The following is a 57,671-nucleotide window of genomic DNA, read 5'->3' as shown; positions in this document are numbered from 1 at the left end:
AAAATGGACATTCATGCGCTCCTTCAGCAAATAATATCCCTCATCAGATGCCGGTTAGATTCCGGCATACCATTCATAATTGGCGACATCTTCCCAATAACCACCCTTGCCAGAACCGATATTGTCCAGCGTCGCCACCGCCTCAATCCCGGTCACATATTTTGCATGCTTATAGCCGAGTTGTCGCTCCACCCGCAGCCGCAGCGGTGCTCCGTTTTCTATCGGTACAGCCTCTCCATTCAACCGGTGAGCCATGATCGTCTGGGGATGGAATGCATCGAGCAAGTCAATGCTCTCGTAATAAGGGCGGCCGCCTAGCCGATCAGCGCAATGGAAAACGAGAAATTTCGCTTTGTCCTGTAACTGCGCCAGATCCAGTAGCAATTTCAGAGGAACGCCGGTCCACTGGCCAATCGCGCTCCAGCCTTCAACACAATCATGCCGAGTGATCTGAGTTCGCTGCGGCATCGACAGCAAGGCCGCCAGAGAAAAACTCTGAGGCTTCCCGAACAGTCCCGTCAGACGCAATTGCCAATCCGCAAAACCTTGCGCGGCACTGGCCGTATAATCGGCCGTTCCGGGATCGCGTGTACCATTGGCTCGAAACTTCGGCGACAGATCTTTGATACTATATTCGCTGGCCAGCTCCATCCGATCGCCCAAGGCGCGTTGGAAAAAAAAATTGGCATTTTCGGCACTACCCAGTAAATCTTGAAAGGCAGTGCTGCGGCTCAATGCATCGCAACCACTCAGCAAACTGCCAGCGCCCAGGGCACTTGCGGTAATGAGTTTTCGTCGAGACAGTAAACTATCCATGGTCGCCTTCCTTCCGCTTTCCGCCAGCGATCATGGCCCAGGTCTGCTTGAACGGTCCTACCAACAGCAAACTGATCATATGGACAATGAAGAACAACACCAGCAGAAACATTCCGATAAAGTGAATGGATCGCGCCGATTGGCGGCCACCGAATATGTCGGTGAGCCACGGCCAGTTCGCATCCATCGCAGGAGACATAGCCAATCCTGTAAATATCATAAGAGGCAACAGAATGAAGATCACTCCAACATAGCTGAACTTTTGCAGGACATTATAGATGTTAACGCCGCCATCATCGTGAAACCGCAGCCGCAAATGGTTTTTCATATCGCGCAAGATCTGGGAAGGCCGCCATTCGGCGCGGCTGATATGCAAATCATTTTGCACATGGCGGTTGAACAACGAACGGATCATGAAAAAGGCCAAACCAACGCTGAATATCCATGCGAAGAAGAAATGCCAGCGTCGCCCGTCAGCAAGGCTGTAATAGGATGGTATCGTTGCCCAGCCAGGAAAAGCCCAGGTCTGTATCTGACCATCGCTATCGCGCCAATTTCCGATAAAACCGGTTGTGTCGATCTTTGTTTCGCCGAGCCGGACATAACCCACTGTTTGCGATGACCCCACCGCGGCCCAAGCGTAGTCGTCATTGGAACCATATTCGCCCCAGTAGAGCCGCGGATGCGCATTAAAAATGGTCAGACCGCTCATCAATAGCACAAGAAGGCACAGTGCATTGATCCAATGCCAAAGCCGGGTGGTCAGCCGGTGGCGCAATAGTTTTCGTTCTGGCGTATCCGTCATTTCACTTTTCATTCTAATCAGTTGTTCGACAAAAGAAAGTTAGTCGTTACAGTGCAACGAAAGAAACTTGTTGCCAGCGTGAGGTATCAATGACCAACAACCACCAAGTAATTTCATTGGACCCGGATCCCCTCGCTCCTTACGCCATCGCGCCCGGTTGGCGGGTTGGTGATATTCTGTTTCTATCCGGCCAAGCCGCAATTGACGAAGCGGGTAATATTGTTGGCGTCGGAGACATTGATCAACAGATAGCGCAGGTGTTCATCAATATCGATCGCGTATTAGCAGCTGGTGGCAGCAGCCGAGAAAAAATCGTCAAGGTCACCATCTATCTCACCGATATGGCCTATTTTCCAAAAATCGTCGAAGCTCGAAAACGCTATTTTTCAGAGCCCTATCCAGCGGATACAATTGTCGAGGTCAAAGCCTTGGCCATCCCCGACCTGATGGTAGAGATCGACGTAATAGCAACCGTTTAGATCTGGCACATCAGCCGAGTGCGGCCTGTTTTTCTTCGGCCAGACGGTCGAGTTCGGCTCTGCTTTTCTTTTCGCTCGCTGACTTTAACTGACCGCATGCAGCCATTATGTCCCGCCCGCGCGGCGTTCGCACAGGCGCGCTGATACCGGCATCAAAGACAATCTTGGAAAATGCCTTGATCCGCTCCGGCGTCGAACATTCATAGGCAGAACCCGGCCAGGGATTGAACGGGATCAAATTTACCTTGGCTGGCAGATCATATTGGCGCAGTAGATTGACCAATTCGCGTGCATCTTCGTCGCTGTCATTCTTGTCTTTCAGCATCACATATTCAAAGGTGATCCGCCGCGAGTTGCTGGAACCCGGGTAATCCGCGCAGGCCTGGAGCAATTCTTCAATGGAGTATTTGCGGTTGAGCGGCACTATCTCGTCCCGCGTTTCCTTGTTTACCGCATGCAGCGATATTGCCAGATTGACGCTTATCTCTTCGCCAGCGCGTGCAATCATTGGCACCACACCGCTGGTCGACAAAGTAATCCGGCGGCGTGACAGCGCAAGACCGGCGCCATCCATCACAACCTTCATGGCATCGCGGACATTGTCAAAATTATAAAGCGGCTCGCCCATGCCCATCAGAACGATATTGGTCAGCAAGCGGCCATCAGACTTGTAAGCCTGATTATATTCCTTGGTATTTTCCGCCTCTTCATCGTCAGCGAAATCCATAACTCCCTTTGGCCATTCTCCCAGCGCATCGCGCGCCAACATGACCTGCCCGACAATTTCGCCCGGAGTTAGATTACGGACTAACCGCATCGTCCCGGTGTGGCAGAAGCGGCAGTTAAGTGTGCAACCGACTTGCGAGGAAATGCAAAGTGTACCGCGATCTTCATCAGGAATGAAGACCATTTCATAGTCTTGTTTATCCGCAGATCGCAGCAACCATTTGCGTGTTCCATCTTCCGATAAATGGGCTTCGACAATTTCCGGACGTCCGATCACAAAACGCTCTGCCAACCATGGGCGCAGCGTCTTGCTCATATCTGTCATCACCGTAAAATCATCAATTCCGCGATGGTACATCCAGTGAAATAACTGCTTTGAGCGCAGCTTTCCCTGTTTTTCATCCAACCCCGCTTCGATCAGCACGTCCCGAATTTCGGCTACACTCAAACCAATAAGGTCCACGCGCCCGTCTTCACGAGGCGTCACTTTGGCGGGTAACGGGACAGGATCTATATGGCCGGGAATCTGCATGAGGGCGCATATAGGGCCGCAATGCATGAAATACCAGCGATCAGATGGATAACCCTTCACCGGTCCGACGATCAAACAGTTACATCAACCCCTTGGTTGCAGACGCGAACAGCCCAATGAAGCCGCATCAATTGCGGTTGCCGCACCGCGCAACAGATAAGCATCAACAATCGGTTTGCCATCACGCCCCGTGCTCTCAATGGTCATGCTGTTGGCGGAGCGTAAAGCCGCAATTATTGCGGCATCCATGCGTCTATCCTGCGACCAGCCATCCGACCGGTTGGCCGTCAGTTGGAACCGACGACCACCTATACCGACCATGACACGACTATTGGTAGAGCGATCGCGGCTGAGACGAACATGAAATTGCGCGCGAACATTGCGCTTGGGCCAGAAACCGACTGAGGCGTAAGACTTGCGCTCAGCCTTTCCCCTTATGTCCTCTGACTCGGCAATTGCGTAACAACGCGGAACGGCCGGATCGCGAAAGGCGCCCCAGCTGTTGAAAACGCCGAGCGAGTCCTTGGCCGCAATTGGTGTGGACATTGCTGCTAGGCAGATGGCGGCCAGAGCCACAGCGGCAATTCTCATGCCTTTTCACCCTCTCCTGCACCCAGATGGACAATTGTCTCCGCGCCATCGACAATTTGAACCATCGAACCTTGTGGTAGGCTTTCAGCCATAGGCGCATCAATGAGTTCCAGCGACGGTTGCCCGGTCAACAAACCCCGCAACACCCGGCTGGTCATCCCGTGACTGATTAAAAGCATGTCACGGTCAAATACTTGGTCGGCAAACCAAGTCTTCAATCGGTTCACAATGTCGCGATATGTTTCTCCGCCCGGCGCTTGGGTGAGAAATAATCCCTGGTCGTAATCAACTTTCAGCTGACCGTTGAGCTTGCCGTAATAAATGCCTTCCCATTCTCCCATATTGATTTCCCGAAGACGGGAATCAGGAGTGGTGTTGTGCCAATCCAACTCAATATGTTCACAAACGATAGATAAGGTTTGCAATGCTCGGCCTGTGTCTGAAGCAACGAGATCAAGGTCGCAGAAACCGCCCAAATAGAGCGCCAACGCACGGCCCATTTCATCAGCTTGAGCGAAACCACGCTGTGTCAAAGGGGTATGCGCATCATTCCCCTGAATACGGCCAGCCAGATTGAAAATCGTCTCGCCATGACGGGCAATGAACAAGCGCTTTCCGTTTGTGCTGAAATTGCCACTTAAATTGCTCATAACTATAGCCTAATTCGCTTTTACATAACGTCGCTGGTCATTATCTTTAGCGGGTTTAGCCGCATTGTGTGTTTTTTCCACAGATTTTCACCGCAATATCTTTGTCACCCCCTGTATCAGGCTTGCCCTATTGGTTGATATTGTTAATGAAGCGATGACTATCTGTGATCTGGACGGAGTCTTTTGCTGTGTCCAGGACAGCCATTAGGGCGAAATACTCTGCCCAGGGACAGGAAATGAAGGACGGTTTATGAAAGCGACAATTGAACGCGCAGCACTGCTGAAAAGTCTGGGCCACGTCCAGTCGGTGGTTGAGCGGCGCAATACGATCCCCATTCTGTCCAATGTATTGATCGAAGCCAGCGATGGTGGCGGCATTAAATTAATGGCCACTGACCTAGACTTGCAAGTCGTTGAGACTGTCGAAGCACAGGTGGAAACCGCAGGCTCAATAACCGTATCGGCTCATACGCTATTCGATATTGCCCGCAAATTGCCAGATGGATCCCAGGTACAACTGGACGCTGCCGATGGCAAAATGAAGGTCAATGCAGGCCGGGCACGATTTAATCTGCAAACCTTGCCTCGTGATGATTTCCCAATCATCGCCGAGGGTGATCTGCCTACAAGTTTCGAGCTGCCCGCGGCTTCCTTGGTACAGATTATCGATAAAACGAAATTCGCGATCTCCACAGAAGAAACACGCTATTATCTGAACGGCATTTTTCTGCATGTTCAGGATGAAGAGACGCCGGTTTTGAAAGCAGCTGCCACTGACGGCCATCGTCTGGCCCGTGTCACCCTGCCCCGTCCGGCTGGAGCGGAAGGCATGCCGGACGTTATTGTCCCGCGCAAATGCGTCAATGAACTGCGCAAGCTGCTTGACGAAAATGGCGAAGCATCCGTTCAGATTGACCTGTCTGCGAGCAAAATTCGTTTCACTCTCGGCACTGCGATCCTGACAAGCAAGCTGATTGACGGTACATTCCCGGATTACACACGCGTCATTCCGACCGGAAATGACAAGATTCTGAAAATTGATCCAAAGAGCTTTGCTCAAGGCGTCGACCGTGTCTCGACCATTGCCACCGAAAAGACCCGTGCAGTCAAAATGGCCTTGGGCGATGATAAGATCACGCTGTCCGTTACTTCACCAGAAAACGGCACTGCGGCCGAAGAAGTCCCGGGGGCTTACAAGGAAGACAGCTTTGAAATTGGCTTTAACTCGCGGTACCTCTTGGACATTCTGAGCGAAATTGAAGGCGACAATGTCGAGCTTCACCTCGCTGATGCCAGTGCGCCAACATTGATCCGTGAGGATGACAAGTCACCGGCACTTTATGTGCTGATGCCGATGCGGGTGTAACAAGGTCGCTTCATCCGACACCGAACCCTTTGTACTCGTGGGTTTCCCGATAGACGAAACCACGATCTTGGCTCTATTCCCAGTCATATTTCTGGGTATGTGGTTGCTTGTCGTTACTTTGCTCGGGCGCATGTCCGGATGGAATAAGCTGCAGAACCGATTCCCAGACAGACCTGACGAAACCTTGATGATCATGCGCGCCCAATCCGGTGCTATGGGCGGAATATCGTCAGCAAAAGTCAATTTCTCTGGCTGTTTACGCCTTGACGTCTGTCGAACGGGCCTGCGTGTATCAATGTGGAAAATCTTCGGTCCATTCCAGCGCCCTTTTTTTGTGCCCTGGGGCCAAATCCATGTTTCCGAAACATCGATCTTCAAATTCAAACGCCAGCGCCTTGGTTTTGGAACACCCGAAAGCGGTTTTCTGATCATTGCCGATAGAACCGCTAAGATGATCGCAACACAGAGCCCAATAAAACTGCTTTGATCGACATTCCTTACTGGCCAATGCCGGTTAGCATTACTATAGATCCGCCGAAGCGATGAATATAGCCGCACCCCCACAAAAGCCATTGCGAGGCAAACTGCTGTCCATCACCCTGGCTGTGTTTGCGCTGTTGCTTTCCGCTCTTGCTCCACAGGGCTTTATGCCAAGTCAAACCGCAGATGGTTTCTCCATCGAATTGTGTTCTGGTCATGGCATCAGCAAGCTAGCCATTACGCCGGACCATCCTGACTATGCGATGCTAGCGATGGTTTATGGCGGTCCAGATCAACCAGAATCACCAAATTCCGAGACTGGAAGCTCTGTCTGTGGTTATGCGGCATCTTCCGGGGCCAGTCTGATTTCAACGCCCCCCACGATCGCGATCAATGATCAGGTCATGGCCCCGCATGTACCAGAAGTTCAGCGCCATTTTGCTGTCCGCAACCGGATCAACATTCCGCCAGCAACTGGTCCGCCTGTCACCGCCTGATCTCAATTATCGGCCTATTCTGAACCCTTTCAGCGGCCAAACATCAGACAATTACAGGAAAATACCATGAAATACTCGCTTTGCGCAGGGGGGCTTGTTGCCGCCTGCCTTTCCACACCCACGCTTGCCCATGATGTCAGGGCCGATGATCACGCCCCGATAGGTGTGATGGCCGACCATGCTCATAAGAAGGGCGAGGTTATGTTCTCGGTCCGCCATATGCATATGGAGATGAGCGGCAATCAGATCGGGACCGACAGCGTCTCTCCCGAAGACATTGTAAGCACCATCCCCAATCATTTTTTCGGTGCCCCGGGCCAACCACCAACATTACGTATTGTGCCAACCGCCATGCGCACTGATATGACAATGGTGGGTGCAATGTATGCGCCAACCGATTGGGTCACATTGATTGCCATGGGCAGCTATGTCGAAAAGGAAATGGAGCATATAACTTTTGCCGGAGGCGCTGGTACCAATGTGCAGGGCAATTTCACAACCAATCCGAAGGGATTCGGTGATATCACCCTTGGTGGTATATTTCCGATTTTGGGTGTTTCGGATCGCAAAGGCGATGCGCAGCGGGAGCTTAATGTCCGAGCTGCCGTTTCCATTCCGACCGGATCGACAACAAAGACCGCTCAAATCCTCACCCCGATGGGTGGCGAGCCAACCGTCCGCGTGCCCTATATGATGCAAATCGGGTCGGGCACTTGGGACCTCGAACCGTCCGTTACCTACAAAAGCTGGCACGGATCGGTAGGTCTTGGTTCGCAATATAATGCGACAATCCGCACGGGCACTAACGATCAAGGTTACCGCTTTGGCGATGTGCACGAGCTGACCACCTGGATCAGCTATCGCCCGGCGCAATGGATTAGCTTGTCAGGCCGTATCAAGGGTCGAGCCACCAGTCGGGTGCAGGGAATTGATCCGATGATCATGGGACCTGTCCAAACCGCCAATCCCGATTTTCAGGGCGGCGAACGGGTCGATCTGATCGGCGGTATCAATCTTGTCGGCACGCACGGGCCATTGGCGGGTCATCGTCTGGGTATCGAAGTTGGAGCTCCGGTATATCAGGATCTCAATGGCCCTCAAATGACAGGCGACTGGATGTTTACCATCGGCTGGCAAAAGTCATTTTAGACACTTGAACGGGGTGCTCCGCAATTGATGCGGGGTACCCCGTCAACCGTTTCTCCAAACCCCTGAAAACCAGAACAGAATTGGATAGCTAACTATAATCGCAATGAATGTGGCTGAAATTCCCCATGGAACCTGATCGGATTCACCAGCTGCGATCAATGGCAGTACAAAGACAAGCAGCCAGATACTTTTGTAGAATATCTGAATCAATATGACAGGCGCGAATACACGTGGCGCAAACATACCTATTGCCGATCCGACCAATATTGCCAGCCACAGACTCCCGACCAATATTCGAAGACCAGCGGACTCTTCAACCTTGCCGTCAAACACACTGGTCACACCGCTGCCGAAAAACATACTCCAGCAGATCGGCGCCAAAATCAGGATATTGGCGATGTAAGCGAGTCTGAGCAGACCGGCATCGGCAAACACTGGTTACTCTGCCGCCTCCAGCATTTCGGCATTTTGCGGGCCACGGATCAGGCCGCCCGGACGCTTGTCCGTGACAACGCCACCTTTAAAGGTCACTTGCCCTGACTTGATCGTATAGTCATAGCCGTCAGCCTTTTGCAGCAAACGCTTGCCGCCCGCGGGCAGATCAAATGCTAGCCACGGCTTACCCAGCTTAATCCGGTCCATATCGATCACATTAACGTCGGCAAGATATCCGGGCTTCAAAACTCCGCGGTCATGCAGACCATAGAGGCGGGCCGTATCCAGACACTGCCGCTTGATCGCATTCTCGATCGTGATTGTACCGCGCTCACGGTTTTTGACCCAATGCTCCAACATGAAAGTCGGGCTTGCAGCGTCACAGATTGTACCACAGTGCGCGCCACCATCGGACAGGCTGTTTACCGTGTCATCAGCATGTTGCAGCGCGTGGAGAAAGTCCAGATTGCCATCAATATAGTTTAGAATAGGCAGATAGATCAGTCCCTTGCCGTCATCAGACATTAGCAGCTCATAGGCATATTCTGCTGGCGTTACGCCTGCGGCATTGGCGCGTGCATTGATGCTTTCCTCGGCGGTCGGTTCGTAGTTGAAACCATCATCCATTTGATAGTGCATCGCCCAACCATCGGTGACGATGAACTGCACGGGCGCCATATCGACATTCTCCGCCGGCAGGCTCGCTTCAGAGATCAATTTCGCCTTGAACTCGGGATCACTGAGCCGGGTATATTTTTCTTCCCACGGCAGGTCTGCAATCGCTTCCCAACTTGGCTTGCGGACAAACGGATGAACTGTACCCTGCCAAGCCATGATGATACCATTTCCGCGTAATGCGATCTGTGCCACAATATTTGCGCCATTGTCATTTTCAGCGCGCATGTTGGAGATTTGCTCTTCCAGGGGTTGATCTTTGGCGATCGATTGCAGTGCCGCGAAAGTCACTGGCAGGCCGGTCTCCCTGCTTAAATCACCCATCCAGCCAAATTCATCCCACTCCCGATTAAGATCGGAAGCCATCTCGAACACACCATAGCCAACCCGGCCCATGGCGCGGCCAATTCCGATCAGCTCTTCTTTGGTTGCGGTAGTTCCTGGAACCAGCTCCCCGTCAACCGAGCGATGCAGTACGGTGCGCGAGGTTGAAAAGCCCAAAGCACCGGCTCGCAGACCGTCTTCCACGATTTTCGACATCTGCTCCACGTCATCATCGGTGGGAACCGCACCTGGCTTTTCCCGGTCGCCCAGAACATAGGCTCGAATAGCGCCATGCGGAACGTGGGTGGCAACATCAATGGTGCGTGGAAGCTCTTCCAGTGCATCCATATATTCAGGGAAAGTTTCCCAGTTCCAGGTCATCCCTTCGGCAAGGGCCGTACCGGGAATATCCTCTACGCCTTCCATTAGACCGATGAGCCAATCATGCTTGTCTGGCTTGGCCGGAGCAAAACCAACGCCGCAATTACCCATGACGACGGTGGTCACACCATGCCAGCTTGACGGCGCCATTTCGTCGTCCCAAGTTGCTTGCCCGTCATAATGGGTGTGCACATCCACAAAGCCGGGAGAGACAATCTTGCCGGTCGCATCAATTTCTTCACGCCCTTCGGCAGTCACGGTTCCGACCAGGGAAACCCGATCCCCGTCAATAGCGATATCCGCTGTAAATGGCGCACAGCCTGTCCCATCGACCACCGTGCCACCACGAATCACAAGATCATGCATCGAGTCTCTCCTGAATATTTTCTAGACGAATAGCAGATTTAACTGGATGGTTAAAGTGGCGACATATTACGCGAATTGCTCCTCCCAAAATCTTGCTTTCAGATGCTCCTGTTGCGCACCTGTAATGTCTTTCACCAGCTTGATGACCACTGGGTATAGAACAAAGGAGGCAATTGAACTGACTGCACCAACCTGGGTCGCCATCAACAACGTTTCGAGCGTTTCCGCTCTCAAGGTCAGGCGCGTGGAAATATTGCCCGCAATGCTCGTAACTAGCCAAGCGGTCCACCACATGGTCAATTGGCTATTTCCATCATCCAGATGAACGTTGGCGCCGTAGCTGGCATTTCGAATTTGCCGCATGACTTGAAAAGGTTTTACGAGATTTGCAAAAGGCACGAAATACCAGCCTACCGACCAGCCCGGTGTATATTCAAATCCATCCACGTCGGAAGCGATGACATTGGCAGCGGCTTGATAAATCCAGATACTAAAAAAGATGACTGTTATAAAAAAGACAGCCGAATGTCCCAATGCAATAGCACTGTAAAGCAATGCCATTGGGGCCTCGATATCGACAACATTGTCGATACTCCAAATGCCTAGTATTTCAGCGACTTCAAAGAGAAAAAATGCGACGGTCAAAGCAAGACCTATCACTAGTAAAATAGTCAATATTTTTGCCCGGCCAATTAATTTCTGAAATCCGGCTTCGCCTGCATTGTCCATCTATTTCCCCCTTAAAATTATATTGTCGCTATCTCATCTATTCATGCAATAACAAGCAATAGATAATTTGATTTGCAGTTGGATCAGAAGTTTAATCAACGAGGTTGCTAGGACTTGGAATTTTCATGGAATCCTCATCCCGATAGTGGAATCACAGTCCAATGGATTGAAACCAACGGTCAGACCTTTGAGGTCGCCCAAGCGGGTGAAGGTAAAAAACTTGCACTCTGCCTGCACGGCTTTCCAGAACTGCATTATAGTTGGCGTTTTCAAATTCCTCTGCTGGTAGAGCAAGGTTATCGTGTGTGGGCACCAAATATGCGTGGCTATGGTGGATCGAGCAAACCGACAACGGTACGTGATTATGCACTGGATCATCTTTGCGCTGACGTCGCCGCGCTCATCGATGCAAGTGGCGCAGAAGAGGTCACGCTGATTGCGCACGATTGGGGAGCGATTGTTGCATGGGCTTTCGCGATCCAGAAAATCCGGCCTTTGAAACGCCTTGTGATCATGAACGTTCCGCATCCAATGGTTGGACAACGCGAGATACGCCATTGGCGTCAGTTGAAACGCAGCTGGTATATCTTCTTTTTCCAGATCCCGTGGCTTCCTGAGTTCCTGATGTCTCGCGGCCAAGGCGAACCGATAAAACGTGCTTTCAGCAATATGGCCTGCGATCAGAGTAATTTTTCAGACCACGTGCTGGAACACTACGCCAAAGCGGCGACGCGGCCAGGATCAATGAGAGCAATGGTCAATTATTACCGAGCCCTGCTGCGGCACCGTAATGTCATCAATGTCGAGAACAAACCAATCACCATTCCCACCCTGATGATCTGGGGAGAAGAAGACAGCGCACTCAATATAAAATGTGCGGAAGGCACCGAGCAATGGGTCGAAAATTTTACTCTTCATCGCCTTCCGGGAGTGTCGCATTGGGTGCAACAGGAAGCCCCGGAAAAAGTGAATGCAATTTTGCGAGACTGGTTGGACTAGCTTTCCCGCGCAGCGATCATATCGGCAATATCCGTAAATTTCTCTCGCGGTGCACCATCGCGAGCGTTCGCGATTTCAGCTTCTTCGATCTTCTTCCAGTCCCGAAAGGTTACCGCTTCCACTCTGCGGCGTTCGAACAGGCGATCAAGACCTTTGCGGCCCTCCTTGTTATCCCCTGCCCCGATATCTTCCGCGACCGCTTCAATGATTGCAAAGCCGTCCGGCTTGTTGGTGCCAATCGTGCCCGTGGGTCCACGTCTGGCCCAGCCCACGCAATAGAGACCTGGTAAAATTCGACCATCTACATTCGCAAATCGACCCCGGCCATGTTCATAGGGGACCCCTTCTATTGGCGGTGTGCGATAACCGATGCAGCTAATCACCATTGAGCAGTCCAACTCATAGCGCTCGCCGGTTCCTTGCGAGCGCAAGTCCGCATCCAGTTCGGTTTTTTCGATGATTAGTTTTTCAACTTTGCCATCTCCTTCAATGGCAACCGGCATGGCAAAAAAATCAAAATCAATCGTGACGGGTTTGTCGCGCAATTCCCCGGCACGGGTAAAAAAGCTTCGCAGATGGGTCACCGATTTACGCATTCCGGGCTCCAGCATCGCATCTGCACCCTCATCTGGGAAATCCAGCGTGTCGATGACCGGACGCGCCCGTTCAAGATGACCAAGCTCTCCCAACTCTTTGGGTGTCATCGCAATTTGATGGGGGCCACGGCGGCCGAGTAAAGTGATTTTCTCAACATTGCTGCTGGTAAGCTGGTCCAATGCATGGCCCACAATGTCGCTGCCAGCAAATTCGGCTTCGGTCTTCGCTAAAATACGGGCGACATCCAGCGCAACATTGCCATTGCCAATGACCGCCACTGATTTGCCATCCAACGGTGGATCAAGATCCTTGTAGTCAGGATGACCGTTATACCATCCGACAAAGGCCGCACTGCCAACCACGCCTGGTAAATCGCTGCCTTCAATCTCCAGTGGCCGGTCATTCGGCGCGCCTGTCGCCAATATCACTGCATCATAAAAATCTTGCAATTCCTCAATGCTGACATCGTCACCAACACTGACATTACCAATGAAATGGACGTTATCGCCCAGAGCGGTTTTCTCGTAACGCCGTGAGACAGCTTTGATAGACTGATGATCGGGAGCAACGCCGGTACGGATCAAGCCAAATGGAACAGGCAGCCGATCAATGATATCGACGGTAACCTCATCGCCATATCTTTTCTGCGCCGCCTCAGCCGAATAATAGCCCGCAGGCCCCGACCCGATGATCGCGATATGCCGCATGCATTTTCCTCCCAGACTCAAGGTCCATTATCTTTCCGTGCATGCTAACGGCATAATTATAAAAGGAAAGAGTTACGACTTATTCCTAACTTATTTGTTGGCAGACAGGTCAAAAATGGTCATGTCTAAAACGTGCTATAGATCACAACAACAGGAGCGTAATAGGGTTAGTATGTCTTCCAGAGCTCAGAATCGTGCGATGAGAATTAGATCATCTTGCACATACTGAGGTCAGCAATGTTTCGCCGTGCTGCATCAAACTCAACGATTCAGTTTCACAGCACCGGCAGGGTATCTTCAATCGGAGGGAATAAAATGTTGAAAAAAATAGTCACCGCAATAGCTGTTTCATCGATCGCTCTTTCAGGAGGCGCAGCGCATGCCGCTGGCAAGTCCAAAGGCCAAAAAGCACAAGAACGAGGGGTCGCAGAGATCCCGGTCTGTTATAAAAAACTGGGTACCATTGCCATTGTCGAGCCAGAAGACCGCTGGTGGATAAATTACAAGCTGGGTTCACCGGAAGCATTGATCAAGACTTTCGTCGCTCGCTCCGGCTGTTTTGGTTTGGTTGATCGTGGTCGGGGCCTTGCCAGCAGAGCCGTTGAACGCGCGCTCGCTGATTCCGGAGAGCTGCAGCGTGGTTCGAACATTGGCAAACGCCAGGTTAAGGCCGCCGACTATGTGATCGTACCCGATATTATCTCTGCCAATGCCAGGTCCGGTGGCGGTGGTGTTGGCGGTGCTGTTCTAGGCGGACTGGGGCGACGAGCCTTCGGTGGCCTGTTCGGCGGGGTCAAGATTAACAAGAAAGAAGCAAACGTGACGCTCTCGCTGGTCAATGTGCGTACAACCGAAATGGAACGCATTACCGAAGGCTATTCTCGCAAATCTGATCTCAAATTTGGCGGCGGAGGTGGAGGCTTCTTTGGCGGCGCTCTCGCTGGAGCAGCTGGTGGCGGCTATACCGATACACAGATTGGCCGCGTGATGGCGCTCGCTTATCTTGATGCATACACGAAAATGGTGTCGCAACTTGGTGGTCTTCCAGAAGATCCCAGCGCGGCTGCACCAGAAGCTGAATAGGTTCCCTGTAGCGAACAGAATATATTATCCCCGGTTCGGCACAAAGCCTTGCCGGGGATTTTTTTAGGAGAGGTTTCAAATGAATAGATTGGCAATTGCCCTGGCAGCAGCAACGCTGTTCACCGCCTGCTCCGTTTCTGCAGAAGACCAGCCTGTTGATCGTTCGGCAACGGCCGGCATATTGCTGGTGGGAAACAAGGGAGAGGACACGTTAAGCTTCATTGACCTCGCCACTGGCCGTGAAATTGCTCGCCGCAATACCGGCAAAAATCCACATGAAGTTGCAATATCACCGGATGGCAGGTTGGCCGCGATTGTTTCCTATGGCGCCGAGCATATCGATATTTTTGACATCGCAGCGCACGATCTGATCGAAACAATTGCGCTGACCCCCGGAAAAAGCCCCCACGGTATTGTCTGGCTGGACGACGGCCGCATCATCGCCTCTACAGAAGGCAGCGATAGTATAACTATTGTGTCTCCTCCATCCGGCGCAGAACAAAAACGCGAAATCAATCAAATTCCAACCGGTCAAAAAGGCAGTCATATGGTTGTGGTGACGCCGAATAAAAGTCGGGCTTTTGTAAGCAACATGCAGTCCGGAACAATCACTGTGATTGATCTTGCGGAGAACACCAAAATCAAAGACTTGCCCGCAGGCACGGAACCGGAAGGCCTTGCGATCACACCGGATGGAAAAACAGTCTGGGTTGCCGATCGTCGCGGCGATCTTTTGCGGATATTCGATGCTGTCAGTCTTGAAGAACTGACCACGATCAAGACCGGTAAATTCCCGATCCGTGTTGCCATTAGTCCGGATGGCAAAACCGCCGTAACCTCCAATCTGGGCGACGGCGCGCTTGGTTTATATGATGTGGAAACACGGCAACCCAAAGGCACAATAAAAGTCAGCGGCACGCAACAGGCGGCGCAAGTCACCATCCTTTATTCATCCGACGGTACGCGGCTTTATGCCGCTGAGACGGGCCTGAATCGGATCGCTGAAATTGACATGATCAAGGGTGAATTGATCGGCCGGCTGGCCGGTGGAACCAATGGCGACGGATTGGGTATCGCCAACGCTTTGAAAGCAAACAAAACCGATTAGGGCAATAGCCCGTTGATATATTGATGGAGTTATTTTTCTAGGGTCGCGCTTTAGGAAGATAAAAATGCAGAAACCGTTTAATCCCCTGCAAGCGCGCATGCTTAAAGCGCTTACGCAAACGTTATTTCACGATACGCCAATGGCAATTTCACCGTCCCAGGTGGTTGAGAATCTACAAGAGCATTTCTCTAACATCGATGGTGACAAACCAAAGGAAATCGGGCTGGCGCTCTATGGATTGTTCCTCATCCTTGGAGGCCCTTTCTTCCTTCTAGCACCCCCAAAAATGCGTCAATCGTTGATCCGCCGTCGTCTGCAGAACAGCCGGGTGGACCTGTTTCAGGATATCGCCCGCACCAGGGGCGTGATCCTCGCTGGATATTACGGCCACTGGGAACGCGGCGATGAAGAATTGAATTTCGACAATCCGATTTACCAGCGACTAAAATATGAGTTGCCGGGCCAGCGGGACCGTTCCGCCCCTGGTGAGCTGCCGGTCAGGCGTGAACCCAGACGCGACCTAAAAGCCGAAGTGTTTGTCGGACATGATGCCGTTCCTGAAGAAGTGGATGTCCTCGTCATAGGATCTGGCGCAGGCGGTGCGGTAGCTGCCGCTTCAGTGACTGATGAAGGGCACGAAGTGCTCATCGTCGAAGCGGGCCATAACTACCCCTCTTCCCGCATCACGCATGAAGAAGCCCGAATGACGGCGCGTCTGTTCAAGGATGGTGCGTTGCAAACGACCAAAGATCGCGATGTTATCGTCTTTCAGGGACGCGTGGTTGGAGGTTCGACCGTTATCAACAACGGCATTTGTCTGCGCATGAAACATGCTGGCCTCGTCCATCCCCAGGCTGAGGATGTATACAAGACCTGGGATGCTCTGGGCGCGCCAGTAAGCGAAGCGGAACTCACAATAAGCTATGAGGCGGTTGAGAACGCACTGGAGGTTTCCGAAATATCAGCAATATCAGGACGAAATAACGGCCCCCACCTGCTCGACGGCTGGAACAAATATGCAGCGCAATCCAACGACCCGATGGACAAGCAGGCCATTGCAGCATGGTTTCAGAAAAATTATGGTCCCAAAACACCGGATAGCGAATGTGTCTATTGCGGCTATTGCAACACCGGTTGTCCCTATGGCCGCAAGAAAGCAATGCCGGAGAGTTTCCTTACCCATGCCACCAGTACAGATCGTATTAAGCCCGCGCGGATATTGGACGGCGCTGAAGCAAACGAAATTGTTTGGAAGGATGGCGCGCAGAATACGCGCGTTGCCGAAGCGGTCAAGGTCACGCTCCGCGATGGCCGCAAACGCACTATAAGGGCGCGCAAAGGTGTAGTCGTGGCGGCCGGAGCATTGGCGTCCAGCAATTTGCTGATCAACAGCGGGATCGAAAAGTCCGGCGATGAAATATCTCTCAACATTGCCTGCCCAGTCGTCGCTTTGATGCCTGAAGGGCAAGAGATGAATGTCTGGAACGAGGACCAGATGGCAACCTATGTTGACCGCGGAGACTATCTGATCGAAAGCCATTTTCAGCCCCCGATGAGTATGGCAACCCTCGTTCCCGGATGGTTCGATGAACATTTCCGACGCATGCTCAATTACAACCGACTGGTTTCTGCCGGCGTGTTATTTCCGGCCGACCGTCTCGGAAAGATGGAGGATGGTAAGCTCAAATTGAAAGTAGGTGAACCGGAGCTCGCGCTGCTTCGCCGTGCATTGGCGACAATGACCAAGGTTCATTTTCTCAATGGTGCCATCGAAGTTTACCCCGCCCTTCTGAAAGGACAAACCTTGCGCAGGGGCATGAGCGATAGCGAAATTGACAATTTCTATCGGGACGCCATCATCGAACCGGACGATGTGGTGTTGTCCAGTTCCCATCCCCATGGCGGCAATGCGATCAATGTCGATCCGGCCAAGGGCGTGGTTGACCTTGACCAGCGCGTTCACGGTACGAGCAATGTCTATGTCACCGACGCCAGCGTGATGCCCAGTTGCATTCGCGTCAATGCACAGCTCACGACGATGGCAATGGCCCACCGGGCTATGGCCGGAAAAAACCGCTTTGGATAAGCAGACGCAAAGATAATCCAGGCAAGACTATGATTGTCTTGCCATGATAACCATCGTGCGGCAAACCAAAGCTGATGGGCATATCTTGGAAATATTTGTTGCTGATAGTTGGTGTATCAACACTGACGATCCGCACCCTGCTGGATAGTGAATTCGGCAAGGGAACGCTGCTCTATATTGCTATTCCATTTGTCATTTCTCTCGCTTTGGCCTTTTTCACCAAAGTCAGCGAAGGCACGACTATCTGGAAGCAGTATCTCAATCATATGCGCCTTGTCACAATCATATTTCTGGCGACATCGGTGATCTTGTTTGAAGGCTTTATCTGCATGTTGATGTTCATGCCGATCTACTATCTTGTCGTGTCCCTGACTTTTCTGTTCCGCTGGCTGTCGCGGGACAAATCGGATGACTCGCTGAATAATATTTTCAAAGTCTCGGCCTTCCCGGTGTTGATCCTTCTGTTGGTCAGCGAAGGCATGATCCCGGCAACCACGGTGGAGCGCACCAGCACCGCGACTTTTGTGGCGGAAAGCCCGCTCAGTGTCGCAGAGCTGCAAGCCAATATGGCAGCGCCGATCACCTTTTCCAGCGACCGGCACTGGTTTTTGCGCCTCTTCCCGCTGCCTGACAGCGTTCAGGCGGGCAGTCTGGGCGAAGGCGACGTCCATCACATGAACTTCACCTATAAACGGTGGATATGGACCAACACCCACAAAGGCCAGATGGATGTGACCATCACCAAAGTCACGCCCGCACATATCCAGACCAAAATCACCCGCAATGACAGTTATCTAGATAGCTATATGGAAATTGACGGCACTGACGTCCGTTTCACACCGCTGGCGGATGGCGGTACCCGGGTTGCCCTCACGGTTCGCTACGAACGCCTGCTCGACCCCGCCTGGTATTTCGGGCCAATGCAGAATCTCGCGGCGAAACAAAGCGCCAAGCAATTTCTGCGCGACATAATTTTCCGTCATCCGGTTCAGGAGGTGCAGCATGGGACGTGATCTCCAGAGCGGCAGCGCCGCCTTCAAAGTCAACAGCCTTACCGATCTGGATCAGGCCAGCCCCGATGAAGGGGAAGTCCAGTGGGATGCCGGTCGCTCCATCTGGAATATGGGCTTTCTTTTCGGCGCCCTGATCCTCGGCCCGCTTTATTTCACCTGGGGCGCTTTTGCCGCTTTTCTCGGGCTATCGGCCATTACATTATGTGCAGGACATTCGGTCGGCTTTCACCGCCGCCTCATTCACCGCAGTTTTGAATGTCCCAAATGGCTGGAACGCACATTGGTCTATTTCGGCACGCTGGTCGGCATGGGTGGTCCGATCTGGACCATTGGACTGCATGACAGTCGCGACTGGGCGCAGAGAGAGGAAAAATGCCACTGGTTTCTCCGCCATGGCAAGCCGCTTTGGACGGAAGGCTTCTATTATCTCAACTTCAAGCTGAAGCTGAAAAATCCGCCTGGCTTTGATCCGGGACCGGAAATCGCCAATGATCCGTTTTACCAGTTCCTGCAAAAAACCTGGATGCTGCATCAAATTCCGGTCGCGCTGATACTCTTTGCAATTGGTGGACTACCATGGGTGATATGGGGTGTGGTCGTGCGGGTGGCGGCCTGCACCACGATGCACTGGTTCATTTCCTATTTTGCCCATAGCCGCGGACCGCAGGACTGGCATCTTGATGACGCGGCATTGCAGGCGCATAATGTCCCTGCCCTTGCCATTCCAACCATGGGAGAAAGCTGGCATTGCAACCACCATGCGTTTCCCAGTTCGGCCTGCCATGGCCTTTATCCCGGGCAGATTGATCTGGGCTACCAGTTTATATTGTTGCTTGAGAAAATGGGTCTGGCCTGGGATATCAAGCTACCGTCCAACCTACCGCCACGCCCCGGTATTTCGCCGGTTAGCGAGCGGGCGCTCTCCATAGCAGCGAAGGGCCAGGAAAAATTATCCAAGCCCTTCGTTTCTCAAGATAGCCAATAAACAATTCGATAAATCGGTTTCCCGATCTATTTGAGCCGTGGCTTTCACCCGTAACGGCAATCATCTTTAAACAGGACGAGACACCGACGTTAATCAGCGCCTCGTCCCTATCGGTTAGCCTCCAAAGGGAACCGAACTGTGATGCAGATTGATTTTCAACTCACCATCCGCACCGCGAACATATCCAAAGCTATATTCCACTTTGGTATCGTTGCCTTCAGTGTCGGTGAAGTAATAATTGCCCATGGCCATCGCGCTATCGCTATCAACAACGGTGCCTTCGTTTTCCCAGCGCACAGCGGTCCATGGCTTGATGGCGAAGCCTTTGTCTTCAGAACCTTCCGTTCCGACAAAATAGCTCATTGCTCCGTCAAAGTCGCCGCGAAACTGGTCTTCGGCTGCCAGGGTTGGTTTGAACAATATGGTCGCGTCATCACCATAAGCATAAAATTTCTTGATATGCGCGTCAGCGGCTGCCCGGAAGTCACCTTCTTCGGAAAACGCCTTTCCGATCGTAACAATGCCTTCGCCCCACGCCGTTTGCGCAGCGGCCACTTCTTCAGCGGTTATTGGTGCCGCTGCTTCTGAACTTTCTGCCGTGGCTTCGGCTGAATTTGGCTCAGACGTACAAGCCACGAGAGCCAGCGGCACTGCTGCGAGCAAAATAGCAATTTTCTTCATAATAGATTCCTTGTTAAACTTAACGCTGGACTGAACCGTGTGCAGACACATTAACAGACAGCAGGCTGATCTAGCAAAAATACTTGCCCCCCACTCTTGCAGAAAAATCCGCTTGAGGGGATTCACGTTACACTCCAATAGTTCCTCAGAATATCTCTACCCGGAGTTGGCAGGATATTGACGCGACCGCATTTAAGAGCAAATAAAAAATATCGAATACATTTGATAGACAACATCAATGAAGCACTCTGCCGGCTTCCGATGAAAGGCGCGATCAAAGTCAGAAGTTTTGGGATGGCTGGACCGCTTGTGTGGATCGATACTTTACATCACCACCATATCGTCTAATCGATGCGCCAAGAGATATTTGGAGACTTTGTAATGCGTGCGGAAGCTCAGGCGCATGTGGATCGGATCAGCGCAGCGCTAGAACTGCTGAAAACCTCACTTAACTGGGATGTGGCCTTGCGCCGACTGGAAGAGCTTAATGCGCGTGTCGAAGACCCAACGCTGTGGGATGATCAAAGTGCAGCACAAGCGGTTATGACCGAGCGGCGGCGGCTGGATGAATCCATTACTGCCGCGCGCGAGATCCAGCAGGAAATGGATGACGCACTTGAGTTTATCGAGATGGCCGACGAGGAAAGCGATGATGCGCTGGCCGATGAGGGCGTGGAGACGTTGAGCCAGCTCGCGGATCGCGCAGACCGTGACAAGGTGCAGGCCCTGCTTTCCGGTGAAGCCGATAATTTCGACACCTATCTGGAAATCCATGCCGGTGCCGGAGGTACGGAAAGCCAAGACTGGGCTGAGATGCTACTTCGTATGTATCAGAGGTGGGCGGAAGCGCGCGGTTACAAAGTATCGATGGTCGATTATCAGGCCGGAGATCAGGCCGGCATAAAGTCCGCGACTCTCGAAATTAAGGGCGAGAATGCTTATGGCTTTGCAAAGACTGAAAGCGGCGTTCACCGTCTGGTGCGTATCTCTCCCTTTGACAGTGCCGCGAAACGCCACACCAGCTTTTCCAGTGTCTGGGTCTATCCGGTAATCGATGACAGTTTTGAGGTCGAGATTAATGAGGGCGATCTGAAAATCGATACTTACCGCGCCTCCGGCTCTGGCGGACAGCACGTGAACACCACAGATAGCGCCGTACGTATTACCCACCAGCCCACCGGTATTGTCGTTGCGTCGCAAAATGATCGCAGCCAGCACAAGAACCGCGCTACGGCGATGGGCATGCTCAAGGCACGCTTGTACGAGGCAGAATTGCAACGCCGTGAAACCGAAGCCAGCGGAGAATATGAGGCCAAAACCGAAATCGGCTGGGGCCATCAGATCCGGTCTTATGTCCTGCAACCCTATCAGATGGTCAAGGATTTACGCACCGGCGTAACATCGAGCGCGCCCTCTGATGTTCTTGATGGTGCTCTGGATTCCTTCATTGCCGCCGCATTGTCGCAGCGGGTAACCGGCGAGAAAGTCGATGTTGAGGATGTGGACTAGAACAAAGCCGTCTGTATTTCGGGCCATATTTGTACGCTAAAATGTATATCCGACCCCAACTGCGCCGAAAAACTGGTCGGCATCACCCCGTATGGCAGTGACCGGGGACCGTTTCGCGTCCTCCAGCACTCGCGAATATCCACCCAGCAATATTACTGAAAAACCGCCATTGGTAGCATCGCCATCAAGGTCGATGGCGTTGAACAGCGAAATCCCGACATTTTTCCAGCCGCCAGTAGCGTTGAAAGTCGGTAGTCCGCTGGCCACGGTTCCTGCGGGTGAAATGCTGAAATAATAATTGGCATAGTCATCATCAACATGGTCTGCACTGATTGTCAGACTGGTAGCCATGCCGCGATTGATCGGCATGAAATAGGTCAGACTGGGTGAAATCACGCGCCCTTCATGAGCTCCGGCAACATCCCAGCGCAGATCAACTTTAGCGGTGAGTGAATCAAATCGCCGAAACAAACGATTCACCTTAACCCCCGCCACTGCCCCCAGTTCGACGGCTACATCCAACTCGCCAAGGCTGCGGACCACGTCATCCCCGATCCTGCTGTTGCGGTCGAAACGCGCCCGACCGACGGGTCCAAAGATATAGTCTACCTTTGCGCCCTGTTTGTCAGGAATCACATCCAGCGCAAGGCCTGGACCGCGGGGTTCGAAATCGATACCCGCAACGCTGCCCAGAATGACGGGAAGCGGCGAGACATTATAGTCATCCGAACCGTCATAACTCGGCCCGACCGCAACGCCGGCGCCAATCGTCACATAATCGCCGTCAAAAACATTTTTCCCGGCCGGAGGACGTTGCCCCTCGGTTTGCGCAAAAAGCGGCGACGAAACCAAGAGAAGGCTGCTGGCAGCCAAGGCATATCTGTACATTTGAATTCCTGAATCTTTGGGGGAAAGGATCGGACTTACATCATAAAATATACTTCATCTTCACATCATAGTTCACGTTTTCTGCACCGACCGTGAATTGGGCCGATTTAAACTTGGGCGGTCCCATGCCGATTTTGGGATTACGCGAAAAACCAAAACCCTCGCGCGGCAAAAACAGCGCCATGTCCATTTTGCCGTTGGTATTTTCGTCATGAATAAGCGCCACGGCATAGGTACCCGGCTTCACATCAGTGATTTGCACGCTGCCGGCATCTGACGCCGCGACCTTGATTTTGCGCGCTTCCTTGTCCTTGCGGCAATCGGGAAAATATTTAGGATTGGTGCTCAGGCATACCAGCACATCGCCCTTTTGAGATCGCAGTCCGGAAACCGAAATATCAAGTGTCGCTGCTACAACGGGCGAAACGGCCGCCTGGTTAGCTACTGCTGCGCTGATTGGCAGCGCCATCAAAAGACCCAAGCCCGAGATCTGTGCCACAGACTTTGTCCCAAAACCGAAAGTATAATCCATAATTGCCCCTGTACGCACTGTGATGTTTTTCATGATGGGTTGCAGTTATCAGCCCCTTTCCTAATGGGCCGTTAACCAACCAGCGAGGAAACATCTCCCATCCCATATGGTTCGTCACTCCCATAATAGTCATTATCAACAGGACAAGTCCCAAAATGCCGACATGGATCGGTACCGCGATGATCAGAACGGGAATTACAATAGCACCGCTAATCGCTTCAATCGGGTGAAAACTCATTGCAGCCCAGGCGGTTGGCGGCCGACTTTCATGATGCACCGCATGAGCTATTTCAAACCATCCACGCCGGTGAAACAATCGGTGGGTCCAGTAAAACCACGTGTCATGAAGGAAAAGATAGACGAATAAGGAGAGCGGGAGATACCAAAGCGGATACAGGTTGATATCCGTGTAAATTCTTGTCCAACCTGCGTTTTGCCAGCCCCAGGCCAAGACGCCAGCAGGAATACCATAGATCGCTGCCGAATAGAGCGACCAGCGGATTTCGCGGGTTATCTGTGGCTTCAGGCGGTCATACTGACCAGGCCTGATCCGCTGGGTCAACCAAGCGAAAAGGCCGCTGGTCAGCAAGTAACGCACACCGACTATGACCGTCATGGCAGCGGCTGAAAGCAGGATAGGGAGTAGCAAGTTCACATTCACAGGCTATGCCGCAATGCCGGCGCAGGCAAGGCGAAACCAGTTTATTTTGCTACATGCTTTGGGACAGGCTTCCCCCCGCCTTCACCATAGGCTACGGCGACCTTATGGCAAAACGGCAGTTTGATTTGGCAATAGCGGGTGGCGGGCTGGCCGGTGGTCTGATCGCGCTGGCGTTGCGTAAATTGCGGCCCGAACTGTCGATCGCGCTGGTAGAGGCCGAAGATCATTTTGGTGGCAATCATGTCTGGTCCTTTTTTGAAAGTGACATAGCGCCGGAGCATCTTTGGCTGGTCGAGCCGCTGATATCCCATCAATGGGACAGTTATGACGTACGCTTTCCCAAATATAGTCGTACGCTGAATACCGGCTATCGGTCGATATTATCGGAGAATTTCGATCGCATAGTTCGCAAGGAACTTTTGCAGAAGAGTCTAATATCCGGTTCTAAAATAAGCGAAATTACGGCCAACAATATTACGATGACCAACGGCGAAATACTCACCGCCAATACGATATTGGACGCTCGCGGCGGCGGCGATTTTTCCGCGCTTGAATATGGCTGGCAGAAATTTGCAGGCCAGGTTCTGAGTCTTTCCAAACCGCATGGACTGAGCCGTCCAATTATCAAGGACGCTACGGTAGAGCAGATAGATGGCTACCGCTTCGTCTATTCCCTGCCCTTCAGCGCGACAGAGATTTTTGTTGAAGATACTTATTATTCCAACGGCGGTGAACTGGATGTCGAAGCCAGCCATCGGCGGATTGCCGAATATGCCGAAACCCAAGGCTGGGAGATTACCGACATCAGCCGCAATGAAGCGGGTCGCTTGCCCGTGCTCTATGGCGGTGATTTTGACGCATTTTGGACCACCAATGACGGGGTTGAGGCCCGTGCCGGAGCCAGGGCCGCGCTGATCCATCCGGTGACCAGCTACTCCCTGCCGATGGCTGTACGAACCGCAATGAAGGTTGCGACGTTACCCGAGTTAACCCAGGACAGCCTTGATAAAATGCTGCGCGAATATGCGGCAAAGCATTGGCAGAATTGTAAATTCTATCATATGCTCTGTGCAATGATGTTCGAGGCCGGTAAGCCCGAGAACCGTTACAAAACCCTTGAACATACCTATGGCAAGGATGAGAACTTGATTGCGCGCTTCTATGCCGGCACGACGACCAAACTGGACCAGGCCGCCCTGCTCTCTGGCCGTCCGCCGGTGCCGATTACCAAAGCCCTTCCCATCATGATGAAATATAGATGAGCCCCGATAGCCATGAATGACGTAACCAAAAGCCAAAGTAAATTGTTCAAAACAGCTGCTGTAATTGGCTCCGGCTTTGGCGGCCTGGCGCTTGCTATCCGCTTACAGTCGGCGGGCATCCAAACGACCATCCTCGAAAGCCGGGATAAGCCGGGTGGCCGTGCCTATTATTGGGATAAGGACGGCTTCATCTTTGACGGCGGCCCAACGGTGATCACAGATCCCGATTGTCTCAGCCAGCTTTGGGATCTGACCGGGCACGATATGGCCAAAGATATCGAGCTGATGCCGGTATCGCCCTTTTACCGGCTCAACTGGCCCGACGGGACCAATTTCGATTACGTCAATGATCCGGACGAGCTTTATGCCAATATTGCTGCGATAGAACCGGACGATGTCGAAGGCTATAAACGCTTCCTCGAATATAGCGGCGGACTATACGAAGAAGGCTATGTCAAACTCGGAACCAAGGCGTTCCTCGATTTCAAATCGATGATCAAGGCTGCCCCGGCGCTGATGAAATTTGAAGCTTACCGGTCGGTCTATGCCAAGGTTTCGGGCTTTGTGAAAAACGAAAAACTGCGGGAGTTTCTCTCCTTCCAGTCGCTATTGGTTGGCGGCAACCCGATGGCAACCAGCGCAATATATGGCCTTATCCACAAGCTTGAACGGCTCGGCGGCGTTTGGTTTGCCAAAGGTGGCACGAATATGCTGATCGCCGCGATGGTGAAGCATTTTGAGAGGATTGGCGGCACAATCCGACTGTCCGATCCGGTCACGAGCATCGATATGATGGGCGATCGCGCATCAGGTGTGACCTGCAAGTCGGGCTGGAGCGAGACATTTGATGCCGTCGCATCCAATGCCGATGTAATGCATAGCTATCGCGACCTGCTGAGCCACAAGCATCGCAGTGACAAGGTCACCGCTTCACTCAACAAGAAGAAATATTCGCCATCACTCTTTGTCGTGCATTTCGGACTCAAGGGAACCTGGCCGGGCATTCCGCATCATATGATCCTGTTTGGCCCGCGCTACAAAGGATTGCTTGAGGATATTTACGATAACGGCGTTTTGCCGAGTGATTTCTCGCTCTATCTCCATCATCCGACAATTACCGACCCAGAGATGGCGCCGGAAGGTCACAGCACTTTCTATGTGCTCGCGCCCGTCCCGCATCAGGGCAAGCTGCCGATTGACTGGGAAGAGATGGGGCCAATCTATGAGAAGCGTATTCTCGACGAGATCGGCCACCGTCTGATCCCCGATATTCATGACCGGATTGTGACCAGCTTTCACTATACACCGCAGGATTTTGGTACCGACCTCAATGCGCATCTCGGCAGCGCATTTAGTCTGGAACCACTCCTGACCCAAAGCGCCTGGTTCCGGGTGCACAACCGGGATGATGTGATCAACAACCTCTATTTTGTTGGTGCAGGAACCCATCCGGGTGCTGGTATTCCAGGGGTGGTCGGCAGTGCCAAGGCAACGGCGGAGCTGATGCTCGAGGACATATTGCAAGACGCCTGATGAATCGCGCCAGCCTCGTCCTTCACGCCAAAGCCAGTATCGATCGCGGGTCCAAGTCCTTTGCGCTCGCATCCAAGCTGTTTGCCGAGCAGACGCGCGAGCGGGTGTGGATGCTCTACGCCTGGTGCCGGGAGTGCGATGATCTCGCTGATGGTCAGGATCATGGCCATGGCATGTCGGCGACCCCGGCATCGGAGAAAACCATTGCGGTCATGCGGATGTTGACCCGCCGCGCTATGGGCGGTGAGCAAACCGGCAAGCCCGCTTTTGATGCGATAGGCATTGTCGCCCAGGAGTGCCGTCTGCCCAATGATCTGGCCAATGATGTCATTGACGGCTTTGCGCTCGATGCCAGACAATGGCGGCCGCAGAGCGAGGATGATCTCTATCAATATTGCTATCACGTCGCTGGTGCAGTGGGTTGTTTGATGGCCATCGTTATGGGTGTTTCGCCGCGGGACGATGAAACACTCGACCGTGCCTGTGATCTGGGGCTGGCTTTCCAGCTATCCAATATCGCTCGCGACATTGCCGAGGATGCCGCAGCCGGGCGCTGCTATTTGCCTAAGGATTGGCTTGCCGAGATGCGGATTGATCCTGACGATTTGATGAACCCCACCCGGCAGGATGCTTTGGTTCAGCTGATCAAGCGGCTATGCGATCTGTCGGAACGCTATGAAGCCTCCGCCCGGATCGGTGCGGCACGATTGCCTTTTCGTTCGCGGTGGGCCGTGTTGGCGGCAGCAGGCATTTATGGCGACATCGCGCGCGCGGTGAGACGGAGCGATGGTGGCTCTCTCAACAAGCGGATCGTGACCAGCAAGGCAGCAAAGGTCGCATGGGTCGCCAAAGCCTTCGGTCAGGCGCTGTTCAAATCGAAAGAGACAGCTCGCGAACAGCTCTGGACGCGGCCGCGAAAGACGGTTTAGCTCTGCCCTTCATTTTCGGAGAGAAATTTGGCGACACGCGCAACGGCGGCATCGTGAATACCCTCTGACGTACACAAAACTCCAAAAGCCTGCCCATGCGTGCCGTTATAGCGCAGCTCTTTGCCATGCGCATCGGTCACAATTGCGCCTGCTTCCTGGGCAATGACATGTGCCGCAGCAATATCCCATTCACTTCCCCAGCGCGTTGAAACAACCAGATCCGCGCGATCATCCGCCACCATTGCCAGACGCAGCGCAATGCTGTTGGGTTTTGTTACCGGCGCCAGTTTGATTTCTTTCGGCAGATCAACATCGCCAAGCGGTATGCGCGATCCATCATAACGCTCGCGGGTACTCGCCTTAAGGCCTCGGCCATTCACTTCAGTATGACTGCCGGCTTTGGCGATCCAGGTTTCTTCCATCGCTGGCGCTTCCAAGATACCAAAAATCGGTGCGCCATTTTGGACCAGCGCGATGGAGATGGCCCAACCTGTTTCGCCCTTCACAAAATCCTTGGTTCCATCAATAGGATCGACAACCCATGCCATATCGCGACCAGACAATGACTGATCTTCCGCAGTTTCCTCTGAAAGCCAGCCAGCTTCTGGCAGCTGCGCCTCCAACCGTTCGCGAAGAAATCGATCCACCGCTATATCGGCTTCACTAACAATCTGTCCGGGCGATTTTTCCCATGTCTTTTCGGCGCTTTCACCCGCCTGCCATTGCCGCATGGCGAGATCGCCGGCTTCTCTGGCTATCGCAACAATCTTATCAAAATCAACCAACCGAAAATAACTCCATTAGCCCTCGGCCTGTTCCAACGGGTTTGGAAAGGCAGCTTTTCTGCTTGATAGGCGCGGTTCGACAAGCGCGCCACTAGCGATTTAGAACTGACACGCTTCTCTAACCACCGGCTACCGTCATACTGTCGGTTCGCAAGGTTGGCGCATTCACCGCATAGCGATATTCCAGATCGTCTGCCGGGATCAGGCTTGCAAACATATCTTTGAGATTCCCGGCAATAGTAATCTCTGAAACCGGTGCTCCGATTTCACCATCCGTAATCAGGAAACCACCTGCGCCGCGACTATAGTCGCCCGTAACCGGGTTCACACCTTGGCCAATTAATTCAGTAATATAGACACCGTGTTTGATGTCCTTGATCAACTCTGTCTTGCTCACTGATCCAGCATTCATATGAAGGTTAGTCACACTGACACCGGGCGCACCCCCAACCCCGCGAGAGGCATGACCGGTAGGCTGTAATCCTAATTGCCGTGCCGATGCGCTTTCCATAATCCATTGGGTCAGGCGGCCATTGTCGATCAATTTTGTTTTGGCCGTAGGCAGGCCTTCGCCATCAAAGGCTTTCGACCGCAAGCCTCGTTTGCGGTGCGGGCAATCGATAAGATTGATCGCACTATCGAAAACCTGAGTATCGAGCGCTTCCAGAAGAAAACTGGTCTTACGGGCTATGCTGCTACCTGCAATGGCACCGACAAAATGACCGAGCAACGAGTTGCTGATCCGCGGATCAAATACAACCGGCATTGCGCCGGACTTAAAGTCGACAGGGTTCAGACGCGATACCGCGCGTTCTCCAGCTTCCTTGCCGATAGACTCCGGTGTATCGAGATCTTCAAAATGGCGGGTACTGTCATAAGCATAGTCGCGTTCCATACCATCGCCTTCGCCGGCGATAACGCTGGCGTGGCAACTATAGCCGCTTGTCGAATATGCGCCGGAGAAGCCATGGCTGGTTGCCAGTGCGACAATCGATCGGCCAGCGCTGGCACCGCCACCTTCACTATTGGTAACACCCTCAACTGCCCGTGCGGCTTGCTCCACTTGCAAGGCCATTTCCCGCAACTCGGCAGGATCGGGATCAATCCCGTCATCACCATCTATCGGGTGAGCATCGGATTTCAGGATGAGTTCTTCCGGTGCTAGCCCTGCATATTGGTCTTCCGGCGCCTCGCGCGCCATGTCCATCGCACGTCCGACAAGAGCGGATAATATCTCTGGGTCCATGTCTGACGATGATACGGTTGCTGAGCGTTTGCCGGCAAAAACACGTAAGCCGATTTCTTCGCCTTCTGATCGCTCGACATCTTCGAGATTGCCGAGACGCATCGACACCTGCGTCGAAGCATCACAGACATAGATCGCGTCTGCGGCATCAGCACCGGCCTTTTTGGCTTGGGAGATAAGGGCGTCGGCGCGATCCTGCGCTTCTTGTGGTTTTAGCATGAAGTGGACATAGGTATCGGCAACGGCGAGGTCAACGCCACTGTCAGTCTTTGCCGAACAATCCGGTTAATTTAGAATATAGCGCCAATGGCCTTGATGATGGCGATGAATACAAAGGGAAGTCCGAGAGCCAAAATCCAGAGCGTGATTTGGTCCTTGCGAAAGCGGGCCGCAACGCTTTGCGAGCTCAGGCCATTACCAGCAAAATTTTCCCAGCGTTTTTCATATTTGCGACAAAATGGAATGATGATCGCCACAAGCAATACCAGACCAAAATAGGGAGCGATTGACATGCCCTTGGTTTCGATAAAACTAAGGACAAAGAATATCTGCATCATCGTATAAACAAGCAAGGCCGACGCACAGTTGTTGCTCATCTTCTTGTCCCATCTCACAGACTGCGTGGACATTAAATCGTGATTATCACGATGTTTTGTAACCGATTTACGAGATGCTGTCGCAACCATATCTTTTCCCCTTCAACGCACTCTCCATAGGCGTTGTCGGATGTTAGTCCCCGATCTAACGCCTATAGCACTATAACCGCTTTTTTTCAAAAGCCAAATCGGCGGATTTCAGCCTTAAAATGTCGTTAACATGACATAGGACTTGCTAAAAATTGCGCCATCCGACAGAATCAGTTTCCAATCGCAATGGAAATTTCGGGGCAAATACATGACCAAAACACTCGCCGATCCACTCACTCTGCCCTGTGGCGCCATCCTCCCCAACCGCATAGGCAAAGGTGCTATGACCGAAGGAATGGCGACACCCGATGGTGTGCCTACGCCGGAACTGGAACGGCTTTACGGGATATGGTCTGATGGTGGTGCGGGCATGTTGCTGAGCGGGAATATCCAGATTGACCGTGACCATCTGGAGCGCCCCGGCAATGTCGTAATCGATAAACCAGCAGATGAAGCGATGATGGCGGCGCTTAAAAGCTGGGCCGCAATTGCGACACGCGGAGGCAATCATTTCTGGGCACAGATTAGCCATGCCGGTCGGCAGACGCAAAGCAACGTCAACAAGCATCCGAAAGCGCCGTCGGCGGTGAAGCTTGGCCTGCCCGGTGGCCAGTTTGGCGAGCCTGTTGCGCTGACGATTCCGGAGATTGAGGATCTTGTTGATCGTTTCGCACTGGCTGCCAAGACCTGCAAGGATGCTGGCTTTACCGGCGCGCAAATCCACAGCGCCCATGGCTATTTGCTGAGCAGCTTCCTCAGCCCGCGCGCCAATCAGCGCACGGACGAATATGGCGGCAGCTTGGAAAACCGCGCACGCTTTCTTCTGTCGGCAGTCGCGAAGGTTCGTGCGGCGGTCGGCCCCGATTTCCCGATCTCGGTCAAACTCAACAGCGCCGATTTTCAGAAGGGCGGATTTGCGTTTGAGGATAGCTTGCAAGTCGTACAATGGTTGGAGGCTGCAAGCGTTGATCTCATCGAGATATCCGGTGGCACCTACGAACAACCTGCGCTGATGGGCGCAGACGGGCTGGAGGAAAAAGAGGAGCAGAATGTTGCGCCCTCGACCCAGGCGCGTGAAGCCTATTTTGTCGATTTTGCCAAAGCTATGCAGGCATCTGTCGAGGTTCCTCTGATGGTCACCGGCGGCTTTCGTACGCGCGCCGCGATGGAGCAGGCCTTGTCCGACGGAGCCGCAGATCTCATCGGTCTGGGGCGTCCGATGTGCGTTGTGACCGATGCACCGAAACAACTGCTTGCAGGGCTCGACGAGCTGCCCCGCTACGAAAATACACTGCAGCTCATCCCCGACTGGCTCGGCTTTCTCAAACGCTTCCAGATGGTCAAGGCGGTGGATGGTTTTGCCACGATCTACTGGTTTTATGAGCAGCTGTTTAATATCGGCAAGAGCGGAAAGACCGATCCAGAGCTCGGCGTCTTCAAAGGGTTTCGTGCAGTCGAGGCGCGCAACAAGCAAATCCTGGCAGCGCGTAGCTAATGAAGCCGCCGATTTGCTGTTTGCATAGGCAATAAATTCACTCAATGATCACGCTCCTCTGATGAAACCAATGCTCAAGATCATGGCCGCCCTGACATTGCTGTTTGTGGTGATATTTCTGATTGGGCGCGGCTTTGACCTGTTGACTATCGAAAAGGTCCGCAATGGGTTGGCGGCAGCGCAGCAGGTCGATCCGGTCTATATTTTCGGCTTGATTGTCCTCCTGTTACTACTGGATATTATCCTGTCGGTTCCAACCCTTGCCACTATCTTGCTGGCGGGCTTTTTTCTGGGCTTCCCGCTGGGTGCAGCGGCGGCCTTTACCGGACTGACGCTGGCGATGCTTGCCGGATACGGGATAAGCCGGAAATATGGCGCTGGCGCTATCGGCCTTCTCGTCAAAAGCGAAACCGAGCGCGCCGAAATGGCCACTGCCTTCACACGTAGTGGTCCGGCGATGATCATGCTGGCCCGCGCCGTTCCGATGGCTCCCGAGATTACGGCCTGCATGGCCGGCGTAACGCGCATGCCGCTGATCCGCTATCTGGCTTTCTATGCACTGGGCACCATCCCCTATATCGGCATCGCCGCCTATGCCGGTTCGATCAGCACGATCAGCAATCCCAAACCCGCCATTTTCGCCAGCCTCTCGCTCTACGCCGCACTATGGGCTGGCTGGTTCATCTATCAGCGGTTTCAAAATGCATCGCTCGACCATGGACAATAGCGGCTTTGCCGCGCTGATCCCCTTGGGGAAAATCTGATTTACAGTTTTGTCCGAGGTTGTTAGGCCGATTGATAAAGCTGCAATATGCATTCTGTCATAGTCAACAATCTTGCGAACCCAATCCAGAACAAACAAAATTTGAATGGTGTAATTTATGGGCCTGAATCTCAGAGCTGTTCGCGAATCCTTGCCAGCCCCCGTTTTGCCGATCGCGTTGTCCTTGTACAAAGTGGCAAATGTAGTGCTGGCCAAGAAACCAGAGTTTGCAATCATCGGCACCGGTCGTTCAGGAAGCACTTACGTAGCCGATCTTTTCAAGGCTTCTGGCTATGAATGTTCCCATGAAGCCTATTTCACTCCTGATGGTCCGAAGCTTAGAAATCCGGATCGCGGTATCCATTGCAAAGGGGATTCGTCTTGGCTCGCAATACCCTATCTGCCCGACCCCGAAATCATAGCCATTCATCAGATAAGGCACCCTCATAAAGTTATACTCTCGACCTATAATCTCGGATGGTTTGACGACAAAATCAAAAACCAGCGCATGCCATTTTATACGTTTGCAAAAAAACATTTTGAGTTTAGCGACGACCCTCTTCGGAGCAGTTTACGGTGGTATATTGAATGGAACCGAAGATGCGAGGCCATTACAGACAAACGCTTTCAGATTGAAAAGCTGTCGGAGAACATCGAGAATATTTCGAGTTGGCTTGGTCGAGACCTCACCTATATCCAGAAAAGCCGTTCGGAGAATTCGAATTCTCGACGTGCCGTTGTTGAACAGCCGCTTGAAGACGTTAGCGATGCAATCAAGGCCTATCCAGAATATCCCGAGCTGGTAGAAATGGCAGATCGCTATGGATACGAGCTTTGATCAGTTAGACACTCCCTCCTCCCCGCCCGTTCCGTCATCCCAGCGAAAGCTGGGATCTCCTCAAAGGGGAGTGCTTGTCTCTTGGGGATCCCAGCCTTCGCTGGAATGACGGTGGAGAATGCGCTCCCAAAGTTCACATCATTCTCACCCCTCCTGCGCTGCCTCTTTCTCCCCCGCTTCGCTCTCCTCCTGCTCATAAAAGCCGCTGCGCTCCAGTAATCCGCTGCGATCAGCCCGCTCCCAGTCGAGATCGTCCCACTCCTCGCAGTCTGTAACATCCAGGTCCGATACATTAGTATCCTCCGGCGCCATCGCCTGTATTTTCTCACGCCCATGCTGCAGCTCCAGGGCCTTCATGATCTGCGCGTTGGACAGCGCGCCGCTGCTTGCACCTACTGTCTCACCCGATGCATCAATCTCGTCGACCAGCGCTGCACAATCCTCGCCCTTGCCGATGCCGTCCAGCAGATCATCAAATCTCTCGGCCGCCACCTGTGCCGGCTTGCCTGCCAGATCAATCCGGTCGGCCATCTTGTCGAGCCGGGCAAGCGCTGCCAGAAACAGAGGCGCGCTCCAGCGTTCCCTTGTTCCCACTTCTTCGCCCTGGTGCCAGACCGCTTCGCTCCAGCCATTAAGCCCCTTGTCCATCAGATCGTCCTGAAAGATATCCCGGGCATGGATGATCGCCGCATCCCACGCCCGGGCAAAGGCCCGTGCATCCGGCCGCCTACGCAGCTTATAGGCACTCTCCCGAGACAATCCCGCATAGCGCGCTGCCGCCCGGACATTGCCGGTCCTCGCCAAGGCTTCAAGAAACACCACCTGCCGGTCCGGCGACCAACCATCATGGCGCGCCCGGGGCCGCGCCAGCTCCTCAGCAGCAGGGATATCGGTGAAACTGTCGTGAGCAGGTTGCTGTGTCATAGCTGTGTTCCTTTATCAGAGAAACACACAGATATAACCTATCTGGTACATTGTAGGAAAGAGGAGAATATAAAGCCCAGAATGAATGGGGGCAGCGCATCCTGAAAGCAGACGTTAGACATCAATCGAAAATGCCAAGCTTATCCATTAACCGAATGGCATACAGCTTGTAACTTGTTGCCATCTGGGTCACGAACATATGCGCCGTAATAATTAGGGTGGTATTGAGGCCTTAGCCCCGGCTCACCTTCATTCAAACCGCCATGTTTTAATGCTGCGGCGTGGAACGCATCCACCATGGCTCTATCCTTCGCGAGAAAAGCAACATGGGTGCCATTCCCATTTGAGGCTGGTTGTCCGTCGAACGTTGGGCCAATAAATATTTTAGGACCGGTCATCTCTCCATAAGCTACGCCGCCGGGTCGATCAAAAAGCAATGGTAGTTCAAGAGCTGATGCGACAGCCTTCCAAAATGGCTCCGCTTTTATCCAATCATTAGTTCCCAATGTCATATGGCTGAACATAACTATCTTCCTCGGTCTTGTTTTCCCGACTCTTCATAGAATGAATCCATATCTCTGAGCAAATCAGCTTGTTTGCAGACATTTGCGTTCTTCCCGCTAAATCCCGAAAGCAGACGTCAGCAATCACATATACGGCTCAGGAGGTTCTCACATTGAATGTGATGGGCAACATCGCTCATAGTTCTGCCGTTTGTCAGCGCACTCTCCAGTTGCAGAGCCGCTGTCCATTGCCAGCGGTAACTCTTAGCCACCATGTCTGCAACATCTCCAAAGTCGGCGTTTAAGGCGCTGACTACGCCCTCTTCAGTTTTGTTTCGATTTTGCCCATTTTTTCCACGCAGCAATATCATAGCCGAAATGCTTCCCGCTTACAGCGGTCAGAGTACCAATCACTTGTGACTTGAGCCAAAGAGGGTCATCCGGAAAATCAAGTCTGCTCAGAAGCGCGGCAATAGTGTCCCTATCATTCTGACCCGACGCGACTACGGCACGCATTGCGCTGAGTTCTATTTCAAAATATTTCTCGTAGCTGTTTGGCGGAGAGCTCCAAGGGTCGGTCAAATATGCGATCGGTACATTTGCATGACCGGCTCTTTCCATGCCAGCCAACAGGGTCGCGTGCGCAATGTCTCTTGCGTCAAGCTCCATATTTCCGCCGAATGCCAGAATCTTTGCTGGTGGTATGTCCACTTTCAAACGCTGCGCGAAAAAACCAAAAGGAGCTCCGTTTACCGATGCGCGGTCTGTCAATTCGCGAACTTCTCCTATTCTCGAGCGAGAATATGTTTCTGGATCAGCCAATAGGTCATCAATTTTCTGACCGACAGCCTGCCAATCCATCGAAATCTTTTGAGCCAAATGTTGCGAGACCAGCTTGGGAGGTTCCTCACCAACGGGAATGACATGATCGCGCCTACCCCAAATAATGCCGCGGCCGTCTTCTCCAGCGCCAGCGGCGTAGATTCCGCCCGCGATCGCTTGAATAGACACAGGTCGTCCTTTTTTCAGGTCACTGTGGCGCTCCCAATCATTGCCATTGAGGCTCGACCACAGGCGTCCATCATTGGCAACAACCCATAGCTGCTTACCGTCGCTGGTCAGGTCGACAAAAGGGCCCCTAAAGTCAACGCGAACGGCTTTTGAACCGTCAAATCGCCAGATCTCGCGCTTCCGCCCGCGCCCTACTATTCCAAAAAGTTCATCCCTGTGAATTGTCATGCCATTGAAATAGCGGTTGAGCGGCCAGCCATCGACAGTTTGGAAGCCAGAGCCTGTCCATCTGACGAGCCGTTTCGTCTTCGTATCCTTCAGTGACGCATAAGTCTCACCTCTAAATACCAGCATCTCCTTGATCCGGCTGACATGGGTCGATGGCGTCGGGTGGATATAATGTTCTTTCCATCCTCGCCCAGCGTCCATTGACAATTGCATGCCTGCGTTGCGTGTCCCTGTAATTGCGAGCAAGCCATCGTTCCATTCTAGCAACTGGCTGGTGTGATAGATGGGCGGATTAGAGATGGTTAGAGGTTGCCAATCCTCGCCATCGGTAACTTCGACAACGCCTTTGCCAGCAGACTGCAGGGCATCCTCGAACGGCCAATAAAGCAATCCTTTATAGACCAATGGATGACCCGCATCCTGGCTGTAGAGATGACGTTCATATCTGGTTTCTCCCGTTTCTGGATTAAAGCTCCAGATGTCGGACGAATTGTGGTTGCGGCCTTTGACCGAATTGGCGAACCATAATTTTCCGCGATAACCGATCAGCCGTGATGCAACGGGCCATGGGCCAACTTGCGCAATGATATCCAGTTGTAGTTTACTGCCTTCTTCGACAGAATATTCAACAGAAGGATTGGCGGCCCGATCGTGGGCGTTTCCGAATATCCCTAAAGCAATGAGTCCAAGCACTAAAACCAAAATCAGATAGCCGCGAGAAAACTTCATTTCTTCAGCTTAGAAATCATTGATACGATTGCAATGCATTTTCTGAATGCGATACCGGTTGGGCATTGCCAATTCCCGTAACCTAGTTGGTGGATGGCGCTGGCCAGTTCGTTCTTGCCATTAGATCCGGCAGATCGCGTCAGAGTTCAGGAATGACTGGCCTGGCAAATAGCGGACCTGTTTGGTTGTCGCTGATATCGCGGGTTGATTCAGACTAGCGTTCAAGAACCGGCCCCAATCGTTAAAGTGTATTTCTGAAGAATTGCGTTCGATCAGTCTTGGAAATACCCGAATCCATTGACCCTGATTGCGCCCAAAGCAAATGCAGTCGGACAAACAAAAAGCCCCGCCAGATCGCTCCGGCAGGTCTTTGGGATAATCTTGTCATTTCTATTTAAGCGTAGCTGACCTTCACATTGGCTTTACGCTGGCGTCGCCCATTTGATCTCAGCGTGCCGCCCATGGCACCAAAGCCGAGGATCATGAACGCCCATGTGGCTGGCTCGGGAACAGCAGAGGTTGCTACCGTGTTTGCCCGCCAATATCCGCCGCTTGCGGTTGATTGCTGCACAAAACTCGCATTAGGTGCCGTGGAAAAACTATTGATAAAAATGCAGAAAGATTCTGCAGGATTTCCGCAAGAGTTAGGATTGGCATTTGTGGCGAGAGTCAAAGTGTCCGAGCCGCTGCTATATGCGAATTGAGCCGCATAAGGCAGGGTCGCTGAAAGGATATTCAAACCCGTGGTTGTTCCGGAAATATCCGCGCTGTTGTCGAAGGTCACCGAAAATATGATGGATGTTGGATCAACCGGACTGGCCGATGGATCACCGAACGAGAGCTGATAATCGCTGCCCGTGATTCCAAGCGTCTCGGTAATGATTGCCGCGCTGGCCACACTTGGCACTGACAGACATGCAGCTGCCGCCGCAGCCAATAGATATTTTTTCATAACTTCCCCCACTTTTCCCACTGACTTCTCGTCACTGGTAGGCCTATCGGCCAAAAAATATTGCGAACCCTAACAAGGGGTTAACATGGAAAGTAGTAAAAACCCAAGGGTTTCTTGGAAAAGCGCAATTGGCTGTCCCGATCTGATACATTGTTCAAAAGCTATAGGTCGGTTCTGTCGCGGATCGGCCTTTGACCTGGATATCCGCCACTTTTCTGAAGGTGAATGACGGCGCAGCGCTGACCGTGGTTTGTCCGATCAATATGTCGACACGCTGTTCTTCACATTGTCCCTCAAGGCGTGAGGCTAGGTTTACAGCATCGCCGAGCACCGAATAGTCGAACCGGCGGTCCGACCCCATATTGCCGACCACGCATGTTCCCGTGTTGATGCCAATGCCCATGCGGATCACCGGCACATTGGCGCCCTCAGGCAACATCGTCTGAATTGCCTGATTGATATTGTCCATTTCCGCGAGCATCTCTTGCGCTGCTTCCAGCGCGTGCAGGGCATGATCGGGATCGTCCAGCGGCGCATTCCAGAAGGCCATGACGCAATCGCCCATATATTTGTCAATCGTGCCGCCATGGCTGAGAATGATGTTCGACAGCGGCGTAAGGATCGCATTGATCATTCGCGTCAACCCTTGCGGATCATCCTTCATCGCTTCCGCAATGGAGGTGAAGCCACGAATGTCGGAAAATAATATGGTCAGCTCGCGATTGACCCCACCGAGATTGAGCAATTCAGGATCATCGGCGATTTTCTGCACCAATTCGGGGGCGAGATATTGGCCAAAGGCATTCTGGACTTCGCGTCCGCGTCTTTGTTCGCCGGCAAAGTCGCGCGTGGCAATGGCGACCACACTAAGCACCAATGCAGCAGACGGAGCCACCGGTCCAATCCAGAAACGCCCGAATTGCAGCACCAGCCATGATCCGCCGATGATCGCCAATAAAGCCAGGGCTAGCAGTAATGCCTTTCGGCCCGGCGCCTTCGGACGAGACACCAGCAGCGCGAGCGCGCTAGCAAGAGCGATCACCACAAACGATAGCCAAGGTGGCGATATGCTGATCGACAGCCCGGTGCGGAGATTGTCAAAAATCGTGGCCTGCACCTCTATGCCCGGGGTGAGCTGACGCGATCGTAATGTATAGGCGGTTTCGAAAGCGTCGATCCCGCCTGTCGCAACATCCGCATTGGTCTGCAAGGCAAAACCGATCACCACAATCTGGTCCTTGAGATAGTTCGGTGGCAGATAGGCCTCGGGGTCCAGCGCCTGATAATAGGAAATTGTGGGATAGCTGCCCGCGGCACCAAAATGCTGGATCCGGCGGACCGTTTCGCTTTGCGGTGCGGGTGTCCCGTCAGCCAGTTCGAACAGCGTCGTCATGAAGCCGTCCCTGTATATTGGCATGTTGCGCAGGACGCCGTCGCCATCCATCGACAGGCTTGCAATACCGGAGCGGGCACCGCCTGCGATCAGCTCTGCCATCGGTTCGGTGCGCACCAACGTGCTGCCATAAGGACGCTCGATCAGGCTTTCATCAGCGGCGAGAACAATATCCGGCCCCATCGCGGCGACCAGCGCCTGGTCCTCTGCCTCGTCCGATGGCTCGGCAAAAAGCACATCGAAAGCGATCGCCTTGGTCCCGGCTTTACGGAGCTGACCGATCAGTTCGGCATGTTGCGAACGCCGCCACGGCCATTGCTGCCCGATGGCATCCATGCTCGGTTCATCAATCGCGATTAGCGTGATCCCCGGTTGTTCGGGCAGCGTCGGCGCAGCTGTCGACAAATAATCGAAACTGCGCCCGTCAAGATCGCGCATGAAGGTGGACAGGCTCAGCAAGGCCATCAGCAGCGCAACCACGGCAACCAACAACACCCCGGAAAACCTGTGGCGGGGTGAAAGCATAGCGGTGATCCGGGGCTCGGCCATATCAGAACCGAACCTCGACGCCCGCGACCACGGTCAATCGCGGTGCAGCAACATCAGTGGCGGAGTCATAACGCTTGTCGAGCAGGTTGAGCAGCGAAAGATTGACCGCGAACCGCTGGTCCAGTGGTTCCCACTCCAGCCGGGCATCAACCAGCGCGACATCTTCAACAGACAGGCCTAAGTCATCGTCCTGTCCGCCAATATAGCTGCCCGATAATGTCGCTTTCAGTCGGAGCGGCGCTGGCAGGCTCCAGACCAGCGAGGCCCTTGCAAAATGACCAGGAACAAAGGGCAGCTTGTCACCCAATTCATAGGTGCAACCGAAGGTGAAGTTCAGGTCTGCGGTCGCGCAACCGAAAGTCGGCCCAATCGCCTGGTTGACATTGTCGCCGGAAACGAAGCTGCCCTCAATCGCGCTGTCCGTATAGGCATAGGAAGCCCGCAGGCCGATATTGCCGCCCAGCCACAGATTGGCTTCCGCGCTGATCCGTTTCACCGAAACCGGAAAGCCGGTAATGTCCACCGGCAGATCGGGAACAGCATATTGCACTGCCTCCAGTTGCTGATCCTGATATTCAACGGTCGTGAACAGATTGTCAGACCATTCCGCATCCCAGCGCACAATCACGCTGTCATTGCGGCTTTGGCGAAAGCTGGGGACGGAATTGGCCTGTAAACCGACCACAGCGGCGGGCCGGAAGCTGAAATCAAACAGTCCGCGGCTCTGGCGTAGGAAGGCGGCGCGCAGCCAGTGACCCTCGACGAGCTCGTAGGAGGCACCGAAACGAAAGTTGAAAGGATAGCGCGTATCCCCAGCGATGGTGCGGGCGGTTGCCTCCAACTGCCCCTGAAGCACGAGCGGCTCGATCGGATGGTAGCGCAAATCGACATAGGCCCGTGCCTCCGTCGTGCGCAGATCGAAACGGGTTGGCACGACACCCGGCGCAAAATTATCTTGTGCGAAATCAAAGGCGGAACGCAGTTCACGGGTGCGTACATCGCTCCACTCCCCGCCGATCCGCAGATCCACAGGACCAAGGCCCTTGGCATAGTTGGCGCTGAAATAGGTGAACGTCCCGCGGCTTTGCGCCAACTGGTCGGCAAAGGGCAGCGTGCTGGTCGTATCGATCGAGACCAGATTTAGCTGCGACCGGCCAAAACCGGCCCCGATCGTGAGCTGATCGCGATAGCCAAATTCGTGACTATAAAGTCCGAACAGAAAGTTTCTTTCTACCTCACGGTCTTCTTCCAGCGCGAAACTATTGTCCAAAAGACCCAGCACATTGGTTTCGGACAAGTCCGTATTGCGCTGCAACTCGCCATTCAAAACCAGACTGTCTGACGGCGTTAGTTCCAGTCCGACATAACCGCCAAAAAACCAGTTATCCCCACCGCGCCGCCGCGAGAATGGGCTGATGTCGGGGCGTCGGCGATTGTCGGAAATATCGGTATAGTTGCCGCGTAGCCAGATAGCCGTGGGCAGCGGCGCATCAAAAATGCCATCCAGTCCACCACTAAGCGTCTTTTCATTGCGCAGATTTTCGTCGAGGATAGAGGCACCGAAAAAGGGTTCGATGAAATTGCCATTGTCGAACCGCAAGCGTCGCTGCGAACTCGCAACGCTCAAGGGGTCTAGCGCCACCCCTTGCAGGAAGCTCGACAACGCTTCAAAGCTTTCACCCTCGCCACTATTTTCCGCCTGCTGGGCGTTATAGCTGCCATCGGCATTGCGGATCAGGAAAGGGCCCGGCGTCTGGTTGATCGCCTGATCGAAATAGCTTGATGGTGTGAAGCTGTCGAATACCCGGTCGGCATAATAGCGACCCCATCCCTCCAGATCGAGAAAGCGAAAGGCCTGCGAAACGAGGCTCCCGGTTTCACGATTTTCTGACAGATTGACATATTCCCCGCCGCGCGCGCGATATCGGGTCAGGGCTTCTCTGGCATTCCGGATCGCATCATCGGCCGCGAATTCTTGCAAGGCGACGCCGGTACGGGCCAAAGGAATAGCCGGATTAAACGGATCCAACCGGTCGGCAGCATCAAATTGCTGCTCGGCCAGGTCTGTATCGCCCATTTCATAATGCACCTGTGCGAGGCCCAGAAAACCCTTGCCATAGTCCGGATTATGCGCGGAGGCGGCCAGCGATGCCGACAAGGCCTGATCCAGTCGATCCTTGCGCCGCCAATATTGCGCCAGCGCGTTGCCCGCCAGCGCATTGCCCTGATCCATTTCCAGAGCCTTGTCGATCTCTGTCTTTGCGGCAGACAATTTGTTCTGCTCCAGCAATATCTCCGCCCGCATGCTCACCAATTCCGCATCATAAGGTCGGGCCGCCAACGCCTCTTCGACAAGCTCACTGGCCTCCTTCATCGCGCCAATGGCCATCCAGTTTTTCGCCTGTGATTTCTGGGCCATGATATTTTCCGGTTCAGTATCAAGGATCGGCTGAAGAATGTCCCTCGCCGCCTTCGGGCTGCCCCGATAATCGCGCATCAGATCGGCTTCACTGATCGTGAGCGCCACGTCGTCCGGATAGGCGGCACGGGCCGCTGCGATGGTCGCGATGGCGGCGTCAGCATCACCGAGCATGGCTTCCACATCTGCCTTTGCCTTGAACAGCAACACATTGTCCGGAAACGCCTCCAGGCCTTGTTCCGCGATTTTCTGCGAAGCGCGCAAGTCGCCGTCATAGGCCGCAATCAAGCTCAGCGTTAGATAGCTCTCGGCCGTATTCTCCAATAGCGGCGGTGGTGGCTCTTCACCGAGCTGCACTGCCGCAACATAGCCGCCATAGATTCCTGCGGCTTGATCCGAACGATCATCCGACCGGACGAGCGCGTCAAACAGGCGAGAAGCCGTTTCCCAATCCCCATCATCCACTGCCCGGCGCGCTGCGACAAATGTCTCGCTGCTATTGCCAAGCATATCTAGCCCATCAGCCAGATTGACGAAATAGAGCATTTGCTCGCGCCCGGTCGGATTGGCCAATACCGTTCGCGTTGGCGCCTGACCAAGCCGGACGCTTGCCGCCTGCCCCGCCTCAACGGTTAGCGATCCTGCCTCGTTCGACAGTTCGACTATACCTGAAAACACCTGCAGCTGGCTGGAATCCGCATCTGCGCTAATCGCCCATTCCGTGCCCCTGATCGCCGCCGTTGCAGACGGGGTTTCAATCGAAAGATTGGACCGCTTGCGCGGGCTTCGCCCCCAGGCCCGCCCGCGCTGAAGCGACAGCGTGGATGGCCCGTTCTTGTTCACCCGCCGCACGACCATGACCGAGTTTCTGCCCAGGCGCACCTGTGTGCCGTCGGCAAAAACGATAGCCAGTGTTCCGGCCGCTTTGGTGCGCAGGACATCTCCTGCCTTCAGATCTTGACGAACCACTGCCCGCTGCCAGTTATCGCGCGGACGCAAGGTTGCTTGCTCGCCGCCCTTGGTTGCCGTTATCTGTCCGGAAAGCGGAGCCGTGCGCTTCAATTTCTGTGCAATGGCGCCATCCGGAAAGATTATCGGTGACAGCAATGCGATCGGAGAAAACAAAAATATGGTCTTGAGATTCACGGTCTTTTGTTACCCCCAGATCCGGTGAACGCCGTCAGTGATTGGCGTCATTACAGGCAATTTGCAATATTTGATGTGCGCCTCAGCACAGCAGTGTCCCTTTAGAACAATATTATGTTGAAAAACCGTATCTTTTTCTTGGCAAACTTTTGGACCTGACGCTTGAAGACCCTGGCTCGGGTGACATCAAAGACCAGTTGATATCCGCGTGTGACTGCCGGAACGATTGGCTCACCTGCTTTACACCGGGTCGATACTGTGCAAGCTTCGCCACAAATAAGGAGCATGTAATGGAAATGAAGCAGAAAATTCTGGTTGCCTTCGGTTTGACAGTTTCGGGACTGACCCTCTTTTCATCTCCTTCAAGCGCGACATTCACTGAACCACGATCATCAGATCAGGACATTGTCGTTACCGGAAAAATAACAACCAAAGATGCCATTGCAGATTTTGTCCGAACGACGATTGCAACGCCAAAGGGCGGTCGACATGACGGCCAATATGCGCGTTTCTCCAACCCGATCTGCCCAAAGGTCGTTGGCTTATCGGACGCCAACAAGAAACAGGTCGAAAAACGCATGCGTGGTGTAGCATTGGCGGCTGACATGAAGGTTGCCGGAGAGGGTTGCACCCCGAATATATTCGTGATGGTCGTGGCCGATGGTGATGAAGCCATAAAGATGCTGCGCAAGAAAAAATCCCGGCTATTTGGCGGCATGTCGCCTCATGAGCGAGACCGGATCGCCAGAAACGGTGGCCCTGCCTATGCATGGAAACGGATACAGACAGGCTCTGCCGAATCCGGGTCTCTGCAAAATTCGGATGAAACGGATATTCTGCCGGTGGACGAATTCTGGAAGACCGAAGTCGCCTCAATGATATCAAACGTCAAATCAAAGATAAAACGAACAACCCAACAGGCAATGACGCATTCATTCCTGTTGCTCGAAAAGGACGCGCTGGTCGACCTGACCACTGTCCAGATCGCGGATTATGCCGCAATGCGATCCTATATCGACACCAGAAACAGTCAAACCCAACAGGCCCCGCAATATTCCATCCTGTCCTTGTTTGATTCCCCCGGACCAGATGGAACCATGCCCGTTTCGGCTAGCGAAATGGATCTGGTATTGCTGAGTTCGCTTTATAATTCTCCTGCGGACGTCTCTGCATCAATGCAAAGCGCCGCCATGTTGCATCGCATTGAGAAAGAGCTGACCGCCGGCACGGACGATTGATCCTGCTGACCGGCTGGCAGAATAGGCACGCGACCATTTTCAGGCGGTTGGAAACGATGCCGCAAAACTGGCCTTAACGATGCACCAAGCCAGATAAGCGCTAATTTCCTGAGGTTTATCTGGTAGCGGAGGAGGGACTCGAACCCCCGACACATGGATTATGATTCCACTGCTCTAACCACCTGAGCTACTCCGCCAACAGGATTTGATCGCGACCGGGAGTCGCTCCAAAAATCCTTGGACCGCGGCGCTATAGTCACCGCATCCTTATCGGTCAACAAGTTGCCGATCATTTTCTTGTGCTTGCAAGGACGCGGCCATCCGCGCTAACAGTGGTCCCCTTGCCGCTGGGCGGCGCAAAGGGGCCGGAAATGAACAAATCCTACGACATCTTGATCGTTGGCGCGGGCCATGCCGGTGCGCAGGCCGCCATAGCGTTGCGCCAGCAGAAGTTTGAAGGCTCTATCGGACTGATGGGCAATGAGAAATATCCACCCTATGAGCGCCCACCACTGTCCAAGGAATATCTGGCAGGCGATAAGGCGTTTGAACGAATCATGCTGCGCCCCGAGAGCTTCTGGGGCGAGCGTAACATCGATCTGCTTACCGGGTGCCGGGTTTCGAAAGTGGACCCGATGGACAAGACCGTCACGCTGAGCACCGATGATGAAATTGGCTATCACAAGCTGATCTGGGCTACGGGCGGAACCCCGCGAATGCTGGATTGTCCAGGAAGCCAGGCGCGTAATATTCATGGCGTGCGCTCGCGCGCGGATGTCGACAAGATCATGGCCGCCTTGCCCACGACCGAAACGGTCGTCGTTGTCGGAGGCGGTTATATCGGCCTGGAGGCAGCAGCGGTCCTCAACAAGCTTGGCAAGAAAGTCACGGTGCTGGAATCGCTCGATCGGGTGTTGTCGCGGGTTGCCGGAGAAACATTGTCGCGCTTCTATGAAGCAGAGCATCGCGCGCACGGCGTAACTGTCGAACTGGGCGCGACGGTCGAAGGGTTCGAAACCAATGACGAAGGCATGGCAACTGGCGTAAAGCTGTCCGACGGGCGCGTGCTGTCAACCGATATGGTCATCGTCGGTATCGGCATCATCCCGGAAACCGGCCCTCTGGTCGCCGCTGGCGCAGCCGCTGGCAATGGTGTCGACGTTGATCAGCATTGCCGTACCAGCCTGAATGGAGTCTATGCCATTGGCGATTGCGCGGCGCATGCTAACCGTTTTGCCGCCGGCGCGCATATCCGCCTTGAATCCGTGCAAAATGCCAATGATCAGGCCAAGGTCGCTGCGCTCGATATTATTGGCGAGGATTGCGAATATGATTCCGTGCCGTGGTTCTGGTCCAATCAATATGATCTTAAGCTGCAAACCGTCGGACTATCGACCGGTCATGACGAATATATCGTGCGCGGAGATCCTACGAACCGGTCTTTTTCGGTCATCTATCTGAAGGATGGGAAGGTCATCGCGCTGGATTGTGTCAACGCCACCAAAGATTATGTCCAGGGCCGCAAGGTTGTTGAAAGCGGCCTCAGTCTGGACCCTACGCAACTGGCAGACACCGATATACCGATCAAGGAAGTCGAGCAGATCTAGCCGCGAAACGGCCAGGCACCGATATCCTGCCAAGGCCCGTCCATATAATGATGCAGCGCCAGTCCCTTGATCTCAAATGGTCGGGGTTCGAAATCCAGCGTCAGGACCGTCTGCAACGCTTTTGCTTCCTTCGCTGACACTTTGTTCTGAACAGTGATGTGCAGCCGCGGCACCTGTTGATCCTGCGCTACCAAAAGACCATGGAACCGGTCGGCCAATTCCATACGCATCGCAAGCAAGTCCGGGGAATGGAGCTGATATGCGACTCCGCTGCCGAGATGGATTAACCGTTGCAGGGAGGTAATCGGCGGAGGATTATGTTGCGTCATGTCTTTGACAGCCCGCTTGATCTCACTCAGCGCTTGCGGCGGCAGATGATGAAACAGGGTAATATGCGCGGGAAGGACATTGCGCTCGGACGGATAATGTTTCCGGCGTAAGGCATCCGCCCAGGCAAGATCCTGTTTGCCCATCATGGCAGTCATGATGATCGGTTTGTTAGGCTCGGTCATGCGACCAGCCTATCGCCAAAACAAAAAGACCGCGAACGAATAATTGCGAGACCAGATCGATGCAGCAGACGACAAAAATTCAGTTACTTTTTCACCGTTTTTGCTATGGTGGTTCCGGCTCTTTGGGAGGAGTGAAGCCTATGATTGAAAATGGAAAAATACCGGCATGGTTCTGGGCCATCGGGATATTCGCACTGCTATGGAATGGACTGGGTGTCGCCGCCTATGCCGCAGAGGTTTTGATGAGCGCTGAGGATTTTGCACAGCTCAGCGAAGCGGAGCAGCAGTTATATGCAAACCGCCCCTATTGGGCCAGTGCCGCTTTCGCGGTCGCGGTCATCGGCGGCTTCATGGGCTCGGTCATGCTGTTGCTACGCAGAGCGATTGCCGTCCGGTTGTTCCTGTTGTCGCTTATCGCTGTGCTGGTCCAGTTTAGCAGCTATTTTATTCTTGATGGCTATCTGGAATATATCAGCAAGGCTGGCTGGTTCATGCCGATATCCATTCCGGTTCTCGCCCTCGGCTTTCTGCTCTTTGCTCGCTGGGCTAAGAAGAAAAGCCTGCTCGATTGACGGACCGGTGATCAGGTCTTGGTGCTGAACGGTGTGAAGTTAGTCGCCTCGTCATAGATGTCGACGCCTTCGCGCCGTTTCAGCCAGCCGACAACGACATAGGTTACCGGTGTCAAAACCGCTTCCCACAGGACTTTCAACAGCCAGTTGGTGACCATCACCGTCAACACGGCCGATGTTTCCCACACACCCCAAAAGGCCAGTGGATAGAAAATCAGGCTATCGACCCCCTGCCCTACTACGGTGGAGCCAATTGTCCGTGACCACAGCATCTTCCCCTGCGTCCAGACTTTCATCCGTGCCATCACATAGCTGTTAACAAATTCCCCGGCCCAAAATGCAATAATCGAGGCCGCAACAATCCGCGGCACCTGACCGAAAACGCTTTCATAGGCCGCCTGCCCTTCCCAGCCATCGGCTGGCGGCAGAGATACGACAACCCAGCTCATAAACGCCATGAACAGCATTGCGGCAAAACCGGCCCAGATCACCCGCCGCGCCCGAGCGTAGCCGTACACCTCGGTGAGGATATCGCCAATTACATAGCCGAGAGGAAAGAATAAAATACCGGCTCCATAAACCCATTGCTCGCCGCTGATGGTGATAAATGTCTGCTTGGCTGCCCCGATGACGTTAGACAGCAGCAGTATGGTGACAAAGGCCGCCATCACGAAGTCAAAATAGCGGAACTTATGCCCCGTCTGACTGGCGGCACTGCTGCGTTTGATGGGATTGCTGCTCATCGCCGGATGATTAGCGGATTGTCATGAAGTTTCAATATTATAACTGTTAGCTGGCGGCGATGGACGCGATAAAGCCGCTGGATCAATCAACCAACTCTCAGTTCACAGCCCGGACAGGCTCTCCTTCGCGTTGCCGCATCTGCCATTTTTCATCGATCCAGCTCGGGGCCGATGATCCGGGCAATAGCGGCTGGCCCAAAATCATATCGGACGCGCGCTCGGCCACCATGATGGTCGGGGCGTTGATATTTCCGTTGGTCACGGTGGGAAAGACAGAGGCGTCAACGACCCGCAATCCATCAAGCCCGATCACCTGGCATTCTGGATCAACCACCGCCATGGCATCGCTTTGCGGTCCCATCTTGCAGGTACCACAAGGATGATAGGCGCTTTCCACATTATCCTTGACCCATTCATCAATCTGCCCGTCCGTCGCGACATCAAGGCCCGGTTGCAGCTCCTCGCCGCGATATGCATCCATCGCCGGCTGCGCGATAATCTCGCGGGTTAACCTGATGCATTGCCGCCATTTCGCAACGTCATCGGGATGCTGCATATAGTTGAATTTTATACGCGGCGCCGCGGCCGGATCGGCAGATTGAATCTGCACGTGCCCCCGACTTTTCGGCTTATTGGGGCCTACATGTACCTGAAAACCATGACCTTTGACGGATGGCGTGCCATCATAGCGCATTGCTGCGGGGAGAAAATGATACTGGATATCGGGCGATTTAACGCCTGCATCTGATCGGATGAATGCGCAGGATTCAAAATGGTTGGTCGCGCCAAGACCGGATTTGAAGAAAAACCAGCGCATGCCGATCAGCAATTTGCTGAACAATCCCAATTTGCTGTTCAAACTGACCGGTTTTTTGCATCGGAACTGAAAGTAAATCTCAAGATGGTCCTGCAAATTCTCCCCGACGCCAGGCAATTCGTGCAAGGTTTCAACACCCGCTTTGGACAGAATTTCTGGAGCTCCGATACCGGATCGCTGCAAAATGGCTGGCGATGCGATCGAGCCTGCCGACAGAATGATTTCCCTTTTCGCCGATATTGTTTTTCTGATGCCGGTATGGGTCAGAACCACGCCAACCGCTTGCTTGCCTTCCAACACTATCCGGTCAACAAGCGCATCTTTCCAGACGGTCAGGTTCGCTCGTGACTTTATCGGATCAAGATAGGCCCGCCCGGTGGATTCCCTGATACCGCCGCGCACGGTCATGTGCATCGGACCAAATCCTTCCTGCCGAAAACCGTTATAGTCGTCGGTCGATGGATATCCTGCCTCCACACCGGCATCGATAAAGGCCTGATACAGCGGATTGCCGGTCATGTTGTTGCCACCTCCGACACCCAGCGGACCGTCTCCGCCACGATAATCGTCCGCGCCAAATTGCCAGCTTTCTGATCGTTTGAAATAGGGCAAGCAATTGGCATAATTCCATCCCTTCGCTCCGGCTGCTTCCCACTCCTCAAAATCACAGCTATGACCGCGCACATAAACCATGCCATTGATCGACGATGTACCGCCCAATGCTTTGCCGCGCGGACAGGTGATCTGGCGACCATCCAGGGCCGGTTCCGCGTCGGATAGATATCCCCAATTATAGGTTTCTGATGCCATCGGATAAGACAAGGCGGTTGGCATCTGGATCAGAATATTCTTGTCGCTGCCGCCCGCCTCAAGAAGCAATACGCGGTTTGATCCGTTTTCCGTCAACCGGTTGGCAAGGACGCAACCGGCAGAGCCAGCTCCGACGATGATATAGTCCCAGTCGGCTTCGGAAACGATCGGCATGGTCTTCAAACCCTCTAAAACTGTGTCGCGGCGAGCTGACGCCGACGCTGAAAAATCAGCGCGTATATACAGGCGTAGAGCAGAATGACCACCATACCGATCCATTCGATTTTCAGTGGTGTGAACTGGTATAGCAGGATCAATCCGAAGAGCAGACCCCAGTGCAACGCGACATAAGTCCAGCGCCCAAGCCGCTCGACCGTCAGATTGAGATTTTCGGAATAAAGGCGGGTCAGAGAGTCCAGCGAATTGATCACAAAGACAATCCCGACCACAACCATTGCGGATCGCAAGAGACCAGACAACAGGATCTGCTCGCTATGGATGTAGAACAGGATTGAGAACCACAGAGCGATCGGAATAGATGGAAGGACGAGCAAAGCCGTTAGCAACTGCCAGGGCCGCAAGCCGCCAACAAATCGTGCAACAAACTGGCCAATCATGATGCTCCACGCAAACCACCAGAAAAGATAGAAGGCATGATAGTCAGTCAACGGACTGACAAATCTATGCAAATGGCGGAAATAGCCGCCAAGATACTGACCGCTTTGTACAAATTCGACAATGCCCATATCGCTATGCAGCAACATCACCGCAATCAGGACGAGGAACAGCATGAATGACCCCAGACTCAGCCAGACAACCCAGCGGATATCGGTGCTGGACAGAACCGCAGCAAGCACGACAACAGCCACCAGAGCATAGCGCGCAACCGATGGGATATCGGGGATATAGTCAGGAAGGTAACTGAAAAACAGAAAGCCGGTAAAGGCGCAGGTCGCGATGATCACCAGATTGTTGATGAACTTGACCCAGCCGATTTCGAACAGTCTTAGCCGGGGCTCCACAACGCAAAAATAGAATGTCGTTAGAAAATAGAACCCCCAGACCAGAAAGCCCCAAAATCCAAACTCAATCGCGAGAGGATTGGTAAATCCGTAAACCGCCTCCGCTTCATAAACCGGAAATTCGGTCAAAGGAAACAGGATCAGGCCCACATCCAGACCCGAGGTGAACAAAATGGCGATAAAAGCCATCAAGCTTGTCGGCTGCTCCCCGGTCAGCACTGTCTTGCGAAACCAGAAGATCAGGACGACCGACGTCAGCAGTGTAAACACTATGGCTGTCGTCAATATTATATGCGCGCTGGGCATGGATGAGCTGTTTTCCAAGGGAAGATGTTGCAATATCTAGACAAAAACCCGATGGATGCGCAATGGAATTTGATTTTAACACCGCTTTGCTGATCCATGTCGGAGCCCTGTTCTACATTGTCGCTTTTCTTATTCGCGATGAATTGAAGCTGCGGCTATTGGTGCTCGCGGGCTCGGCTTTCTATCTGCTATATTATTACGTATTTCCGGAATCGCCGCTCTGGGACGCAATTCTGACCACCATCGTCCTGGCTCTAGCCAATCTCACTATCCTGTTTCGCATTGTCATGGAACGCTCAATGCTGGCTTTGAGTGATGAAGAAAAACAGCTATTTGCAGCCTTTGAAGGCTTCACGCCCGGACAATTTCGTCAGCTGCTCAAGATCGCGCGATGGCGCACCGCAGAATCCGCGACTGAATTGACAACAGAAAATCAGCCTCTGTCCAATCTATATTACATCTTTGACGGCCCGGTTCATGCAAAAAAGGGAAACCACGCGTTCACATTGAGCGCTGGCAATTTTATCGGAGAGATTGCCTTTGTTCTAACCGGACCGCCAACCGCCGACGTCACCGCACCGCCAGAAACCCGATATGTCGAATGGGATAGCGCAGCCATACGGCAGCTGATGGCGAAATCACCCACGTTTCAAAATGCGATGATGGCGCTGCTCAGTCGTGATCTTGCCGACAAGCTCGCGACTAGCGTTCAACCCGATTCTGTCATTGCCTAAAATCTGGGAAAAATTTCCAATCAATCATCTCAATTCACTGGCATCTGGATAGTATCGATATACCTGTCGTGGTCATTTGCGGTATAGAACAGCTCGCCATTCGGAGAATTAAAAAAGGCTATAGCACCAACAAAACCATCTACACGTAATTGTATACGGCCTTTAGATAGTATATCCATCATTTCTCGGGCCTGTTACTTTTGGAAAAAATAATAATTTTGGTATCAAAAAATGGATGAGGTCAGCGCTGAAATTGCAGCGGTCAAGTCGGCATTAGAACAGGCCACTGAAAAACTGACTGTCTTGCAAGACGGCCTGTTTGCGATAGCAAACGATACCCAAAGCTCTGAAACACCATCAAATTTCATTGGACTTACCAATGCCGAACTGATCCAGCGCGCAGAAGAGCTGTTGCGATGGAGTCGCTTCAAAGCCAATACGCTCGGGCTCAATTCCGGCCTGTTTGCTGATTCATGCTGGAATATGTGCCTCGACGTTTATATTTGCGACCTTAAAGAAGAAAAAATCACCGTCTCATCGATTGCCCATAGTTCGGGTATCCCGATGACTACGGCGATGCGCTATATTAACGTGATGGCCGAAGATGGGCTGTTGGAGAAGTCCCCCAACCCGATGGACAATCGTATGGTCTTCATCGCGACCACCGCCTCGGGCAAAGACAAGATCTCAGCGATATTGAGTGAACTGGGCTAACAAGGCCTGCTTTCCCAAGCAAAATCCTTCTTTTTGAAAATCGTTTGAATCCAAGCAGATGGTGTTAACCTGACTTTAACCATCTTTGTTCATTTCTGTTTTTACCAGGTGACGGTTGGGAGATTGCGGGATCTTCCAACCATCCATCTCCGGCGGTGTCGGAGAGTTGAGGTTTGTTATCTGGGTAGTTTAATGATTGACGCAAATTTAGACACGCTTCTTGCATCGAAGCTGATCGGCAACAGTCCAAAAATGCAGCAGTTGCGTATGCTGGTGAAATTCGCCGGACGCTGCAACAGCTCGATCATGATCACTGGTCCTTCCGGTAGCGGTAAGGAAGTTGTCGCGGACGCCATCCACCATATTTCAGAACGTGCCGCAGCCCCTAATATTACCGTAAATTGCGGCGCCCTGCCTGAACAACTGATCGAGTCCGAGCTTTTCGGGCACGAAAAAGGCAGCTTTACCGGAGCTGTGAACAAGCATGTCGGTTTGTTCGAGCAGTCCAATGGCGGCACCATTTTCCTCGACGAGATTGGTGACATGCCGCTCAACATGCAGGTCAAGTTGCTGCGTGTCCTGGAATCTCGCATTGTTAATCGCGTTGGTGGCAATCAGAATATCCCGATTGATGTCCGCGTGATCGCGGCGACCCACAAGAATCTCGGAACAGGTATCCGCGGCGGCTCTTTCCGCGAAGATCTGTTCTACCGGCTATGTGTGGTACCGATTGAAGTCCCTGCTCTTAACGAGCGCAGCGAAGATATACCGGCGCTGGTTGAGCATTTCCTGAACAATCTGCCTGCCACAGATGCCCGCCCGATTTTCACGGCAGAGGCTTATGCCGCGCTGCAAAACTATAACTGGCCAGGCAATGTGCGCGAACTGCGCAATGTCGTGGAGCGTGCAACGGTATTCTTTGCCGGTGCGCCTGTTCATGCGCAGGATGTGGCAACTCTGGTTCAATCCGATCTGGTTCCTGCCACTCCCGTGGATGACATTGCGCAACCACCGGCCTTCCAGGTACCCCCATTGGAGCAGCAACGTCATTTCTCGTCAGATGTTGCCCCTACCAGCGGCCCTTCCTCTTTTGCCGCAGCGCTCGAGACGGCAACACGGGAGCAGCAGCCTGGAGGCATTAACGACCTGAACGCCCATCTTCAAAACGAAGAACGGCGGATCATTGCACAGGCGCTTGAAGCTTCTCACGGCGTGGTGTCAAAGGCAGCTCGCTCGATCAACATCAAGCGAACGACCTTTATCGACAAGATGCGCAAATATAATATCGATAAATCGACCAACGATAATGCCATGCTGACGCCCGCTTTTGGGCTCGCCTGATCGCCAGTTTCGCTTCGCTGGCTGGGTTCAGAATGACTGTTGACCCGGCGCGATCGCCATCCATGCTTTCTCAATCTCGTGCAGCATTTCGCGGGCTGACTCGGCGCGCTCGATGAAAGAGCTGTCGATTTCGGCCTGAATGCGGCGTCCGGCTTCCGCATAGATAGTATGCAATGTCAGTGCGAGATCGCCCGCTGTATCGAAATCCAAGGACTCATCCAGTCCGTTGAGTATACCGAGCGCTTTTGCGCGATACTCAAACATCTTGCCATGTTCGTTACGGCGTGCGCTTTCGATCATCAGATCAAGATTGTCTCGCAACTCGGCAAACAGCACAGCAACCAGATCATAGGGGTTCGCAGATAAAACCCGACTGTTCTTATCAATCGATTTATAACTTGATGTCCGCCGACTATGGACCGGACGACCCAAAGGTGGACCGGATTGCGAAGGGGCAAGATGCGATTGGCCGATATTGGATTGATATGTCATTCTTTATTGCTTTCTAAAGTCAGTTGTCATCAAAGGAGGCGAATTGTTGTTCCACGTAGGATTGGGTGGCGCGCAGAACCGAGAGCTGCCGTTCGAGGCCGGCAAATGTGCCCTCAAGCTGTTCGCGCAGGCGATCACCCTCGTCATTAATCTTCTCGCGCCGCTCCTCGATCGACTCTCTAATCGTATCGAGCCGCTCTTGTGCCTGCGCCAAAGCGCCATTTTCATCCTGCAGAGTGGCTGAAATCTTGTCGAGCGCGCCAGCAAGGCCGATATTGGTGTCGGTCAGGATGGCCGGCTCCAGCATCAGTTTAATCGCACCGGTATCAAGCTCCAGCGCGGCATCCAGACGGACATCATCAACCGTCAGCGTGCCATCGCTTTCGGTTCGCACGCCAATATCAGCGAGCGTCCTGAAATCACCGCTATCGACCAATGGCGTCGCGGTCAGCTGGCTGAGCTGACGGATGACTTCACGGGCGCCGCGGTCCCCGGCAAGCGGTCCTCCACTGCCACCGGCAAGACCCGGTGCCGTCGCCGCATTGAGCGACTGACGCAATTCATTATAGGCCGTGACAAATTCCGTCACCAGACTGCGTACATCCAGTGGCTCGGAATCTCCGCTAATGGTTAGGCTGCTGCCTGGCTCTGCGGCAAGTAAGGACAGTTGCACGCCAGGAATGGCGCCGGTTACCGTGTTGCTGCTGTTGGTCAGCTCAATACCATCCACGCGGATAACGCTGTCGGCTGCGACGGCGATATTGGAAAGGTTCATCGCTGGCGACGCACCGCTTTGTGCGATCGTAAAGGCGTTTTCGACACCTTCTTGTGCTTCGAAGACCAGCCGCGAACCGGCATTGTCGGTCAATATTGATGCGGTCACGCCGCTGTTGCTGGCATTGATCGCATCCTTCATGCCGGTCAGGCTATTATTGGTATCATCAATGACAATATCAAAACTGCCATCGCCATTGGTGATCGTCAGCGTTCTTTCCCCAATCGGATCGGAGGCACTGGCGAATACATCCGTCATCTCCCGCTGAGCGACAGCAATTTGTACAATCTCAACGGACGCCGGCAAACCTTCCGGGCGCGCCTCTTCCAATACGGTGGCATTTGCCAGATCGGTGCGGGTCGATACCAGTTCACCGACAAACCCCTGACCATTCAAGGTTTCCTTGACGGCGTCGGAAAAGGTACTGAGCGCCGATGCGGTCGCTGCCATGGCCGAAATTCGCGAGCTGTTAAGTTGCGCGCGTTCGTTTAGCTGACCCAGCTTGGCTCCGGTCGAGGCCGCAACGAGGTCAGCGACCAGTTGAGCGGAATTCAGGCCGGAACCGGCACCGATGCTGTTTATGACGTTACTGAACATTCTTTTCTCACCTTTCGGGTGATTTACGGCATGAACGGGGTTGAATTAAGCGACAGGATTCCTTTGCAGGTCATGCGAGCCGGCTGCCATCTGCGCCATATTGCATGTCTTCCGGCACACTGATTTTGGGTTGATGAAGCGGACTGACCAGTTTTTCATCCAACTGAATGAGGAAACTGAGTATGGCAGCGACCACCGCATAGAGACGATCATCGATGGTCTCGCCAACATCGGAAGTATAGTAGATCGAGCGGGTTAGATCAGGATATTCCATCACCGGCGTTCCGACTTCGGCAGCCATTTCGCGCATCGCCAGAGCAATCGCATCGCAACCCTTGCCAAGCAGCACCGGCGCATAATCCTGTTCACGGTCGTAGCGCAGCGCTACCGCAAAGTGGGTTGGATTGACCAGAATAACAGTCGCATCGGCAACCGCCTTGCGTGTTGAATCCGTCAGCATCTCGCTGCGCCGCTGACGCTGGATGGCGCGTGTATCGGGTGACCCTTCTGTCTGTTTATATTCGTCTTTTACCTCTTGCTTGGTCATCTTGAGCCGCTTGCCACGCTGGAATATCTGGATCGGGACATCGATCATGGCGATCAGCATCAGGCTGACCGTTATCCCGACCAGCAATTGCAGAAACAGAGATGTGTAGCTGGTAACCGCCATGTTAAGATCCTGTGCGCCGGTTTGCGCAAGATTATCGAGATGGAGGAACAGGATCGTCCCACCGACCACTCCGATCAGCAGAACTTTCATAATCGACTTGCCGAGCTCCATCAGTCCATTGGTGCCGAATATCTTGCCCAGGCCCTTGATCGGATCCAGTTTTGATGGTTTCGGTTTCATCGCTGACCAGCGAAAACCGAATGAACCAAGCAATGCGGGTGTTGCAATAGCGGCCACCAAAAGCACAGCAAACAAGCTCATAAATTCGGGTATCAATCCGCCGACAAGCACAAAGCTGCGTTCTTCGATATCGAATATTTCGACATCTCGATGATTGAAAACCAACGCACTGGCAAGCATGTCGGCCAGTGCCTGGTATAGCGCACCACCAAAAGTTACCATCGCGACAGTGCCGACAAATATAACCAGTGCCCCGCCGAGATCGCGAGACTGCAGCACGTCACCCTTTTTCGCGCTGTCCTTCAGTTTCTTTGGGGTTGGTGCTTCGGTCTTTTCGCCGCCTCCTGGTGATTCCTGCGCCACTAATTACCCCCTGCGATGATTGCAGCCTGTCCCAGACCCATGCCCAGCGACCGAACAATCGTGTCCGCCATGACTGGCGCCGTGATTGCGAGTGCAACCAGGCCGGCGGTGATCGTCACCGGGATACCCACGGCAAACAGGTTCAGTGCGGGGGCGGTACGGGCAAGAAAGCCCATGACAAGCTGGATAAGGATAAGTGCGCCACCCACTGGCAAAGCGATAAGCAAGCCCATGGAGAAAAGTGTGCCACCAAACTGGACAAGCCCCATTAACAGCTCGGGGCCCAGAAATGCATAGCCCGGCGGCAAAGCCGTATAGCTGTGGACAATAGTTGCCAGCAGCATCAAATGCCCGTCAATTGCGAGCAGGAGCAAGGTCGCTACAATAGTCAGAAACTGGCCAATCACGGGAGTGGATTGACCGGTTTGCGGATCAGCCATGCTGGCGAAACCCAGACCCATCGCATTACTAATTGCCTCACCCGCGATCAGGGCGCTGGCAAAGCCAATCTGCAAGGCAAAACCAATGGCAAGACCGACCAACACTTCTCCCATCACAAACATGGTATTGGCCAGACTGATCGCGCTGTCAGCAGGCAGGTCGAAGGATGCACTGTTGGTGGCAACCAGCCCGATCATGAAGGCGAGAATGATCCGGACCTGAATGGGCACATTAGCCGCGCCAAAAACCGGCGTAACGACCATTGCGGCACCAGGGCGGATCATCGCCATTATCCAGAGCCATATCTGGCTTTCGACATCGGCAAAGCCCGGCGCAATCATAGCAGGAGATCCGGAATACGGGCAAAAATCTCTCTGGTGAAATCAACGATCAGCACGAGGATTGATCCGCCGAACAAAGCCGCAACCACCGCTACGATGACGAGCTTGGGAACAAAGGTCAGTGTCTGCTCATTGACCGACGTCGCCGCCTGCAC

General features: G+C 53.3%; 55 protein-coding genes and 1 tRNA gene (2 of these 56 only partly in view). 23 read left to right on the top strand and 33 right to left on the bottom strand.

Annotation, left to right across the window (positions count from 1 at the left end):
- The 3 genes in view from DG177_RS17390 to DG177_RS17380 are tightly spaced (at most 43 nt apart) and all read right to left on the bottom strand, a layout consistent with a single transcriptional unit that may run on beyond the window.
- On the bottom strand, positions 1-11 hold the 5' portion of the coding sequence (locus DG177_RS17390) for a class I SAM-dependent methyltransferase (protein WP_108812645.1). It extends 1,228 nt beyond the left edge of the window; 11 of the gene's 1,239 nt are visible here — the first part of the coding sequence; its start codon is at positions 9-11; its stop codon lies beyond the left edge, outside the window.
- A 43-nt stretch (positions 12-54) separates the two neighbouring features.
- Positions 55-816: a molybdopterin-dependent oxidoreductase gene (locus DG177_RS17385; RefSeq protein WP_108812644.1), complete on the bottom strand. Its 762-nt coding sequence runs from the start codon at positions 814-816 to the stop codon at positions 55-57.
- Positions 809-1,621, bottom strand: a complete 813-nt coding sequence (locus tag DG177_RS17380) for a cytochrome b/b6 domain-containing protein (RefSeq protein ID WP_337659003.1) — start codon at positions 1,619-1,621, stop codon at positions 809-811. The genes DG177_RS17385 and DG177_RS17380 overlap by 8 nt, the downstream gene beginning before the upstream one ends.
- An 89-nt stretch (positions 1,622-1,710) precedes the next feature.
- Between DG177_RS17380 and DG177_RS17375 the strand changes: the two genes are divergently transcribed.
- The gene (locus tag DG177_RS17375) at positions 1,711-2,100 is read left to right on the top strand and encodes a Rid family hydrolase (protein ID WP_108812642.1); all 390 of its coding nucleotides are present in this window, start codon (positions 1,711-1,713) and stop codon (positions 2,098-2,100) included.
- A 10-nt stretch (positions 2,101-2,110) separates the two neighbouring features.
- On the opposite strand, the gene rlmN is transcribed toward DG177_RS17375, so the two are convergent.
- The 3 genes from rlmN to DG177_RS17360 are packed head-to-tail and all read right to left on the bottom strand — an operon-like array spanning position 2,111 to position 4,599.
- The gene (gene rlmN / locus DG177_RS17370) at positions 2,111-3,385 is read right to left on the bottom strand and encodes a 23S rRNA (adenine(2503)-C(2))-methyltransferase RlmN (protein ID WP_108813053.1); all 1,275 of its coding nucleotides are present in this window, start codon (positions 3,383-3,385) and stop codon (positions 2,111-2,113) included.
- Between the two features lie 57 nt (positions 3,386-3,442).
- Positions 3,443-3,949, bottom strand: coding sequence for a hypothetical protein (locus DG177_RS17365; protein WP_337659001.1), 507 nt, complete (start codon positions 3,947-3,949; stop codon positions 3,443-3,445).
- A complete protein-coding gene (locus tag DG177_RS17360) occupies positions 3,946-4,599 on the bottom strand; it encodes a histidine phosphatase family protein (protein ID WP_108812641.1) in 654 nt (217 codons plus the stop codon). Before DG177_RS17360 ends, DG177_RS17365 begins: the two co-directional genes overlap by 4 nt.
- Positions 4,600-4,849: 250 nt before the next feature.
- Here DG177_RS17360 and dnaN point away from each other — a divergent pair, with 250 nt between their 5' ends.
- From dnaN to DG177_RS17340, 3 genes are all read left to right on the top strand, one after another.
- A complete protein-coding gene (dnaN, locus tag DG177_RS17355) occupies positions 4,850-5,965 on the top strand; it encodes a DNA polymerase III subunit beta (RefSeq protein ID WP_108812640.1) in 1,116 nt (371 codons plus the stop codon).
- 542 nt (positions 5,966-6,507) lie between these two features.
- Positions 6,508-6,942: a DUF2946 family protein gene (locus DG177_RS17345; RefSeq protein WP_108812638.1), complete on the top strand. Its 435-nt coding sequence runs from the start codon at positions 6,508-6,510 to the stop codon at positions 6,940-6,942.
- A gap of 66 nt (positions 6,943-7,008) precedes the next feature.
- Positions 7,009-8,091, top strand: a complete 1,083-nt coding sequence (locus tag DG177_RS17340; protein ID WP_108812637.1) for an alpha-amylase — start codon at positions 7,009-7,011, stop codon at positions 8,089-8,091.
- Positions 8,092-8,133: 42 nt separating this feature from the next.
- Here the strand turns inward: DG177_RS17340 and DG177_RS17335 are convergent, their stop codons facing one another.
- From DG177_RS17335 to DG177_RS17325, 3 genes are all read right to left on the bottom strand, one after another.
- Positions 8,134-8,526 carry a hypothetical protein gene (locus DG177_RS17335; protein ID WP_108812636.1) on the bottom strand — a complete coding sequence of 131 codons (393 nt, stop codon included), beginning with the start codon at positions 8,524-8,526 and terminating at the stop codon, positions 8,134-8,136.
- A 3-nt stretch (positions 8,527-8,529) separates the two neighbouring features.
- On the bottom strand, positions 8,530-10,272 hold the full coding sequence (locus tag DG177_RS17330; RefSeq protein WP_108812635.1) for an amidohydrolase family protein: 1,743 nt from the start codon (positions 10,270-10,272) through the stop codon (positions 8,530-8,532).
- A 66-nt stretch (positions 10,273-10,338) separates the two neighbouring features.
- Positions 10,339-11,001, bottom strand: a complete 663-nt coding sequence (locus DG177_RS17325) for a DUF4328 domain-containing protein (protein ID WP_108812634.1) — start codon at positions 10,999-11,001, stop codon at positions 10,339-10,341.
- Between the two features lie 114 nt (positions 11,002-11,115).
- Here DG177_RS17325 and DG177_RS17320 point away from each other — a divergent pair, with 114 nt between their 5' ends.
- Positions 11,116-12,000, top strand: coding sequence for an alpha/beta fold hydrolase (locus tag DG177_RS17320; protein WP_108812633.1), 885 nt, complete (start codon positions 11,116-11,118; stop codon positions 11,998-12,000).
- Here DG177_RS17320 and DG177_RS17315 read toward each other — a convergent pair.
- On the bottom strand, positions 11,997-13,304 hold the full coding sequence (locus tag DG177_RS17315) for an FAD-dependent oxidoreductase (protein ID WP_108812632.1): 1,308 nt from the start codon (positions 13,302-13,304) through the stop codon (positions 11,997-11,999). The genes DG177_RS17320 and DG177_RS17315 overlap by 4 nt on opposite strands.
- 315 nt (positions 13,305-13,619) lie before the next feature.
- On the opposite strand from DG177_RS17315, the gene DG177_RS17310 reads away from it, so the two are divergent.
- From DG177_RS17310 to DG177_RS17290, 5 genes are all read left to right on the top strand, one after another.
- The gene (locus DG177_RS17310; protein ID WP_108812631.1) at positions 13,620-14,387 is read left to right on the top strand and encodes a CsgG/HfaB family protein; all 768 of its coding nucleotides are present in this window, start codon (positions 13,620-13,622) and stop codon (positions 14,385-14,387) included.
- A gap of 79 nt (positions 14,388-14,466) precedes the next feature.
- A complete protein-coding gene (locus tag DG177_RS17305) occupies positions 14,467-15,495 on the top strand; it encodes a YVTN family beta-propeller repeat protein (RefSeq protein WP_108812630.1) in 1,029 nt (342 codons plus the stop codon).
- 64 nt (positions 15,496-15,559) lie between these two features.
- Positions 15,560-17,581: a GMC family oxidoreductase N-terminal domain-containing protein gene (locus tag DG177_RS17300; protein ID WP_108812629.1), complete on the top strand. Its 2,022-nt coding sequence runs from the start codon at positions 15,560-15,562 to the stop codon at positions 17,579-17,581.
- Between the two features lie 98 nt (positions 17,582-17,679).
- Entirely contained in the window at positions 17,680-18,594 is a 915-nt protein-coding gene (locus DG177_RS17295; RefSeq protein WP_337659000.1) for an SRPBCC family protein, read from the top strand.
- On the top strand, positions 18,584-19,579 hold the full coding sequence (locus tag DG177_RS17290) for an acyl-CoA desaturase (RefSeq protein ID WP_108812627.1): 996 nt from the start codon (positions 18,584-18,586) through the stop codon (positions 19,577-19,579). The genes DG177_RS17295 and DG177_RS17290 overlap by 11 nt, the downstream gene beginning before the upstream one ends.
- Positions 19,580-19,693: 114 nt before the next feature.
- Here the strand turns inward: DG177_RS17290 and DG177_RS17285 are convergent, their stop codons facing one another.
- Positions 19,694-20,260: a phosphoribosyl-AMP cyclohydrolase gene (locus tag DG177_RS17285; protein WP_337658999.1), complete on the bottom strand. Its 567-nt coding sequence runs from the start codon at positions 20,258-20,260 to the stop codon at positions 19,694-19,696.
- Positions 20,261-20,641: 381 nt separating this feature from the next.
- On the opposite strand from DG177_RS17285, the gene prfB reads away from it, so the two are divergent.
- A complete protein-coding gene (gene prfB, locus DG177_RS17280) occupies positions 20,642-21,769 on the top strand; it encodes a peptide chain release factor 2 (RefSeq protein ID WP_108812626.1) in 1,128 nt (375 codons plus the stop codon).
- A 36-nt stretch (positions 21,770-21,805) separates the two neighbouring features.
- Here prfB and DG177_RS17275 read toward each other — a convergent pair whose 3' ends face one another.
- The 3 genes from DG177_RS17275 to DG177_RS17265 are packed head-to-tail and all read right to left on the bottom strand — an operon-like array spanning position 21,806 to position 23,805.
- Positions 21,806-22,657 (bottom strand): MipA/OmpV family protein, encoded by an 852-nt coding sequence (locus DG177_RS17275; RefSeq protein ID WP_108812625.1) that lies wholly within the window; start codon positions 22,655-22,657, stop codon positions 21,806-21,808.
- Between the two features lie 40 nt (positions 22,658-22,697).
- Positions 22,698-23,126 (bottom strand): DUF2141 domain-containing protein, encoded by a 429-nt coding sequence (locus DG177_RS17270; RefSeq protein WP_108812624.1) that lies wholly within the window; start codon positions 23,124-23,126, stop codon positions 22,698-22,700.
- On the bottom strand, positions 23,095-23,805 hold the full coding sequence (locus DG177_RS17265; protein WP_108813050.1) for a sterol desaturase family protein: 711 nt from the start codon (positions 23,803-23,805) through the stop codon (positions 23,095-23,097). The genes DG177_RS17270 and DG177_RS17265 overlap by 32 nt, the downstream gene beginning before the upstream one ends.
- 149 nt (positions 23,806-23,954) lie before the next feature.
- On the opposite strand from DG177_RS17265, the gene crtY reads away from it, so the two are divergent.
- The 3 genes from crtY to DG177_RS17250 are packed head-to-tail and all read left to right on the top strand — an operon-like array spanning position 23,955 to position 27,574.
- On the top strand, positions 23,955-25,112 hold the full coding sequence (crtY, locus tag DG177_RS17260) for a lycopene beta-cyclase CrtY (protein ID WP_108812623.1): 1,158 nt from the start codon (positions 23,955-23,957) through the stop codon (positions 25,110-25,112).
- A 12-nt stretch (positions 25,113-25,124) separates the two neighbouring features.
- On the top strand, positions 25,125-26,645 hold the full coding sequence (locus tag DG177_RS17255) for a phytoene desaturase family protein (protein ID WP_108812622.1): 1,521 nt from the start codon (positions 25,125-25,127) through the stop codon (positions 26,643-26,645).
- Positions 26,645-27,574 carry a squalene/phytoene synthase family protein gene (locus tag DG177_RS17250; protein ID WP_108812621.1) on the top strand — a complete coding sequence of 310 codons (930 nt, stop codon included), beginning with the start codon at positions 26,645-26,647 and terminating at the stop codon, positions 27,572-27,574. The genes DG177_RS17255 and DG177_RS17250 overlap by 1 nt, the downstream gene beginning before the upstream one ends.
- On the opposite strand, the gene DG177_RS17245 is transcribed toward DG177_RS17250, so the two are convergent.
- The 3 genes from DG177_RS17245 to DG177_RS17235 form a co-directional block, all read right to left on the bottom strand.
- Positions 27,571-28,359, bottom strand: coding sequence for an inositol monophosphatase family protein (locus tag DG177_RS17245; protein WP_108812620.1), 789 nt, complete (start codon positions 28,357-28,359; stop codon positions 27,571-27,573). The two genes, DG177_RS17250 and DG177_RS17245, sit on opposite strands and share 4 nt — an antisense overlap.
- A gap of 118 nt (positions 28,360-28,477) precedes the next feature.
- Complete coding sequence (locus tag DG177_RS17240; protein WP_108812619.1) at positions 28,478-29,824, bottom strand: metallopeptidase TldD-related protein; 1,347 nt, start codon at positions 29,822-29,824, stop codon at positions 28,478-28,480.
- 71 nt (positions 29,825-29,895) lie between these two features.
- Positions 29,896-30,291, bottom strand: a complete 396-nt coding sequence (locus tag DG177_RS17235) for a hypothetical protein (protein ID WP_337658998.1) — start codon at positions 30,289-30,291, stop codon at positions 29,896-29,898.
- Positions 30,292-30,499: 208 nt separating this feature from the next.
- On the opposite strand from DG177_RS17235, the gene DG177_RS17230 reads away from it, so the two are divergent.
- The 3 genes from DG177_RS17230 (at position 30,500) to DG177_RS17220 (ending at position 33,387) form a co-directional block, all read left to right on the top strand.
- Positions 30,500-31,786 carry an oxidoreductase gene (locus tag DG177_RS17230; protein ID WP_108812617.1) on the top strand — a complete coding sequence of 429 codons (1,287 nt, stop codon included), beginning with the start codon at positions 30,500-30,502 and terminating at the stop codon, positions 31,784-31,786.
- Between the two features lie 61 nt (positions 31,787-31,847).
- Complete coding sequence (locus DG177_RS17225) at positions 31,848-32,513, top strand: TVP38/TMEM64 family protein (RefSeq protein WP_337658997.1); 666 nt, start codon at positions 31,848-31,850, stop codon at positions 32,511-32,513.
- A 154-nt stretch (positions 32,514-32,667) separates the two neighbouring features.
- Positions 32,668-33,387, top strand: a complete 720-nt coding sequence (locus DG177_RS17220; RefSeq protein ID WP_108812616.1) for a hypothetical protein — start codon at positions 32,668-32,670, stop codon at positions 33,385-33,387.
- 144 nt (positions 33,388-33,531) lie between these two features.
- Here the strand turns inward: DG177_RS17220 and DG177_RS17215 are convergent, their stop codons facing one another.
- The 6 genes from DG177_RS17215 to DG177_RS17190 all read right to left on the bottom strand — a co-directional run bounded on the left by DG177_RS17215 (position 33,532) and on the right by DG177_RS17190 (position 43,220).
- The gene (locus DG177_RS17215) at positions 33,532-34,311 is read right to left on the bottom strand and encodes a hypothetical protein (RefSeq protein ID WP_108812615.1); all 780 of its coding nucleotides are present in this window, start codon (positions 34,309-34,311) and stop codon (positions 33,532-33,534) included.
- A 140-nt stretch (positions 34,312-34,451) separates the two neighbouring features.
- Positions 34,452-34,835: a VOC family protein gene (locus tag DG177_RS17210; RefSeq protein ID WP_108812614.1), complete on the bottom strand. Its 384-nt coding sequence runs from the start codon at positions 34,833-34,835 to the stop codon at positions 34,452-34,454.
- A gap of 303 nt (positions 34,836-35,138) precedes the next feature.
- The gene (locus tag DG177_RS17205; protein ID WP_108812613.1) at positions 35,139-36,782 is read right to left on the bottom strand and encodes a hypothetical protein; all 1,644 of its coding nucleotides are present in this window, start codon (positions 36,780-36,782) and stop codon (positions 35,139-35,141) included.
- A 394-nt stretch (positions 36,783-37,176) separates the two neighbouring features.
- Complete coding sequence (locus DG177_RS17200; protein ID WP_108812612.1) at positions 37,177-37,734, bottom strand: PEPxxWA-CTERM sorting domain-containing protein; 558 nt, start codon at positions 37,732-37,734, stop codon at positions 37,177-37,179.
- A gap of 154 nt (positions 37,735-37,888) precedes the next feature.
- Positions 37,889-39,652 carry a CHASE2 domain-containing protein gene (locus tag DG177_RS17195; RefSeq protein ID WP_337658996.1) on the bottom strand — a complete coding sequence of 588 codons (1,764 nt, stop codon included), beginning with the start codon at positions 39,650-39,652 and terminating at the stop codon, positions 37,889-37,891.
- 25 nt (positions 39,653-39,677) lie between these two features.
- The gene (locus tag DG177_RS17190; RefSeq protein ID WP_337658995.1) at positions 39,678-43,220 is read right to left on the bottom strand and encodes a FecR domain-containing protein; all 3,543 of its coding nucleotides are present in this window, start codon (positions 43,218-43,220) and stop codon (positions 39,678-39,680) included.
- A 311-nt stretch (positions 43,221-43,531) separates the two neighbouring features.
- Here DG177_RS17190 and DG177_RS17185 point away from each other — a divergent pair, with 311 nt between their 5' ends.
- A complete protein-coding gene (locus tag DG177_RS17185) occupies positions 43,532-44,479 on the top strand; it encodes a hypothetical protein (RefSeq protein ID WP_108812609.1) in 948 nt (315 codons plus the stop codon).
- A gap of 120 nt (positions 44,480-44,599) precedes the next feature.
- On the opposite strand, the gene DG177_RS17180 is transcribed toward DG177_RS17185, so the two are convergent.
- Positions 44,600-44,676: transfer RNA gene (locus tag DG177_RS17180), tRNA-Met, on the bottom strand.
- A gap of 174 nt (positions 44,677-44,850) precedes the next feature.
- Between DG177_RS17180 and DG177_RS17175 the strand changes: the two genes are divergently transcribed.
- Positions 44,851-46,086 carry an FAD-dependent oxidoreductase gene (locus DG177_RS17175; protein ID WP_108812608.1) on the top strand — a complete coding sequence of 412 codons (1,236 nt, stop codon included), beginning with the start codon at positions 44,851-44,853 and terminating at the stop codon, positions 46,084-46,086.
- On the opposite strand, the gene DG177_RS17170 is transcribed toward DG177_RS17175, so the two are convergent.
- Positions 46,083-46,598, bottom strand: a complete 516-nt coding sequence (locus DG177_RS17170; RefSeq protein WP_108812607.1) for a 2'-5' RNA ligase family protein — start codon at positions 46,596-46,598, stop codon at positions 46,083-46,085. The two genes, DG177_RS17175 and DG177_RS17170, sit on opposite strands and share 4 nt — an antisense overlap.
- Before the next feature lie 140 nt (positions 46,599-46,738).
- On the opposite strand from DG177_RS17170, the gene DG177_RS17165 reads away from it, so the two are divergent.
- Positions 46,739-47,170, top strand: a complete 432-nt coding sequence (locus DG177_RS17165) for a hypothetical protein (protein WP_108812606.1) — start codon at positions 46,739-46,741, stop codon at positions 47,168-47,170.
- Between the two features lie 11 nt (positions 47,171-47,181).
- Here DG177_RS17165 and DG177_RS17160 read toward each other — a convergent pair whose 3' ends face one another.
- The 3 genes from DG177_RS17160 to DG177_RS17150 form a co-directional block, all read right to left on the bottom strand.
- Positions 47,182-47,913, bottom strand: coding sequence for a queuosine precursor transporter (locus tag DG177_RS17160; RefSeq protein ID WP_108812605.1), 732 nt, complete (start codon positions 47,911-47,913; stop codon positions 47,182-47,184).
- A gap of 97 nt (positions 47,914-48,010) precedes the next feature.
- Entirely contained in the window at positions 48,011-49,714 is a 1,704-nt protein-coding gene (gene betA / locus DG177_RS17155) for a choline dehydrogenase (protein ID WP_108812604.1), read from the bottom strand.
- 14 nt (positions 49,715-49,728) lie between these two features.
- Positions 49,729-50,868, bottom strand: a complete 1,140-nt coding sequence (locus DG177_RS17150) for a BCCT family transporter (RefSeq protein ID WP_108812603.1) — start codon at positions 50,866-50,868, stop codon at positions 49,729-49,731.
- A gap of 62 nt (positions 50,869-50,930) precedes the next feature.
- Here DG177_RS17150 and DG177_RS17145 point away from each other — a divergent pair, with 62 nt between their 5' ends.
- The 3 genes from DG177_RS17145 (at position 50,931) to DG177_RS17135 (ending at position 53,657) form a co-directional block, all read left to right on the top strand.
- Positions 50,931-51,602, top strand: a complete 672-nt coding sequence (locus DG177_RS17145) for a Crp/Fnr family transcriptional regulator (RefSeq protein ID WP_337658993.1) — start codon at positions 50,931-50,933, stop codon at positions 51,600-51,602.
- A 231-nt stretch (positions 51,603-51,833) separates the two neighbouring features.
- On the top strand, positions 51,834-52,316 hold the full coding sequence (locus DG177_RS17140; RefSeq protein ID WP_108812601.1) for a MarR family winged helix-turn-helix transcriptional regulator: 483 nt from the start codon (positions 51,834-51,836) through the stop codon (positions 52,314-52,316).
- Positions 52,317-52,508: 192 nt separating this feature from the next.
- Complete coding sequence (locus DG177_RS17135) at positions 52,509-53,657, top strand: sigma 54-interacting transcriptional regulator (RefSeq protein ID WP_108812600.1); 1,149 nt, start codon at positions 52,509-52,511, stop codon at positions 53,655-53,657.
- A gap of 27 nt (positions 53,658-53,684) precedes the next feature.
- On the opposite strand, the gene DG177_RS17130 is transcribed toward DG177_RS17135, so the two are convergent.
- The 5 genes from DG177_RS17130 to DG177_RS17110 all read right to left on the bottom strand — a co-directional run.
- Positions 53,685-54,149, bottom strand: coding sequence for a flagellar protein FliS (locus DG177_RS17130; protein ID WP_108812599.1), 465 nt, complete (start codon positions 54,147-54,149; stop codon positions 53,685-53,687).
- Between the two features lie 19 nt (positions 54,150-54,168).
- Positions 54,169-55,521 carry a flagellar filament capping protein FliD gene (fliD, locus tag DG177_RS17125; protein WP_108812598.1) on the bottom strand — a complete coding sequence of 451 codons (1,353 nt, stop codon included), beginning with the start codon at positions 55,519-55,521 and terminating at the stop codon, positions 54,169-54,171.
- A gap of 70 nt (positions 55,522-55,591) precedes the next feature.
- Positions 55,592-56,734: an EscU/YscU/HrcU family type III secretion system export apparatus switch protein gene (locus tag DG177_RS17120; protein WP_108812597.1), complete on the bottom strand. Its 1,143-nt coding sequence runs from the start codon at positions 56,732-56,734 to the stop codon at positions 55,592-55,594.
- Complete coding sequence (fliR, locus tag DG177_RS17115) at positions 56,734-57,516, bottom strand: flagellar biosynthetic protein FliR (RefSeq protein WP_108812596.1); 783 nt, start codon at positions 57,514-57,516, stop codon at positions 56,734-56,736. The genes DG177_RS17120 and fliR overlap by 1 nt, the downstream gene beginning before the upstream one ends.
- Positions 57,513-57,671, bottom strand: partial view of a flagellar biosynthetic protein FliQ gene (locus DG177_RS17110; RefSeq protein WP_108812595.1) — the 3' portion only. Its footprint extends 117 nt past the window's final position; 159 of the gene's 276 nt are visible here — the last part of the coding sequence; its start codon lies beyond the right edge, outside the window; its stop codon occupies positions 57,513-57,515. Before DG177_RS17110 ends, fliR begins: the two co-directional genes overlap by 4 nt.

Origin of the sequence: Sphingorhabdus sp. Alg231-15, assembly GCF_900149705.1 — a bacterium.
Lineage (GTDB): Bacteria > Pseudomonadota > Alphaproteobacteria > Sphingomonadales > Sphingomonadaceae > Parasphingorhabdus.
The sequence above is the reverse complement of the archived record's forward strand: the minus strand, read 5'-3'. Positions and strand labels throughout refer to the sequence as shown.

Coding starts and splice junctions, on each gene's coding strand:
- DG177_RS17230 (WP_108812617.1), top strand. CDS start 30,500: ATGACCAAAACACTCGCCGATCCACTCACTCTGCCCTGTGGCGCCATC.
- betA (WP_108812604.1), bottom strand. CDS start 49,714: ATGCCGATCGTTTCCGAAGCCGACTGGGACTATATCATCGTCGGAGCT.
- DG177_RS17135 (WP_108812600.1), top strand. CDS start 52,509: ATGATTGACGCAAATTTAGACACGCTTCTTGCATCGAAGCTGATCGGC.
- dnaN (WP_108812640.1), top strand. CDS start 4,850: ATGAAAGCGACAATTGAACGCGCAGCACTGCTGAAAAGTCTGGGCCAC.
- DG177_RS17315 (WP_108812632.1), bottom strand. CDS start 13,304: ATGCGGCATATCGCGATCATCGGGTCGGGGCCTGCGGGCTATTATTCG.
- DG177_RS17380 (WP_337659003.1), bottom strand. CDS start 1,621: ATGACGGATACGCCAGAACGAAAACTATTGCGCCACCGGCTGACCACC.
- DG177_RS17330 (WP_108812635.1), bottom strand. CDS start 10,272: ATGCATGATCTTGTGATTCGTGGTGGCACGGTGGTCGATGGGACAGGC.
- DG177_RS17145 (WP_337658993.1), top strand. CDS start 50,931: ATGGAATTTGATTTTAACACCGCTTTGCTGATCCATGTCGGAGCCCTG.
- DG177_RS17255 (WP_108812622.1), top strand. CDS start 25,125: ATGAATGACGTAACCAAAAGCCAAAGTAAATTGTTCAAAACAGCTGCT.
- DG177_RS17340 (WP_108812637.1), top strand. CDS start 7,009: ATGAAATACTCGCTTTGCGCAGGGGGGCTTGTTGCCGCCTGCCTTTCC.
- DG177_RS17175 (WP_108812608.1), top strand. CDS start 44,851: ATGAACAAATCCTACGACATCTTGATCGTTGGCGCGGGCCATGCCGGT.
- rlmN (WP_108813053.1), bottom strand. CDS start 3,385: ATGCATTGCGGCCCTATATGCGCCCTCATGCAGATTCCCGGCCATATA.
- DG177_RS17285 (WP_337658999.1), bottom strand. CDS start 20,260: ATGAAGAAAATTGCTATTTTGCTCGCAGCAGTGCCGCTGGCTCTCGTG.
- DG177_RS17205 (WP_108812613.1), bottom strand. CDS start 36,782: ATGAAGTTTTCTCGCGGCTATCTGATTTTGGTTTTAGTGCTTGGACTC.
- DG177_RS17265 (WP_108813050.1), bottom strand. CDS start 23,805: ATGACGGTCATAGTCGGTGTGCGTTACTTGCTGACCAGCGGCCTTTTC.
- DG177_RS17225 (WP_337658997.1), top strand. CDS start 31,848: ATGAAACCAATGCTCAAGATCATGGCCGCCCTGACATTGCTGTTTGTG.
- DG177_RS17360 (WP_108812641.1), bottom strand. CDS start 4,599: ATGAGCAATTTAAGTGGCAATTTCAGCACAAACGGAAAGCGCTTGTTC.
- DG177_RS17290 (WP_108812627.1), top strand. CDS start 18,584: ATGGGACGTGATCTCCAGAGCGGCAGCGCCGCCTTCAAAGTCAACAGC.
- crtY (WP_108812623.1), top strand. CDS start 23,955: ATGGCAAAACGGCAGTTTGATTTGGCAATAGCGGGTGGCGGGCTGGCC.
- DG177_RS17300 (WP_108812629.1), top strand. CDS start 15,560: ATGCAGAAACCGTTTAATCCCCTGCAAGCGCGCATGCTTAAAGCGCTT.
- DG177_RS17160 (WP_108812605.1), bottom strand. CDS start 47,913: ATGAGCAGCAATCCCATCAAACGCAGCAGTGCCGCCAGTCAGACGGGG.
- DG177_RS17385 (WP_108812644.1), bottom strand. CDS start 816: ATGGATAGTTTACTGTCTCGACGAAAACTCATTACCGCAAGTGCCCTG.
- DG177_RS17250 (WP_108812621.1), top strand. CDS start 26,645: ATGAATCGCGCCAGCCTCGTCCTTCACGCCAAAGCCAGTATCGATCGC.
- DG177_RS17365 (WP_337659001.1), bottom strand. CDS start 3,949: ATGAGAATTGCCGCTGTGGCTCTGGCCGCCATCTGCCTAGCAGCAATG.
- DG177_RS17270 (WP_108812624.1), bottom strand. CDS start 23,126: ATGGCGCTGCCAATCAGCGCAGCAGTAGCTAACCAGGCGGCCGTTTCG.
- DG177_RS17310 (WP_108812631.1), top strand. CDS start 13,620: ATGTTGAAAAAAATAGTCACCGCAATAGCTGTTTCATCGATCGCTCTT.
- prfB (WP_108812626.1), top strand. CDS start 20,642: ATGCGTGCGGAAGCTCAGGCGCATGTGGATCGGATCAGCGCAGCGCTA.
- DG177_RS17185 (WP_108812609.1), top strand. CDS start 43,532: ATGGAAATGAAGCAGAAAATTCTGGTTGCCTTCGGTTTGACAGTTTCG.
- DG177_RS17325 (WP_108812634.1), bottom strand. CDS start 11,001: ATGGACAATGCAGGCGAAGCCGGATTTCAGAAATTAATTGGCCGGGCA.
- DG177_RS17275 (WP_108812625.1), bottom strand. CDS start 22,657: ATGTACAGATATGCCTTGGCTGCCAGCAGCCTTCTCTTGGTTTCGTCG.
- DG177_RS17375 (WP_108812642.1), top strand. CDS start 1,711: ATGACCAACAACCACCAAGTAATTTCATTGGACCCGGATCCCCTCGCT.
- DG177_RS17210 (WP_108812614.1), bottom strand. CDS start 34,835: ATGTTCAGCCATATGACATTGGGAACTAATGATTGGATAAAAGCGGAG.
- fliD (WP_108812598.1), bottom strand. CDS start 55,521: ATGTTCAGTAACGTCATAAACAGCATCGGTGCCGGTTCCGGCCTGAAT.
- DG177_RS17140 (WP_108812601.1), top strand. CDS start 51,834: ATGGATGAGGTCAGCGCTGAAATTGCAGCGGTCAAGTCGGCATTAGAA.
- DG177_RS17305 (WP_108812630.1), top strand. CDS start 14,467: ATGAATAGATTGGCAATTGCCCTGGCAGCAGCAACGCTGTTCACCGCC.
- DG177_RS17170 (WP_108812607.1), bottom strand. CDS start 46,598: ATGACCGAGCCTAACAAACCGATCATCATGACTGCCATGATGGGCAAA.
- DG177_RS17195 (WP_337658996.1), bottom strand. CDS start 39,652: ATGCTTTCACCCCGCCACAGGTTTTCCGGGGTGTTGTTGGTTGCCGTG.
- DG177_RS17240 (WP_108812619.1), bottom strand. CDS start 29,824: ATGCTAAAACCACAAGAAGCGCAGGATCGCGCCGACGCCCTTATCTCC.
- DG177_RS17215 (WP_108812615.1), bottom strand. CDS start 34,311: ATGACACAGCAACCTGCTCACGACAGTTTCACCGATATCCCTGCTGCT.
- DG177_RS17150 (WP_108812603.1), bottom strand. CDS start 50,868: ATGCCCAGCGCGCATATAATATTGACGACAGCCATAGTGTTTACACTG.
- DG177_RS17235 (WP_337658998.1), bottom strand. CDS start 30,291: ATGGTTGCGACAGCATCTCGTAAATCGGTTACAAAACATCGTGATAAT.
- DG177_RS17200 (WP_108812612.1), bottom strand. CDS start 37,734: ATGAAAAAATATCTATTGGCTGCGGCGGCAGCTGCATGTCTGTCAGTG.
- fliR (WP_108812596.1), bottom strand. CDS start 57,516: ATGATTGCGCCGGGCTTTGCCGATGTCGAAAGCCAGATATGGCTCTGG.
- DG177_RS17165 (WP_108812606.1), top strand. CDS start 46,739: ATGATTGAAAATGGAAAAATACCGGCATGGTTCTGGGCCATCGGGATA.
- DG177_RS17130 (WP_108812599.1), bottom strand. CDS start 54,149: ATGACATATCAATCCAATATCGGCCAATCGCATCTTGCCCCTTCGCAA.
- DG177_RS17220 (WP_108812616.1), top strand. CDS start 32,668: ATGGGCCTGAATCTCAGAGCTGTTCGCGAATCCTTGCCAGCCCCCGTT.
- DG177_RS17345 (WP_108812638.1), top strand. CDS start 6,508: ATGAATATAGCCGCACCCCCACAAAAGCCATTGCGAGGCAAACTGCTG.